The sequence below is a fragment of the uncultured Tateyamaria sp. genome, assembly GCF_947503465.1.
Lineage (GTDB): Bacteria > Pseudomonadota > Alphaproteobacteria > Rhodobacterales > Rhodobacteraceae > Tateyamaria.
In genome coordinates, this window is the sequence record NZ_CANNDN010000001.1 from 1,064,578 (window position 1) to 1,120,867 (window position 56,290).

The window sequence follows — 56,290 nt, forward strand, 5'->3', positions numbered from 1 at the left end:
CGGCGCGGTATTTCGGGTCTTGCGTCAGAAGGCGGCGGAACTGTCGGGACTGGAGGCACAAATCAGTGCCCAGACGCCCCTGGTTGACTCCGCCTTTGCCGAAGGCAACGCCATTCTGTCACGCATGCGTGCCCTGACCGTCGAACCCGGTCCGGTCGAGGCGCGGTCCGTCGAGTTTTCCGAACAGGCCGTGCGCCTTGCCGGGCTGATCACCCAGATGCGGCAGCTGTCGGTTGCGCCGCTGGTCGAACGCGCCGCGCAGGATCTGGCGGCATCGGTCGTGCTGCCCGAATTGGACAGTTCCACCGAACAGGGCCGCACCGATCAGGCCGCGACCATCACGTCAGTGCTTGAAGTGCTGGCCCAGCGCGCCACGACGCTTGAACGCGCCGCACAGGCTGTTCAATCGCTCGAACCGGCCACCGATGTGACCTATACCCCGATCTCGTCGGCGGACGCGGTGATCCTGTATGCCCGCAATTTCGTGCCGTCCTGGGCCGGTGCCATTGCGATTGACCTGTTGCCGGCGGTGCTGGTCTTTATCCTTGCCATCACCCAATCGGCCATTCGCGGGGGACGCGAAGGGGCCGCCATCGAAGACACGCTGACCCTGGCGGAACTGCGGGCTGCAATGGTCGCCCTGCGGGACGTGGAAAGCACGATGACCGCGCCGGACCAGATTGATGCACCCGTGCCACCCAAGCGGGTTGCGGAATGACCGACGCGACGGACAAGCCACGCAATCCCATTGCGCGCACGCTGATGGGCGTGCTGATCTTTCAGCTTGGCATTGGTGCTCTGCTGATCCTTGGCGACATGCAGGGGTTGCGCCTGCCCTCTTTCGGGCCCGACGCGCCACGCCTGACCGAACCGGTGCGCCCCGGCGATCAACGCCGCACCTTCCGCCCGGACCGTGACCGGCCGGTCACCCAACCCGCCCGCGACCCCGGCGAATTGCCCAATCGGCTGGTCCTGACGCAAAGCGACGGCACCACCTACCGGCTTGAGGGCGGGATCAGCGATGGCGATGCAGAGCGCCTGGGCGCGCTGATCACCCAGGCCGATCCCCGGCCCGACACGGTGATCCTGCAAAGCCCCGGCGGCTCTGTTGCCGACGCGCTTGCCCTTGGGCGCGTAATCCGTCGCGAAGGGATCAAAACGCAGATGCTCGCCGGCGAATTCTGCTACTCCGCCTGCCCCTACATGCTGGCTGCCGGTGTCACGCGGGACATTGACCCCGACGCTTCGGTTGGCGTGCACCAGCACTATTTCGGCGAAAACACGTTCCTGCCTGCCGGGTTCGCGGTCGAGGACATCCAGCGCGGTCAAGCCGAGGTGATGACCTATCTGGACGAGATGGGAATCGACCCGCTGGTGATGCAGCACGCGATGTCGACACCGCCGGACGAGATTTACGTGCTGCTGCCGGAAGAGCTGGAAGCATACGGATTTATCCAGTCTTCTGAATGACTTGATCGGAGCCCCTTCAATGGCTCCAACGTAGCCTTGACATGATACCAAAAGGTATCTTATTGATGCGATACCAAATGGCATCATATTGAGAGAGATCATGAAGCGCCCCGCTTTGCCCTTGCTTGCAGCCCGCCCCGCGCTGGCCGACCCGACGATCCCCTTCACCCCCACCGATCGGCTGGATCGGGCCACGGCGCCCCGTGTCACGGCATTGGGCCGGAACGGCGCGGTCGATTACCGGCGGGTGACGCAATGAACGACCGGACGCAAAACGCCTTTCGCGCGCTGGCCGACCCGACGCGGCGCGACATCCTCACGATGCTCAAGTCGCAGGAGATGACCATCGCGCAAGTGTCCGACAGGTTCGACATGACCCGGGCGGCGGTCAAGAAACACCTGACCGTACTCAGCGACGGCGGATTGATCACGGTCGAACCGCGCGGGCGCGAACGCATCAACCGTCTGAACCCTGCCGGTCTGGCACCGGTCCTGTCGTGGCTCGAACTCTTCGACCGCTTCTGGGATGACCGCCTGTCCGACCTCAAAACCGCCATCGAAAAGGACATCCAATGACCGACACGACCCTGCAAAAGACCATCTTCCTCAAGGCCCCGCGTCAGCTGGTCTGGGAGTACCTGACCCAACCCGAACATCTGGCCAAATGGTTCCACGCCCCCAAGACGCCCATGGCGGAGGGTCAGGCGCTGGAAATGTTCGGCACCACAAGCGGCGACCTTCTGATCTGGGGCACCGTGGTCAAGGCGGATGCCCCGGATTATCTGGAATACACATTCACGGTCGGTCCCATGGGCGATGCTGTCAGCACGGTGAAATGGACGCTGTCCGACGTGCCGGGTGGCACGCAACTGTCCCTTGTTCACGAGGGACTGCCGCAGGGCGAGGCGGCCTTCAGCCTGACGCTCGCGCTTGACAAGGGGTGGGATGATCACCTGATGCGCCTGCGCACCGACATGCATGGGGATGACTGATGGACTACAGTGCCACGATTGCGACACCTGTCGCACCCGAACTGGTCGGGCGGCAGATTGTCGATGACCTTGCCCTTTGGTGGTCCACACGGGTGGACCGTGGGGCAGATGGCTTCACGGTGCGGTTCAACAACAGCCACGCAACCTTTGCCTTCGATCCGGGCGCCACACAGGATCGGTTTGCATGGACCTGCACGGATGCGCACATGATCATGGACGGCGTCGATGATGTGGCGGAATGGAAAGGCACCCGCCTGATCTGGCAGATCACCCCGTCGGACGGCGGCAGCATGGTGACGCTGACCCACCAAGGGCTTGGCCCGCACATCGCCTGTTTCGACATTTGCCAACGCGGGTGGCAGAGGTTTTTCGAAATCAGCCTGCGGGATCACCTGAACGGCGCGTCGGCCCAGCCTGAAACCAGCAGACCGGCGGCCTGACGGGACGGTCCGGTCCCTGCGCGGCCTTGCACCCGGCGCAGGACGGCCCTGCGCCGCCTTGCCCTGCGCGGTCCGACACCCTATGTAGCGCGGTGGCGGGCTCTGCCCTTCTCGTGACAGGTTGCATTCCGGTGGCCTTAAGCAATTCCGAGGGAGTTGGCTCTGTCCGGGCCCTGGTCCGGTTACCTGACGCCCACCTGTATATACAGGTCCTCGGGAATGAGAGAACCAAACGGCTGTGGTGGTCCCGTCGCCTTTCCACACAGACCAGTGTTGCAGCAGCGCACAGATGCGGTTCGCCGACGCCGATTGCAGTGGCGCGGGACCGGAATATCTTGGCTGCGAACATGGCATGAAAGGAGACAGACATGTCCCTCAGACCCACATTGGAAACCCGCCGCGCCCAGCCGACCATGGAGGGCGCAGGCGTTCACTTGCACCGCGCCTTCGGCTTTCAGGACCCGACAGAGCTGGACCCGTTCCTGTTGTTTGATGACTTTCGCAACGACGTGCCCGCGCATTTCGAAAAGGGATTTCCGTGGCACCCGCATCGCGGCATCGAAACGATCACCTATGTGCTGGAAGGCACGGTCGAACACAGCGACAGCCTTGGCAATTCCGGCACTTTGGGTGCCGGGTCGGTCCAGTGGATGACGGCCGGGTCGGGCATTTTGCACCAGGAAATGCCGCACGGCAACGCCAAGGGGCAGATGCACGGCTTTCAATTGTGGGGCAACCTGCCATCAAGCCAGAAGATGACCGCGCCGCGCTACCAGGACATCACGGGATCGGACATTCCCGAAATCATCGACGACGACGGCACCAAGGTGCGCGTGATCACGGGCGAATTCTGGGGCAAGACCGGTCCGGTGGACGGCATTGCCGCCGATCCGCAATACCTGGATATCGCGGTGCCTGCCGGGATCAAGAAGACCTTTCGGATCGACACCTATCGCCGCGCCTTTGCCTATGTGTTTGACGGGGCCGGTGCCTTTGCCGATGCCTCTGATCCCGCGGGTGTCCTGCTGGAAAAAGAGGTTGCGGGCCAAGAGGTCAATATCCGCGATCTGTCCGGCGACCGCACCCTGATCCGGTTCGGCACCGGGGATGAGGTCACGGTTCAGGCCGGGCCCGAGGGCATCCGCTTTCTGCTGATCTCGGGGGCGCCCATTGACGAACCGGTGGCGTGGCACGGTCCCATCGTGATGAACACGCAGGAAGAGTTGATGCAGGCCATGCGCGATCTGCGGAACGGCACCTTCATTCAACCGGCCCATTGATACATGGCTGTCGGCGCGCCGTGCGCCGACAGCGTCGCATGTCAGGCCACAACCGCCTTGCGCACCATCGCCCAATACTGGTCCTGCACATCGGTCAGGGTCAGGCGCCCTTCGTCCCGGAACCAGGTGGTGACCCCTGTCAGCATCGCGATGATCGCAAGCGTCACGATCTTGGGATCGGCGACATCGAAAACGCCCGCCGCCGCACCGTCCCTCAATATGCCTTCAAGCACGGCCTCGTAACGGCCACGCAAGGCCTCGATCTCAGCAAAGTTGTCGGGCGCGAGGTTGCGCAATTCCATGTAGGCGATGAACACCGCGTCGGGGCGCGCGTGGTGAAAACCGATGTGAAACCGCACAAAAGCCTCGAGCCGGTCCAGATGCGGGGCATCGGCAGAGCCGGGCGTGGCGCCCAGCAGTTCGACCATGTGATCGCGCATCAATACGAACAGCAGCGTCTGCTTGTCAGGCGTGTAATTATACAGCGCCCCGGCCTGCACACCCACCTCGGACGCGATTTGGCGCATGGAAACAGCGGCATAGCCGTGGCGGGCAAACAATCGCAGTGCCGCATCGCGCACACGCGGGCCGGTGATGTCGGAATGGGAACCTGTGGTGCGGGCCATGGGACGGATTTATCTGAACACATGTTCAAAACCAAGCTATGCTTGCACCACGCCGGACCATGGTGCATCACAAGAGCAACACACGGTTTCCGGAGCATTTCGCCCATGCGCGCAGCTGCTGCCCTTCTTTGTTTCAGCCTTGCTGCCTGCACGCAGTTTCCCGACCTTGATGGCACGGTGCCCCCATCGGTCGAGGCGGCGGACTTTCCCGCCCTGTTGCCGTTGGAACCGTTGATGGCCAGGGCCGCGCCGATTGTCAGCGACCCTGTCGAGACCGCGAACACGCTTGAGCGGCGCATCGCGGCCCTCAGGGCCCGCGCCCGCGCCCTGCAACGGCGCGACATCGTGGACCCGGCCACGCGCGCCCGGATGCAGGCCCGTCTGGGCTAAGGGCAATTGCGCCCCCGTTCCGAACCCGTTACATCGCCCGCGACGCCCAACGCTCAAAGGAACCCGATATGAACGCACCGCTTCGGCTTGGCATTGCAGGATTGGGGACGGTTGGCATCGGCGTGGTCAAGATCATTCGTCAACACGCCGAAATGCTGACCGCACGCACCGGGCGCAAGATCGAAATCAGCGCCGTCAGCGCGCGGTCCCGCGACAAGGATCGTGGCGTACCCCTCGCGGGCTATGGTTGGGAGGATGATCCTGTCGCACTTGCCACCCGCGACGACGTGGACATCTTTGTCGAACTGATGGGCGGCACGGACGGGCCCGCCAAGGCGTCGGTCGAAGCGGCAATTGCAGCAGGCAAGGATGTGGTGACGGCCAACAAGGCCATGCTGGCCGTCCATGGCCAGGCCCTGGCCGAGGCCGCCGAAGCCAAAGGCGTCAACCTGCGGTTCGAAGCTGCCGTGGCCGGTGGCATCCCCGTGATCAAGGCCCTGACCGAAGGGTTGGCCGGAAACGAAATCCGGCGCATCGTCGGCGTGATGAACGGATCATGCAACTACATCCTGACGCGGATGGAGACTGCCGGCCTCAGCTATGACGAGGTCTTTGCCGAAGCTGACGGGCTTGGTTATCTTGAGGCCGATCCGCAATTGGACGTCGGTGGCATCGACGCGGCCCATAAACTGGCGATCCTGTCCTCGATCGCCTTTGGCACGCAGGTCGATTTCGACGGGATCGAGCTGGAAGGGATCGAACGGGTCAGCATCGAGGACATCCGCCACGCTGCCGATATGGGCTACAAGATCAAATTGCTGGGCGTGGCGCAGAAAACCGGCCGTGGGCTGGAACAGCGCATGATGCCCTGCCTTGTGCCAGACACGTCGCCCTTCGGGCAATTGCAAGGCGGCACGAACATGGTCGCCATCGAAGGGCATGCCGTGGAACAGATCGTGCTGCGCGGTCCCGGCGCGGGCGAAGGGCCCACAGCCTCTGCCGTGATGGGCGACGTCTGCGACATGGCCCGTGGCATGTCGCTGCCCGTCTTTGGACAACCGGCCACCGGTTTGGACACCGCCCCCCGCGCGGCGTCGGTCTTGCCTGCGCCCTACTACCTGCGCATGGCGCTGGTCGACAAACCCGGCGCGCTTGCGAAAATCGCCACTGTTCTGGGCGAAGCAGGCGTAAGCATCGACCGGATGCGCCAATACGGCCACAGCGACACGACGGCACCGGTGCTGATCGTCACCCATACTTGCACACGCGGGGCCGTAGACGACGCCATCGCCGCCATGCAAGGCACGGGTGTGCTGGTGTCGGACCCGGTCGTGTTGCGCATCGAATCCATCTGATCACTCCATATTTCAAAGGAATTCCTCTCATGACCGCCACAGCACAATTCCAGGACCGCATGCTGTCACTGGGTCTGGCCCGTGTTTCCGAAGCGGCGGCCCTCGCCTCTGCGCGACTGGTCGGGCATGGGGATGAAAAGGCCGCGGATCAGGCCGCCGTCAATGCGATGCGCGAACAGTTGAACCTGCTGGACATCGCGGGCGTGGTCGTGATCGGCGAAGGGGAGCGGGACGAGGCGCCCATGCTCTATATCGGAGAAGAGGTGGGCACCGGGAACGGCCCCGGCGTGGACATCGCACTGGACCCGCTGGAAGGCACGACGCTCACCGCCAAGGATATGCCCAACGCGCTGACCGTTATCGCCATGGGACCGCGCGGCAGCATGCTGCACGCCCCGGACGTCTACATGGACAAGCTGGCCATTGGTCCGGGATACGCGCCGGACACGGTCACATTGGACATGTCCCCCTCTGAACGGGTCCAAGCACTGGCCAGGGCCAAGGGCTGTGATACGTCCGACATCACGGTGTGCATCCTTGAACGTCCGCGGCACGAAGACGCGATAGCGGCGGTGCGCAGCACGGGCGCGTCGATCCGCCTGATCACGGATGGGGATGTGGCCGGCGTGATGCACTGCGCAGACCCAAGCACTGGTATCGACATGTATATGGGCGAAGGTGGCGCGCCCGAAGGTGTGCTGGCCGCCGCCGCGTTGAAATGCATGGGCGGGCAGATCTATGGCCGCCTCCTGTTCCGCAACGACGACGAAAAGGCACGCGCCGCCAAGGCGGGGATCGATGATCTGAACCGCGTGTATACCCGGGACGAGATGGTGACACGGGACGTGATCTTTGCCGCCACCGGCGTAACGGACGGGTCCCTGCTGCAATCCGTGCATCGCGAACCGGGCTGGCTGACCTGTGAAACCCTGCTGATGCGGTCCAAGACCGGATCGGTTCGCCGCATCAATTACCGCACGCCCACGCACACCGTCTGATCCGACACGGGCGGGCAATGCGTCTGCCCGACATGGCTGGCGCTGGACCCTTGTCTGCGGCTAGAACTGGTCCGATCGGTGCGAGAAGGAAGCCATCGCTGTGTCATTTCTGGGTGTGGAGCAGTCACTGACCGGGCGGGCCTGGATCGGACCGGACAGCGCGACCGACCGCGCGGCCGAAGCGCTGGCCCAAACGACGCAGTTGCCGCGCCCCGTTTGCCAGATCCTTGCCCGCATGGGTGTGCCGGCGGATGGGGCAGAGGCGTATTTGTCCCCCACCCTGCGGGACCTGATGCCCGACCCCCGTTCCCTGCGCGACATGGAACCCGCAGCCGCACGTCTGGTCCATGCGGTCCGAAACAGGGAAAAGATCGCGATCTTTGCCGACTACGATGTGGATGGGGGCAGTTCCGCGGCACTGCTGGTCACATGGTTGCGCAGTCTGGACATCGGCGCGACGGTCTATGTTCCGGACCGCATCGACGAAGGGTACGGCCCGAACGACGCGGCGATGGCACAGTTGGCCGCGGCGCATGACCTGATCCTGTGCGTGGATTGCGGAACCTTGTCACATGGTCCCATTGCCGCTGCCCGTGGGGCAGATGTGGTGGTGTTGGACCACCACCTTGGGGCCGAAACACTGCCTCCGGCCTATGCGGTTGTGAACCCCAACCGGCAGGACGAAGACGGCGCGCTGGCCCATTTATGTGCCGCAGCGGTCGTGTTCCTGGTTCTGGTCGAGGCTGGCCGCCAATTGCGCGCCGCCGACCGCAAGGGGCCTGACCTGATGGCGCTGCTGGATCTGGTCGCGCTGGCCACCGTGGCCGACGTCGCGCCCCTGATCGGTGTGAACCGCGCCTTTGTCCGGCAAGGATTGAAGGTCATGGCGCGTCGGGATCGTGCCGGGTTGGTGGCGCTTGCGGACATCGCGGGTCTGGACACCGCGCCAACCCCGTACCATCTGGGCTATCTCCTGGGGCCACGGATCAATGCGGGGGGTCGCATTGGCCAGGCCGATTTGGGCGCCCGCCTGCTGAGCACCCAAGACCCGCATGAAGCGGCCGCACTGGCCGAGCGGTTGCATGTCCTGAACGCCGAACGGCGGGACATCGAAGCGCAGGTTCGGGCAGAAGCCATTGCGCAATGCGATGCCCGCGACAGTGACGGCGCGCTGGCGTGGGCCGCAGGGCCCGGCTGGCACCCGGGTGTTGTGGGTATCGTGGCCTCGCGCGTGAAGGAGGCGACAAACCGACCCGCTGTCGTGATCGGGGTCGAAAACGGCATTGGCAAGGGATCGGGCCGGTCCGTGTCCGGCATTGACCTGGGCGCACCGATCCAGAGGCTGGCGGCAGAGGGTCTGCTGATCAAGGGTGGTGGCCACAAGATGGCAGCGGGCCTGACAGTGGCCGAAGACATGATTGAACCGGCCATGGCGCGGTTGAGCGAGCTGCTGGCGCGTCAGGGCGCCGAGGCCCTTGGTCCCGCCGACGTGCGGGTGGACGGTGCGTTGATGCCGGGGGCTGCGAATGTTGAGCTTTTGGACCAGATCGATGCCGCCGGGCCATTTGGCGCAGGCGCGCGCGCGCCGCGCTACGCGTTCCCCGGAATGCGCATTCTCAGCGCCCGACAGGTCGGCGAAGCGCATTTGAAACTGACCTTCGGAGAACCGGGTGGCGCACGTCTGGACGCAATATCTTTCGGGGCGTTCGAGACGGCACTTGGGCAGGCCCTGCTGGATCACGGCGGGGCGCCATTTCACCTGGCCGGCCGGGTCGAAATCAACAGCTTTCGCGGGCGGCAGTCCGTCCAATTGCGGCTGGAAGATGCGGCACGCGCCTGAGCAGCAGGCCAAGGATTTTTCCGTCGAATTATCGTCTCTCTGGCGTTTTTTCCGCTTGCGCCGGTCCGCCTTATTGCCTATCTGAGCGCTCACATCAGCGCTGGCCCGTTCGTCTATCGGTTAGGACGCCAGGTTTTCAACCTGGAAAGAGGGGTTCGATTCCCCTACGGGCTGCCAGATCCCTTCCCGAGATACCATTTTGGGCTGTCCACACGCCGCCACCGATACCGGTTTCACATCATAGATGTGTGCGCAGGTGATCAGGCGTTGCTGGCGGCGTCGCGACCAACGGGCGGCGCCAGGTTTTGTGCGTCATGACGCAGCGCGGGCACATACTGCGTTTGCTGGCCACGCCCACCGTGTTTTGATGCATATAGGGCGACATCGGCATCATCCATGACCTCGGCAACGGTCTGGCTGGACGCGGGATCAAAGATTGCCGATCCGATGCTGGCCGATATCCGGCACACGTCTCCCTGGAACGGGATGGGTTTTGAAATGCGTTGGATGATCCGGCGTCCGATCCCGGTCATCGCCTCACCATCCTTGGCATGGGGCAGGATGATGACAAATTCGTCGCCGCCGACCCGGGCGACGGTGTCGCTGTCGCGGGTTTCCTCGACCATGACGCGGGCGACGGTTTGCAGAACGTGATCGCCCGCGGCGTGCCCCAGCGTGTCATTGACCGCCTTGAACCAATCAAGGTCAATTTGCATCAGCCCAAATCGCGTGCCCCAATCCGCGTGACGCGCCAATACGTGATCCATTGCGCGACGGTTCTTGAGCCCGGTCAGCGTGTCGGTAAAGGCCTGTTCTTCCGCCGCGATCATTGCGCCCTGGAGCCGCAGGTTCAGCTTGCGCGACGCTTCCATGGCGGCCGATTTCGCCTCGACCAGATAGAGCATTTCAACGGTCAGGTCCGTGGCCGCAAAATCGGCACTGGTCAGGGCGTAATCCGAAACCGCATCGACCACCGAAATGCCGAAAGACAGGTTCACGATGCTTTGCCCGTCCTCGGCCCCGGCCACAAGAAGGCCCTTCACTTCTGTCTTGGGGGCGTCGCGCAGTTGCAGATGCAGTTTTGTCCCCGCCGTTGCACGCAACCCTTCCATGCTGGTGATCGCGCGCGGCCGTTTCAGATCAAAGATTTCAAGGAAGCGCCGTCCGACCATCGGCAGGTCGGGGCGCAGTTTTTGCAATGTGGGTCCTGCATGGACGACATGCCCTGTCGCGTTCAGAACCACGTGCATGGGGCACAGCACATCCAGGGATCGGGTCAGCATGGTCTGAGTCTTCACGATGCACGGGCCCCCAGATCAAACACCCGCCCCTCGGCGAATTCAGTTTCGACAAGCGTCACGGATATCGTTTCGACGCCATTGCCGCTGCCCGTATACTCCAGCAAGGCAAGCGCACCGTAATCGTCGGCCATCGTCCGCAATATCCCCATCATGACATGGCCGTACCCGTCGATTGGGCTTTCGCATACAAGGCTGAACTGGGTGGGCGAATGATCCCGCAGCTCGATCCGGGGCAGGTTCAGGTCGGACACCGCAAGACGGGCGCGATCCGGCAGATCGTCCAGCGAATGCAGGAATTCGACAAAGGTCACGCCACCGAACCGCAACAGACGGCGCAACGCTTCGACATTCGGATGGGACACAAGATAGGTGCCCATATCCTCCATCACATCGCTGCGCGGGCGGTCCAGGATGTTGCTGATCGCATCCAGAAGGCGCGGCGTGATGTCATCGTCATAGATCAGCATCGCCTCGAACTCGACAAAGTCGAGATCGGCAAAGCGGGTTGCTTCGACCCATTTGTCCGCACCGTAACTGTCGGTGACGAAACACTGTATTGCCCGATTGATCAGCCCATGCATGGCACGACTTTCCCATTTCCACGCACGCACCATGCAAGCCGAAGCCTAAACAATCCAATAACAGATGCAATTTGACGTATTTTTGGGCCCGCACGGCTCAGAAATCGGTCGGCGCACCGCCTTCGGCTTTCCGGCGGGCCACGAAATCCGCCAATTCCTCGCGAATGCCTGCGTCCATGTCCGGGGCCTCGAAACTGCCAATGATGTCCTTGAACATCCCGTGCGCCCGCTCGGGTGTCCACACGGCACCCGCCGCCTCCCAGCCTTCATAGTTCTTCCAGTCGCTCAGGAAGGGTTGGTAGAACGCGGTGGTGTACCTGTCCTGCGTATGCTGAATACCAAAGAAATGGCCATCATTTCCCACCGACTTGATGGCATCCAGTGCAATCTCATCAGGTCCGGTCGCGACAAGGCTGGGGTCCATATAGCGTTGAATTTGCTGCAGGATTTCGCAATCCATGATGAACTTCTCGGGGCTGGCGATCAGACCGCCCTCAAGCCAGCCTGCCGCATGATACACCATGTTCGTGCCGGACTGCACCGCGGCCCACAGGCTGTTGGATGTCTCCCACATGGCCTGACCGTCCGGCACGTTGGCAGCGCACACGCCCGACGACCGCATGGGCAACCCGTAAAGGCGCGCCAACTGGCCCGTCATCTGGGTGGCCCGCATGTACTCGGGCGTGCCAAAGGCAGGCGCGCCCGATTTCATGTCCACGTTCGATGTAAAGGTGCCAATGGCGCAGGGCGCACCGGGCGCTACGTACTGAAACAGCGCGATGGCGCACAGGGCCTCGGCAATGGACTGCGCCACTGCGCCCGCCATCGTAACGGGGGCCATCGCGCCAGCAAGGGTAAAGGGGGTGACGACAACCGCCTGACCGCGCCGCACCAACCGCAGACAGCCATCGATCATCGGATGATCATGCTTGAGCGGCGAGGTCGAATTGATGTTGGTGTACATCCGCGGCGTTGCTTCGAACTCTTCATGGGTTAGACCGCTGGCGATGCGCACCATCTCCATCACGTCCTCGACCCGTTCCTTGCCCAACGAATAGGCGTGCATGACCTTGTCCGTCAGCGTCAACTTGTCATAGAGCACGTCAAGGTGGCGCACACTGGCGTGGAGGTCGACAGGTTCGACCGGATAGCCGCCCGCGAAGTGGATGCAGTTGAAATACTGTGTCAGTTTCAAAAGATTGGCACACATCTCGCGCGTGCCGGGGACCTTCGTGCCGATCGCCAAATCCCAGTAGTTCGGGGGCGACGACACGTTGCCAAACAAAAGATGCCGCCCGCCGACGGTGATCTTGCGGTCCGGGTTCCGCGGCGTCAGGGTGAACTGCGACGGCGCCTTGCCCACCATTTCCATGACGAAATGCCGATCCATACGCACGATATCGCCATCGATGCTGCATCCGGCCTCGCGCAGGATCTCCAGGGCCTCTTCGTTCAGAAACTGAACACCGATCTCTTCAAGGATGCGCATCGCGCCCTCGTGAATGGCGGCAACGCCTTCGGGGCTCAGTGGTTCGACCGGGGCGTCGGTGATCACGGGCGGGTTCCACGGCATCTGCTCGATCACGGCCCCGCCACGCCGGGCGGCTGCCCCGGCCCGGCCACCGCCGCGTGTTCTGCGCCGTGTCGCTGTGTCTGCCATTGTGTGATCCCCATGTATCGCGTGTGACATCAAACACACCTCAGAGCGGGGCGACCCACATTTCCATTTGCGACGGACCGTGTCGTTTTTCCAGCGGCAAGGGCCGTTTACGCGTTCTCAGCGGGCCGCGACCCGATCCAGCCAGGCAGGCAACGCGCCAATGTCGGGCAGAACGGTATCGGCATGCGGGGCCAGCACGTCTTTTGGGGCCAGCCCGGTCAGCACGGCAACGGTGCGCATGCCCGCGGCACGCCCCGCCATCAGGTCATGGGTGCTGTCGCCCACCATCACAACGGCCTCGGCAGGCACGTCCAATTCGGCACAGAACGCCAAGAGCTGACCGGGCGCAGGTTTGCCGCCAAAGCCGCTGTCGCTGCCTGCAATGAAATCAAACAAGGGGGCAATACCCGCCGATTGCAAATGCGCCTGTGCCGGGGCCTCGGCATCATTGGTGGCAACGCCCAGAACCAGGCCGCGCGCGCGCAGGTGCGTCAGCAACGGCAGCAGCGGGACGGCTTCGGCCTGAGGTGCGCGCGCCGCTTCCGCATTCAGAAGCGCGACAAGCGCATCGCGGGACATGTCCGGGAAAAAGGGACGCAAATCGTCCGCAATCTCAGCCGGGGTTCCGGCGATGACAACGCTGTCCGGGGCAAACCGACGCTGAGCAAGGTCAAAGCCGATGGCCGCGCCTGCGCGCATCGCCAAGTGTTGATCCCCGCCGGCAGCCCGGCGCAGGAACGCGGCGGCCCATGCCTCCCACGTGGTGGTAAAATCGAAAAGCGTGCCGTCCTTGTCAAAGATGATGCCTTGCACGGGGGGGCCAGACGGCGTCACGTCCAATGCACATCCCCCCCTCCGGGCAATGCCATGCGCGCACGCATCGGCGCGTCATAAGACAGACCGCTGGCATCGCAGAAGGATTTCACCCATGTATCATCCATCATGATGAAATCCAAAAGCGCACCCAGAAAGGCCGGATCGGACACGCCTGCGCGCATATCTGCCTCGCTGGCGCCGGTGGCGCCCAGGAACACGGGCAGCAATTCCGCGTTGCCGGCCATCCAGGCAACCGCCTGCAATCCGACAACTTCGGCGGATTCTCGCGAATGGGACATCACGTTTGTGCCTTTGCAGTCTCGTGGAAACGCTTTGTTAACCTAAACGATCAAAAACCGAATGCACGGCTTTTGTAACGAATTGGAAACGCCTCATGCACGGCAAGGTCCTTCTTATTGACCCGATCGCGACCAACCGCATCGTGCTGCGCGTCAAATTGGCGGCCAGCCACTACCACATGACGCAGGCAGCCTCGATCGCCGATGCGATGCAGGTGCTGTCCCAGGACCTGCCTGACCTGATCCTGTGCGCAACCGATTTGCCGGACGGCGATCCGCTCCGGCTGTTGCGGCGCATGCGCAAGACGGGGTTGACGGGAAAGGTGCCGGTCATCGCCCTCAGCGGATGCGATGACGACAGCGAACGGCTGCGCCTCTTGGCCGGCGGGGTCGATGACGTCATGCAAAAGCCCATCAACGACGCCCTGTTGCTGGCGCGCACGCGGTCGATCATTCGTGCCTATGCAACGGCCAGCGAATGGACGCTGCGCGAAGGCACGTCGCGTGCGCTTGGCTTTGCCGAGGCGGCGGATGCGTTCGCCCCGTCCCAGACGGTGCGGATCATCGCGCGTGATCCGGCAGCGGCTGAACCATGGTCGTCGGCGCTTGCCAACCGGATTTCTGCCCGGATCACCTATGCCAAGCCCGCCACCGCCGTCGATGATATCGAGCCGGGGTCCCCGCCTGACGCGCTGGTTCTGGTTGTGGGGCCACACGAAGGCACGCAGATGCTGCAATTGCTTGCAACGGTGCGCAGCCAGGCCAGCACGCGCCACTGCGCCATTCTGGGCGTGATCGGGCCCGAGGACATGACGCTTGGCGCGCAGATGCTGGACATGGGCGCAAATGACCTGATCCGCCACACGCGATCAGCCGACGAATTGGCGGTGCGCCTGGATGCGTTGCTGCGCCGCAAGCGCGTGACGGATGCGCTGCGCGATACCGTACGGTCGGGGATCGAAGCCGCGGTGATTGACCCGCTGACGGGCCTGCACAACCGCCGCTATGCCATGCCCCACCTGACGCGGATTGCCGACCGGGCCACGCGCACCGGCAAACCCTATGCCGTGATGGTTGCCGACATGGACCATTTCAAGCGGATCAATGACACCTATGGCCATGCCGCCGGTGACGCCGTGCTGATCGAAACGGCGCGCAGGCTGCGGGAAAACCTGCGCGCCGTCGACCTTGTGGCCCGGATCGGGGGCGAAGAATTCCTGATCGTTCTGCCGGGTGCAGGGCTGAGCGATGCGCGCAAGGCGGCCAAGCGGATGTGCCGGATCATTGAAACCACAGCCTTCGATGTGCCGGGCCAGACGGCGCCCATTACGGTGACCATGTCCATCGGGATGACCGTGGTCGATCCTGGGCGCGGCGCCAAGTCTTCGGACGCGCACACGCCACAGGCCCTGCTGGATCGCGCGGACAAGGCGCTTTACGGCGCCAAGGCCGAAGGGCGCAACCGCGTCACGCTCAGCCGTCCGGCGGCGTAACGGCCGCTTGATCAGTCGCGCTTGCCCGGCCCGGGCCGGCCGCGCCCCCCTCTCGAGATCACCTCCTGCACCCGTTGCGCGTAGGCGCGCCGGTCCTGCACCGACATGGCCGCAACTTTTTCCAGCCATGCAGACTGGGCCACCGATTGCACCTGTCCGACACTCGCGGCCTGCCGCGCCAGAACCGCCCTGACCGCCGCGGTGTCAAGCGTGTCAGCGGACAGCAAATCCAGCATGTCGCGATAGGTGGCCCTGCGGGCGCTGCGCCCCGGCAGATCGGGATCATTGCGCACCGCACCAAAGACCGCGCGCCGGTCCTCCTTGGGCAACGCCAGCACATACGGCATCGCATAACCCATGCCCGGGCCCTTTCCACCCAAGGGCCCACCGCGCACCGCGAGCCCCACAACCAGCCCCGCCACGGCCAGGTTGATGGCCAACGACAGCGTCAGCAGGACCTTGACCCACAAGGGGACGCGCCGTGTGATATCTGTGTCCGCCATTCCTACCCCTCCTCCAGGGCCCAGCCAAAGGCATCAAGACCAAGGTCGGTGTCATAATCCGCGTCGTATCCAAGGGTCCACAGCGCATCGACACCGGTTGTGTCCAAGGCGCCCAGGCCAATGACAAATCCGGTCGCCGTGGCCGCGACAAGACCGCCAACAGCGCCCCATCCCCCCAAGCCACCTATGATCTGTCGCCACATCCGCGCCTGGGGGCGGCCACCTCCTGGCGCGGGCAGATGGGCCTGCGCATCGGCCAACACACGGGCCATCAGATCCGGCGAAGGCTCCGGCACGGGCAGGGCCGACATGTCGTCCAGCATCGCTTCGATCCGGTCGGGGCCAGGTGATTTGGAACCTTGGGTCATATCCATCATCCTTCATATCCAAGGGCGGATTCCCGCCCTTTCAATGCGCTGGCCAGGGCACGTTTGGCGCGCGCTGTCAGGCTTTCCACGGCTTCGACGCTGACACCCAACGCCTCGGCAATCTCCGGGTTCGATGCGCCCTCGAAATGGCGCAGGGTCAGGGCCAGCCGCTGTCGTTCGGGCAAGACGGCCATGGCGTCGCGCACCGCAGCATGGCGTGCCGTGTCTTGCAGACGGGCTTCGGCACCCGGTGCCGGATCTTCGGGTTCGGCCACGTCCTCCAGCGGAATGCCCGCGCGCGGCCGCTTGCGCAAGCGGTCCGTGCACAGGTTGGACACAACGCGGAACACCCATGTCGACACCTGCGCCTCGCCGCTGCGCCAATCCGGTGCCATGCGCCACAGACGCAACATGGCCTCTTGCGTCACGTCCTCGGCCTCGGCCCGGTCGCCCAGCATGCGAAAGGCCTGCGCCTGCGCCCGCGGCACCAGCCGCACCGTCAATGCACGTGCCGCCGCCGCATCGCCCCGCGCATAGCGCAGCAGCAATGCGGCGTCATCCTCGTGGGATTGGGCGTCAAATGGCATCGTCATCGTCCCGGAACACTGCCCGGCCCCACCCCAGCAAACAAGGGATGGGGCCAAACGGCTTCAGTTGTCGCGCAACCTGGGACCGCGCTTGCGGAATTCCGCGCGCGCCTGCTCGAACTCTTCTTGCGAAATGCCGCCGCTGTTGTCTGCATCCAGACGGTCAAAGAACCGGGCCGGATCACGGCGGGTGTTCTGCATTTCCTCGACAGACAGCTTGCCATCTTCGTTGGCATCAAGGCGCGACAGGACACGTTCGGCACGCGCCTTGGCACGGTCCGCGCTGCGTGCTTCCAGTTCAGCCAACGACAAAAACCCGTCGCCGTCCGTGTCGGCACCGTCAAAGCGCGCCTGGGCGCTGGCCTGCATTTCCTGCAGGGTCACTTCCCCGCTGCCATCGGCATCCAGGGCCGAAAAGTCGGGACCGCGGTCGCGTGCCATGGCGGACATTGTGGTCAGCCCGATGGCTGCGGCGGCGATGGCGGCGATAAAGGTACTGCGTTGCATGGATCATTCTCCGTTCTTGCCTCTGCGGCAGCAGGATCATCCTGCCACCCTATGCCCCTTCAAACGCCCCCCGGGCCCGGTTCCGTCGAAAAAAGTTTTGGCGGCCGCCCTGACCTGCCCCGGCGAACGCGACATCGGGACGCAAGGACAGATTGCGCCATTCCGTTTCGCCATCCACCCCGGCACAGTTCCACCATTCAGAAAGGCGTATGCCATGCGACCCGAGCAGACCAGCTTTACCAATGCCCCGCAACGGCGCCTGCGGCCCGCGCTTTTGCGTGGGTGGCGGCGCAGATGCCCCCGGTGTGGCAACGGGCACCTGCTCAAAGGGTACCTGAAGCTTGGTGCCACCTGTCCGGTCTGCAAGCTGGACTACACCCACGCGCGGGCAGATGATGGACCTGCCTATCTGACAATCCTGCTGGTTGGGCACCTCATGGCGCCCCTGCTGCACCTGGTCTTTGTCACGTGGCGGCCGGAACCCCTGGTGCTGTTCACGATTTTTGCGGTTGGCTGCGTGGGCCTGTCGCTTTACCTTCTGCCACGGCTCAAGGGGGCCATCGTGGGGTTCCAATGGGCCAGGCAGATGGGCGGCTTCGGCCCCGCCGGGTAGGCAACGCCCCGGCGCGGAAACCGGCCAAGAAGGGGCGACATGACACCTCAGGACAAAACCCAGATCCGCAATGCCGCGACCGTGATCGTGCTGCGCGACCGCTTGACGACACCGCGCATCCTGATGGGCCAGCGCGGGGCCAAGGCGGTGTTCATGCCGAACAAGTTCGTCTTTCCCGGTGGCGCGGTTGACGCGGACGACCACCATATCCCGCTGGCCACGCCGCTGACGGCTCCAAACGACGCGCGTCTTGCCGAAGACGGGGATGCCGCCCTTGTGCCGGCCCTGGCCGCCGCCGCCATTCGCGAGCTGTTCGAGGAAACGGGCCAGGTCCTGGGCGCACCGGGCGCATGGCCGGATGCGCCCGCCGACTGGACGCAGTTTGCGGCCACCGGTCACCGCCCCCACGCCGCCCCCCTTCAGTTCGTCTTTCGGGCGTTGACCCCGCCGGGTCGGCCCCGCCGCTTCGATGCACGGTTTTTCCTGATTGATGCCGATGACCTTGCCTCGGATCCCGACGATTTCTCGCAGGCCTCGGACGAGCTGTCGCATCTGCAATGGGTTGGGCTGGACGATGTGCGCGGCTTCGACATGCCCTTTATCACCGAGGTTGTGCTGGCCGAAATTGCCGCCCGCGTTGCGGACCGGGCACCGCCAGCCAGCGTGCCCTATTTCAGGAACGATGACGAAGAAAGCCTGTTCCTGCGCCTGCGCGGACACAAGATGCCAGACTAGATCACCGTGATCAAAAGCAGGATCGAGGCCAGCAACACAGCCATGCCCAACCCTTCGCGCACCGTGATCTTTTCCTTGAAAATCAAGACACTCACCAGCGCGCTCATCACCAGCTCGACCTGACCGACGGCATTCACGTAGGCCGCGTTTTGCAAGGTGAAGGCGGTGAACCAGCAAAATGATCCGGCCATGGACATCAGCCCCACCCACACCGCGATGCGCCGCGCCGCCCACACCGCAGCCACTTGCCCCGGGTCGCGCCACCGCAACCACACCAGCATGGCAACGGTCTGCATGGCGGTGACAGCCGCCAGTGTCACGCCCGCCCGCGCCAGCGGATCGGACAGTTCAAGGCTGAGCGACGCCCCGCGATAGCACACGCCCGACACGGCAAAGAACAACCCCGCCATCAGCCCCAGCGCGGTTGACCGATTGGCCAGGTCCCGCCATCCCCACCGCACCATGTCCGGCGGCGCCGACAAAAGCAGCACTCCGACAAGGCCCAGGCCAATGGCGGCAAAGCCCATCGGGCTGACCACATCCCCCAACAGGACCCAACCAACCAGCACGGCCTGCATGACCTCGGTTTTCTTGAACGTGATCCCCACCGCGAAATTGCGCGCCTGGAACAGGCGCACGGTCGCGACGGTCGCAAGGATCTGGGCCAGCCCGCCCATGGCGCCATATCCCCAGAACGCCACGCCGAACCGGGGCCAGGCCTGCGCCGTGGCACCCATGTAGATAAGGATCAGAACCGCAACCAGGGGCGACGAATAGAGGAACCGCGCCAACGTGGCGCCTGTCGCGCTCAACGTGCCCAGCGACAACTGGCGCTGCAGCATGAAGCGCAACGTCTGAAACAGGGCCGCAGCCACCGTAATCGGGATCCAGAGGGTCATGGCCCTTAATGGCTGCTCAGTGATCCGGGGACCAGAGCGGATGCGGCACGGGGTCCTTGCCCTTCAGGAAGTGTCGCACGAACACCTCGCGATAGGAGGCATAGCGATAGCCCTCGTTGCAGGTCAGATACCGATCCCGGTTCGCGCGGTAGAGGCCGGGCAAGCGGTACCAGGGCACCCGTGGATGCATGTGATGCACAACGTGGAAGTTGTTGTTCAGAAAGAGAAACGCCAAAACGCCGCGGTCTTCGACAATAACGGTCCGGCCGCGCGCGCGCGCATGGGCCTGATGTTCCAGGAACGTCCGTATCTTCAGGATCGACACAGCCGCATAGCACGCCACAAGGTACAGCCACACAGGCATCGGGCTGGCCCAGACCACCGCCAGCACAAGAACGACACCGGGCACATGCAACAGCCAACCACGCAGCACCTGTCGGTCACCGCGCAGGATCGCGCCTACGTCCTGTCGTACAAAGCTGACCTGCGCCACAATCGGCCCCAGCACCATCCGGCCCGCCAGCGTGTTGTTCACCTGCAAGACAAGGCGCAGGATACCGGGCATCCGCGCCCAGACGGCCGGGTCCACATAGTTGGTTTCGGGATCGTCATAAGGGTCCGTCAGGTTCGCATCCTGATGATGCGCCAGATGCGTGTCCCGAAACCGCAGATAGGGGATGAACAGACCGGGGTTCACGACCACCAGCATCTCGCTTGCGATCCGGGACGGGAACGGGTGGCCGTGCAGCACCTCGTGCGTGATCGACGCGTGCAACGCCAGGACAAGGGCCAACAGGATCACCGCCCAGCCACCGGGCAGCACAAACACCGCAACACCCCACAACACGACACATCCAGACCAAAGCCCCAGCGTGATCCATTCGATCTGCAACGGTCGATCAAAGGGCAAGCGTCGGGAGGACCGGCGGGCGGGCATTGTCAAATCTCCGAGAAATGCAGTGCGGTCACGCTAGCGTGATCAAGGACCGCCGCGAATTCCGAATTGAGTTAACATTCTTGGCAGACGCAGATAAATATCATCATATGTTGGAAATAGTAGACAAACGGCTCCGCGCCGCGCAATTCCGCACCCGACTGGCGCGCGCCATGCGGGACCAGAACATGTCCCAAAGCGCGCTGGCGCGCCTGATCGGGACAGACCGCTCTACCATCAGCCAGGCGCTGAACGACGATGGCGCGCGCCTGCCGGGCGCGCAGGTGGTCGGGGCCTGTGCGCAGGCGCTTGGCATTTCCGCGGACTGGCTGCTAGGCCTGTCGGACCGACCCGAAAGTGCCGCGGCCCTGACCGCCGCCGCCCTCACGCTGACCGAAGCCCCCCGCGCCCTGATCGACGAACGGATCTTCTCGTGGCATCAAGAGGCCGCAGGGTACAAGATCCGCCACGTCCCCGCCGGACTGCCCGACATGCTGAAAACGCAGGACATGCTCGAGTGGGAGTATCGCCCGCATCTGGGCCGCACGACAACACAGGCCATCAACGCCTCGCGGGATCGATTGAACTGGATGCGATCCGCCCAATCCGACTATGAAATCGCCCTGCCGATCTACGAATTGCACAGCTTTGCCACGGGCACAGGCTATTACGCCGATCTGCCGGCGGACATTCGGCACCAGCAACTGGATCAACTGCTTGATCTGTCCAACCAGCTCTACCCAAGGCTGCGGCTCTATCTCTTTGATCAACGCAAACTGTATTCGGCCCCCATCACCCTCTTCGGCCCGTTGCTGGCGGTGATCTATACCGGCGGGCACTACATGGCTTTCCGCGACCGCGAGCGGATCGAAACCCTGTCACTGCATTTCGACACGCTGATCCGTCAGGCCTCGTTCACGGCACGCGATTTCCCGCATCACCTCGACAGCCTGCGCACCCTGGTTGCCTGAGGCGACACGGGCCGTGGCGAAGCGGACGGACGGTCAAGACGGGAACGCGCCGTCAGGCGCTCAATCGGATCACATCCGCCTAGGGGCGCTGCCCCACGGCGCGACCAGCGCCCTCCGGCACCGGCAATCCCGCATGGGCCTGCGCAATGCGCGCCAACGCGTGGACAATCGCGGGTGCAGGCTCGGACGGGCGGCGCGTCTCCAGGCTGACATGAAGCAGGAAATGCTCCCCAGTCGCGAGCAGCCGCGTGCCATCAAACATCTCGTGGAACAGGTGCAGCTTTTTGTCGGCCCCGGCCAGAACGCGCGTGCGCACCTCGATCAGGGTGCCCGCATGCACCTCGTCCACATGCCGGATATGGGTTTCGGCGGTAAAGTAGCTGCCGCCGGTGGCGATGTAATCGGCATCGCAGCCGATCAGCGCCATGAACCGGTCCGACGCATCGCCGAAGGCCTGCAAGTACCGTGCCTCGTTCATGTGGCCGTTGTAATCGGTCCAATCCAGCGGCACCGCGCGCCGCACTGTCAGAATGGGCTGGGTCACGTCATCCAGGGCATCTGCATGCGCGCCCAGAACGGTGCCCTCCCGCAACTGCGCCTCATGTGCGTTCATAACCGCGCCAGCGCCCCAATCGTTGGCCTTCAGGGCCCGCATCATGGCAACAAGATTGTCGTCGCGGGCCTTCAACATCTCGGGGATGGTCATGTGGCCGGATTGCGCGTCAGACTGACCTGCGATCAACTCCACCAGATCATCGGTGAACTCGGGCACATCCATCAACCTGGTCCACGGCCACTTCAGCGCGGGCCCGAACTGCGCCATGAAATGGCGCATCCCCGCCTCGCCGCCCGCGGTGCGATAAGTGTCAAACAACCCCATCTGGGCCCAGCGGATGCCAAAGCCCATGCGAATGGCCTCGTCGATCTCTTCGGTCGTGGCGACCCCGTCCTTGACCAGCCACAGCGCCTCGCGCCAGACCGCCTCAAGGAACCGATCCGCGATATGCGCGTCGATTTCCTTGCGCACGCGCAACGGAAAATGACCCAGCGACCGCAAGATGGCTTCGGCCTTTTCCACCAACGCCGGATCGGTATGCGGCGATGGAACCACTTCGATCAACGGCATCAGATAGACCGGGTTGAATGGGTGACACACCATGATCTGTCCGGGCCGCGCGGCCCCGTCCTGCAACTCGCTGGGTTTGAAACCCGACGTGGACGATCCGATGACCGCATCGTCCGGGCACGCGGCCTGCACCTCCGCCAGCACCTTGTGCTTGATCTCCAGCCGTTCCGGCACGCTTTCCTGTATCCAGGTCACGCCGCTGACCGCCTCCGCCAGATCGGTGTGAAAACTCAGGCATCCTTCGGGGGGCAAGGCCACGTCGGTAAGGCTCGGCAACGCCCGGCGCGCCTGCGCCAGTACCGGCGCCAGCTTGGCCTCTGCGTCGGGGTCAAGGTCAAACACCCGCACATCCCAGCCGTTCAACAGGAACCGCGCGGCCCAACCGCCGCCAATCACGCCACCGCCGATGATGGCCGCCGTTTGTGTCATCTCGTTTGTCCTTCTCTACAGTCCGCCGGTATGGCTCGCGCCCCAAATCGCCGCCACCAGGGCAAAACTCAGCAGGAACACGGCACTTGCGATCATGTGGGGTCGGGTGCTGACCAGCCGCCCGATCAGGCTGCACAGCATCCCGAACAGAAGCGCGGCGATCACCGGGACCGAGACGCCCGCAAACGGCCCCAGGATCGGGGTCAGCACGAACAGACACGTCGCGACAATCAGTGTCCCCGCGATGCCCATCCACCACACGGCGCGGGCCGCAAGATAGGCCGTGCCCCCGGCGACAAGCGGCAATCCCCCAAGGACAAGCATGCCTGCCATCATCCGCCTTGCCCTCGGCAAGATGCACCCAAACGGTGTACGGGCTGTGCACACTCTGTGCACAGGGTGTGCACAGCGGATTTCACTGTTTCGGGGCCCGCTTGGTAAGGCCCAGTTTCTCCCGCACCTCTGCCGGTCCCATGACCCGCGCACCCATGTTGTCGATGATGGTGCACGCCCGTTCGACCAGGTGCCAGTTCTCGGCCAGCACCCCTTTTTCAAGCCACAGATTGTCCTCAAGCCCGACGCGCACATTGCCACCCGCCAGCACCGCCGCCGCGACATAGGCCATCTGGTTGCGCCCAAGGCCAAAGGCCGAAAAGGTCCAGTCCTCCGGCACGTTGTTGACCATCGCCATGAAGGTGTTCAGGTCATCCGGCGCGCCCCACGGCACGCCCATGCACAGCTGCACCAGGGCGGGCGCGTCCAGAACACCATCCTTAACCAGTTGTTTTGCATGCCAAAGATGCCCGGTATCAAAGGCTTCGATCTCTGGCTTCACGCCCAGTTCGGTCATCATCCGGCCCATGGCCGTCAACATGCCGGGCGTATTGGTCATGACGTAATCGGCCTCGGCAAAGTTCATCGTGCCGCAGTCGAGCGTGCAGATTTCCGGCAGGCATGCAGCCACGTGCGCCACCCGTTCGGTCGCGCCGATCATGTCGGTGCCCGCGTCTTTCAAAGGCAATGGCACCTCGGTGTCCCCGAACACCATGTCGCCCCCCATACCCGCGGTCAGGTTCAGGACAACATCGACGTCCGCATCCCGGATACGGTCCGTAACCTCCCGGTAATACTCAAGTTTCCGGCTGGGTGCGCCCGTGTCGGGATCACGGACATGACAATGCACCACCGCCGCTCCCGCCTTGGCTGCGGCAATGGCACTGTCGGCAATCTGCGCGGGCGAGCGGGGCACATGCGGGCTGCGGTCCTGCGTTCCGCCCGATCCGGTCACGGCACAGGTAATGAAAACCTCGCGGTTCATGGTCAACGGCATCGGTGTCCTCCCCGGTTTTGATGGCACTGTGTCATCGCGCCGTGCGCAGTCTTGTCCGAAAACGAAATACGGGGACCAATCCCGTCATTTTTCGCACCATGTGCGGCTGTATTCAGTACGGCATCGGGTGCGCGCGGTGCGCCATGTCCAGATCCGCCATCACCTCATCGCTGAGGGTCAGGTCAGCGGCACCAATGGCCACCTCAAGCTGATCCATGGTCGTTGCACCAAAGATGACCGAGCACATGAAGGGCCGCGTCACGCACCAGGCAAGCGCCATCTGGCTGGGGTCCAATCCGTGCTTGCGCGCCACGGCCAGATAGCCGTCCACCGCCTCGAACGCCCGCTCCGTCTTGCGCCCGCCCAGATCGGGGCTCAGCGACAGGCGTGACCCGGATGGCACGGCACCGCCCTGATACTTTCCGGTCAACAGCCCGGTCGCCAGCGGCGAAAAAGACAGCAGTCCGACATCCTCGTTCAGGCTCAGCTCGGCCATATCCGTGTCGTAGAGACGGCACATGAGCGAATATTCATTCTGAACCGAAGCGACACGTGGCCCGCCCGTCCGGTCGGCGGCAGCCAGCCATTGCGCTGTGCCCCATGCGCTTTCGTTGGACAGGCCGAAGGCACGGATGGTGCCGCGATCCACTTCGCGTTGCAGCGCGCCCAGGCAATCGTCCATGTTCTGGCGCACGGCGGCCGGATCCTGACCCGAGGGATCATAGGTCCAGTTTTGCCGGAACATGTAGCTGCCGCGATTGGGCCAGTGAAACTGATACAGGTCGATGTAATCGGTCTGAAGACGCCTCAGCGACCCTTCGACCGCGCCTGGTATGGTGTCGGCAGAGATATCGGCACCGTCGCGCACATGGCGCATACCGGCCCCGGAGTGTTTGGAGGCAAGGATCATCCTGTCCCGTGCGCCACCGCGTTCGAACCATTTGCCAATGATCTCTTCGGTGCGGCCAATCGTGTCCTTGGCGATCGGGTTGACGGGGTACATTTCGGCCGTGTCGACAAAGTCGATGCCGACCTCAAGCGCGCGGTCAATCTGGGCGTGACCTTCCTCTGTTGTGTTCTGTGTGCCCCAGGTCATCGACCCCAGGCACAGCGTTGACACCTCGATCCCGGTGCGGCCCAATGCGCGTCTTTCCATCCCGTGCCCTCCTGTCTTGGCGGCGCCGACCCTAACGGCGCTTTGCCGGGGGACAAGCCCAAAAAGCGGGGCGGCCCTTTCCAGTTCAGGATTGAGAACAAAATAAGAACATGTATACTCTGTCCCATGCCGCTCCCTGTTTCTCTTGCCCATCGGACCCGGACCCGCGAAACGCCTTGCCTGCCCCTTCTGCCCGACGGCGCACATCAGGGGTTGGGGCACGGACTGGCATTGGGCCGGGTGCACGAAGCCTGCGGGCCTGCCCGGCACCGCTTTGCCCTGTGGCTTGTGGCGCAGACCCGGGGGCCGGTCATCTGGATTACCCCGGATTGGGGCATCGAAACGCTGAACCCGTGCGGGCTCATGCCATTTGTCGACCCTGCCCGCCTGATCCTGGTGCATGCCAAGCGTCCCGATGATGTGTTGTGGAGTATGGAGGAAGTGTTGCGGTTCGGCACGGCCCCTTTAGCCATCGGTGATTTGCCGGGGCTGCCGGGGCTGACCCCGGTGCGGCGTATGCATCTGGCAGCGGAAAACGGGGGGGCGGGCAAGGGCAACGCACCTCTTGGCCTCTTGCTGACCCCTGGCATGGGCGGCGCGCAAGGGGTCGAAAGCCGCTGGCATCTGGCCCCCGATCACAGGGGCAGTCCCGGGCGCTGGCGGATGACACGGCTGCGGGCCCGCACGGCGCCCGAACAGGCCTGGGAAGTCACGCGGCACCCCGATCAGCCCCTGCCCCGCATCTCCGCTTCGATCAAGGCTGCGTGACATCCGACTAAATGCCGGGCGCGCGTGTTACCTATTCAACATGCTCGCGAAGAGGAGACCGACATGAACCGTCGTCACATGATGCTGGGTGCCCTCGCGGCCCTTGCCCCCATCAGCCCCGGCATCAGCTGGGCCGCGCCGACCCCCTACCGCCTGGCAACGGGCGGGGCGACCATCACGTATACCTTCATGCTGAACGGTGCGCCGGTCAAAGGCACGGTGCCGGTCAACCAGGCGGATCTCAGCATTGATCCCGGCAACCTGTCAGCATCGACCGCACTGGTCAGCGCGGATGTGCGCCGCGCCCGCACCGGGTTGATCTTTGCCACCGAAGCGCTGAAATCCGCTTCGGTGCTGGATGCCAAAACGCACCCCACCGCGCGGTTCAGATCAACACGCGTGACGCTTGGGCCCGGGGGCCGTATCTCGGACGGGGCCACGCTGGAAGGCGATCTGACGCTGCGTGGCGTGACCCGCCGCGTCAGGTTCGACGCCGGCCTGTTTCGCACCCGCGGCAGCAGCACGGATGACTTCAGCGCATTGACGGTCATGCTCAAGGGGCGGGTAAATCGCCGCGATTTCGGCGCCACGGGCTATGCCGATCTTGTCGAAGATACGGTCGGGATCGACATCGTCGCAGAAATCAGGGCAGCAGGCTGAAAACGACGCGCGCGCGTCGAATCCCCACTAGGCACTGACCGCAGACTGCGCCACAACGGGCGGGCCATGCGTATGCTCATTTCCTTCGCGGCCCTGTTTCTCTCGGTCATCCTGTTGCAACTCAGTTCGGGCGCGCTTGGTCCTCTGGATGCGTTGTCCGGCCTTGCCCTCGACTTTACGCGGCAAGAGATTGGCCTGCTTGGGTCCGCGCATTTTCTGGGGTTTTTCATCGGATGCTGGTGTGCACCGCGCCTGATGGGCAGCGTCGGCCACAGCCGCGCCTTTGCCGCGTTCACCGCAACCGGCGCCATCGGACTGATCGCACATATGATGATTGTCGATCCCGTCGCATGGGCCGTGATGCGGATCGCATCCGGCATGTGCGTTGCCGGGTGCTACACGGTGATCGAGGCGTGGTTGCAGGCCAAGGTCACCAATGAAACCCGCGGACGGACGATGGCGGTCTACCGTGTGATGGACATGGGCGCATCACTGGCCGCGCAGTTGGTCATCGGCGTGCTCGAACCGGCCAGCTATGTCAGCTACAACCTGCTGGCGATCGTGTGTTGCGCGGCGTTGCTGCCGCTGACCCTGACCAAGGTCAAGCAACCCGAGACGCCCACGGCCCCACGCCTGCGCCCGCGCCTTGCAGCCCAACGCTCGCCCCTGGCGGCCGCGGGGGTCATCGTGGCCGCGCTGTCCAGCGCATCTTTCCGCATGGTGGGGCCCATTTATGGGCAGGAAGTCGGGCTTTCGGCCCAGCAGATCGCCTGGTTCCTTGCGGCGTTCGTGCTGGGCGGGGCCCTGGCGCAATATCCCGTGGGTTGGCTTGCCGACAAATTTGACCGGCGCTGGGTCCTGATCTGGCTGTCAGCGGCTGCAATGGGCAGCTGCGCCGTCACCGCCCTTGCCACCGACCTGCAGCCCGCCGGGATCATGCTGACGGCTGGCGTCTTTGGCCTGACGACCTTTCCCATCTACTCGGTTGCCGCAGCGCACGCGCATGACTTTGCGGATACCTCGGAACGGGTCGAACTGTCCGCGGCCCTCATGTTCTATTTTGCATTGGGGGCAATTGCCGCGCCTCTTACCGCATCAGCCCTGATCGAAGCCTTTGGCCCGCCCGCGCTTTTTGCCATGATCGCCGTGGGGCACGGGGTTCTGATCGTCTTTGGGTTGGCACGAATGCGCGCACGCGCGACACCGGCTGAACGCACCCGCTATGTGTATGCGCCCCGCACATCGTTCCTGATCGGGCGGCTGACCGGGCGCAGCCGGGACAAGCGGTAAGAGGCCTTTTCCACGAGGCACCGCACTGTTACATGGGCCGCAACCATGCAAGGGCCGGATATGCAGCGTCATCTCATCACCTCAGCGATCCCCTATATCAACGGGATCAAACACCTTGGAAACCTTGTGGGCAGCCAGTTGCCCGCCGACCTGTACGCACGGTACCAACGCGCACGCGGGCACGAGGTGTTGTTTCTGTGTGCCACCGACGAACACGGCACACCGGCCGAGCTGGCGGCGGCAAAAGCAGGCAAACCTGTCGCCGAATATTGTGCCGAAATGCACGCCATTCAGGCGGAGATCGCCAAAGGGTTCCGACTTTCCTTTGACCATTTCGGACGCTCCTCGTCGCACCAGAACCATGCGCTGACCCAGCATTTCGCCGGGCGCCTGGCCGAGGCCGGGTTGATCCGGGAAGTCACTGAAAAGCAGGTCTATTCGCACACCGACGGCAGGTTCCTGCCTGATCGCTATATCGAGGGGACCTGCCCGAATTGCGGCTATGACAAAGCCCGCGGCGATCAATGCGAAAACTGCACCAAGCAGTTGGACCCGACGGACCTGATCGAACCGCGCAGCGCCATTTCCGGTTCAACCGATTTGGAAGTGCGCGAAACCAAGCACTTGTACCTGCGCCAATCGGCGTTGAAGGATGACCTGGATGCGTGGATCGACAGCAAGACCGATTGGCCCGTCCTGACCACCTCAATTGCCAAGAAATGGCTGCATGATGGCGACGGACTGCAAGACCGCGGGATCACGCGGGATCTGGATTGGGGCATCCCGGTCAAGCGTGGCGATGCGGATTGGCCGGGCATGGAGGGCAAGGTGTTTTACGTCTGGTTCGACGCGCCGATCGAATACATCGCCTGCGCGGGCGAATGGGCCGATGCGCAGGGCGGCGCCGATTGGGAACGGTGGTGGCGTACCGACAAGGGCGCGGATGATGTGCGCTATACCCAGTTCATGGGCAAGGACAACGTGCCGTTCCACACGCTCAGCTTCCCCGCAACTCTGCTGGGGTCGGGCGAACCGTGGAAGATGGTCGACCACCTCAAGTCGTTCAATTACCTCAACTATGATGGCGGCCAGTTCTCAACCAGCCAGGGGCGCGGCGTGTTCATGGATCAGGCGCTTGAATTGCTGCCTGCCGATTACTGGCGCTGGTGGCTGTTGTCGAATTGTCCCGAAACGTCGGATTCCGAATTTACATGGGACCTTTTCCAGCAAGGGGTGAACAAGGACCTGGCGGATGTTCTGGGCAATTTTGTCAGCCGGGTGACCAAGTTCTGCCGATCCAAATTCGGCGAAGAGGTTCCCGCGGGAGGGCAATACGGACCCGAGGAACATGCTTTGATCGCGGATCTGGACGCACGCATCGCCCGGTACGCTGGCTTCATGGACGCGATGGAGGTGCGAAAATCGGCACAGGAGTTGCGCGCAATCTGGGTGTCCGGCAATGAATATCTGCAGGCGGCAGCACCCTGGGCAACGATCAAGGAAGACAGTGACAAGGCCGCGATGCAAATACGCCTTGGCCTCAACCTGATCGCCCTTTATGCGACATTGTCTGCGCCCTTCATCCCGGATGCCGCCGCCCAGATGCACATTGCCTTGGGTGTCTCGGAGACGGATTGGCCGACTGCGTGCGCTGACGCACTGGACCTTTTGGCCGCTGGCGACAGCTTTGCAGTGCCCGACAACCTGTTCGCGAAAATCAGCGACGAGGATCGCGCCGCCTGGCAGGAAAAATTTGCAGGCATCCGCACCTGATCAAGTCATGGTGGTGCGTTTTGACACGACCACCCGCGCCGGGTGACCCGAAACCAGTTCAAGCCGCCTTGGCGCGCCATGCACGCATCGCCAGATGCGCACGGTGCAAACAGCGCATCAGAATTCTTCCCACCCGGTTGGCACCGGGCCATCCGCCGGGGTCGTGTCGATGGCAAGCGCGCCCACCGTCAGCGTGGGTTGATCAGCGGCCACGGTGGGCGCAGGCGGGCTGGATGCCCGCACTTGTGCAATGCGCCGGACACCGATGTTGAACTTTCCGACCGCTTCCGCCAACGCGTCGGCCTCACCGGTCAGCGCGTGGCTGGCGGCCGTTGTTTCCTCGAACATGGCGGCGTTTTGCTGGGTGACATGATCCAGTTCATTCACGGCGGCGTTGATTTCGTTCAAGCCGGCCGACTGCTGGCGCGCGGACGTCGCAATTTCTGCGACCCGGTTCGAGATATCGGCAACCGAAGACACGATCGCTGACAGGGCGGTGCCTGTGCGATCCACCAATTCCACTCCCTGCCGCACCTGCTCTCCGCTGGTCGAAATCAGCGTATTGATTTCCCGTGCGGCATCCGAAGACCGTTGCGCAAGCGCACGAACCTCTGTGGCGACCACCGCAAATCCACGCCCCGCCTCGCCCGCGCGGGCCGCTTCGACACCTGCGTTCAGGGCCAGGAGATTGGTTTGAAATGCAATGTCATCAATCACCGAGGTGATCTTGGATATCTCGTGCGACGAAGTTTTGATGCCGTCCATTGCCACAACCGCTTGCCGGGCAATGTCACCGCCCTGTTCGGCATTCTGCTGTGCATCTTCCGACATCTTGCTGGCCGCATCCGCGCCTTCGGCGGCCGAGCGTACCGACGATGTCAGTTCGTCAAGTGCGGCTGCCGTTTCCTCAAGGGTCGCGGCCTGGCGCTCCGTGCGACGGGACAGGTCGTCCGCGGCGCTGGTGATTTCGGATGTTTCGCTCCGGATGGACTCGACATTTTGACTGACCGTCGTCATGGCACCGCGCAGACCAATCAGCGCGGCGTTGAAGTCCTGCCGCAGCTTTTCGTACTCGTCCGGAAATGCGTCCGCCAGTTCCAGCGTCAAATCCCCTTCGGACAGGCATTGCAGCGCCTGGCCAAGCGCCTCGACGACGCGGGCCTGTTCTTCGGCCAGGCGTGTTTGCTGGTCGCGGACGGTGCGCACTTCAAGCTCGGCCTTGGTGACGTCCGTTCCAATCAGGATCATGCGCTCGATCACGTCGGTTTCCCCATGCACAACGATAAAGCCGCCATCGACAACAATCCGCTGTCCATCTGCCCGCGTGAGGTCAATCTTGCCATGTACGCTGTCACCCCGCGCCAAGGCGTGTTCAATATCCGCGGGCATGTCCCCACCCGACTGCTCCCGCGCGATCAGAGACGACAGGGTCAAACCGCCCGGATCACTGGCGTCCAGATCCAACCGACCGGCGGCAACGCCGTTCATGTTGGAACACTTGCCTGCCGCGTCGAATTCGATGCGCATCTGCGTGCTGTCGATACCGCCAAGGAGCGCCGCATTTCGATGCGCTTCGGTTCGGTCGGCCCACTCGACAACGGCGCCGATCGATGCGCCGTCCTGATCGGTGGCGGGACTGACATTGACCTGGATGTGACGCTCACCCACGCGCATTACCGTGCTGCGAAACGGCGGCTGGTTGCCGGTTTCCTCATGCGCCAAAAGATCCGCAATTTCAGTCAATTCCGCCAGATCGGCACCAATCCAGTTGTCCCGCTCGGCACCATTCCAGAGGGGCGACAGGTCTGCGAACAACCCGTTCAAGAGCGATACGCATGCCGGATTGACAAAGGTGATCCTGCGACGCTGATCCACCATCATCATGGGCGCGGTTGACCCCTCGAACGCTGCGCCCTTGAACGCACTTTCCAGTTGACCCTTCTGGGCCCTGGCCAGCGCCAATCGAAAGCCATCCAGACGCCGGGCAATGTTGCCCACTTCGTCACCGCGCGCCGCCCCGGGCACGCTGACGTCGTAATTCTTGCCGGCAATCGCCGACATCGCAATTGCGATACGGTTCAGGGGCCGGGACACGTCGTACCACGCGTACACGATGACCAGGCACATTGTGACGGCGAACACCCCCGCTGCGACCGCAATCGCCATCATCTGGTTGCGCGCAAGCAAGGCGAGCATCTGCGCATCATCCCAATATGTGACAACCGCACCGGCCACGGCGCCGTCGGCCCCAAACCTGGAGGGATACGCAACAAGCATGCCCGTGTCCGACATGGCGACACCACCGTTCTCCATCGCCACGGCGGCCAACTCCATGGCGGTGGGCGTCACCGCGTCCATGTCGGGGCTGGCGAACAGCGGAACCCCCGCGGCATTGACCACAAACGCCCCGCGCGCTTCGGGTGCCGCCGCGTCGATCACGCTGGTCGTGATTTCGGCCACCGCAACCTCATTGCCGAACTTGATCGATCCGCCCATCTGCATCGCCAAAAGCCCAGTGACATCCTGCGCCCGCGAGGACAATTCGTCGTGCAACAGGTTGCGCTGTGCCGAGTAATCGAAAGTGACCATCGCCGCGAGCACCGAAATCGTCAGCAATGCCGTCATAAACACGGCTTTGACCATCAACGTGTTGCAGCGCGACAAATAGGTTCGGCCGTAGCCCTTGGTTGACATGATCTGATCCCTGGCTTGCGCGTGGCCAAATTGCGACCACGATCTGAACTGGATCATGTCCATACCGACGTGCCATTACCGCCTGCTTAACAGCGCCGCGCAACAGCCTGATCATTCTATGGCAAAGTTTAGGAACCTGGTACGGGCGGTGGGACTCGAACCCACACGGGCGTCAGCCCTTCGGATTTTAAGTCCGATATGTCTACCATTCCATCACGCCCGCGTCGCAGGTGTGATAGGCAATCAGGCGCACTATCTCAAGGCCGAGATCACAGCTCTTGCCCCTTTGGTCCAAGCGGCGCACCATCAGCCAGCAGGTGCCGTTCCGACAACCACGGATTGTTCTCGAGCGCGGCTTCAAGCTGCGCGCGCGCATCATCAGTGCGACCAAGGTTCATCAAGGTCAGGGCGCGCCCGGACTGCGCACCGACATGATCCGGCGACAGGGCAAGCGCACGCTCAAGATCAACAAGGGCAGCTTCGAAATCCTCGCGCAGAAAGCTGATGAACGCCCGCTGGTTGTAGCCTTCGGCATAGTCCGGGCAATACGCCACAAGCGCGTCGAAGCTGTCGTAAGCGCCGGTGAAATCAAAGTTGCCACGCTGCCGCATGCCCCGGTCCAGAACCTCTTGGGCCGATGCGTCGGGTGCGCGCAACCACACCTCCCACATCTGGTCGGACACAACCCGCCCCGCCCGTTCATCCGGCGCCGCGTTCGCGGCTTCGATCAAGACGTTCAGTTCTGATGAAATCTCCGGCGCTGGCGGGCATGTGTCGGCCCAGGCAGGCGTCGAGAGGAGAGCGGCAATGATCAGGTGTCTCATGGCCCTGAGGATGGCACCCCAGCCCGGCAGGTCAAGCCCCGCCTAGTCGAGACCAGGTAACATCACTTCCTTGACCGCTTCCATCGCCACATAGGTCGATGTCGACGACACATGCGGCAGACCCGAAATGATGTCCCCCAAAAACTGCCGGTAATGCGCCATGTTGCGCGTCCGCACCTTCAGCAGATAATCGAAATGGCTTGCAATCATATGCGCCTGTTCGATCTCGGGCACCTGTTGCACCGCCGTGTTGAACGCACGCAGCGCGGCCTCGCGGGTGTCACTCAGGCGCACTTCGACAAAGGCAACATGGTCCAGCCCTAAGGAAATCGGGTCCAGCAATGCCCGGTACCCCATGATCGTTCCAGACTTTTCCAGACGTCGCAGGCGCGCTTGGGTCGGTGATTTCGACAAGCCGATCCGCGCCGCCAGATCGGTAATGCTGATGCGTCCGTCTTCGGCCAGGGCAGCCAGAATCGATTGATCCAGACGATCCAGCGTTACGGGGCCTTTTTTCGTGTCTTGCATGGGTTGATCGATCACTTGTTCTGTCGATTTGGTTATCTTCAATCATTTTGACCGCAAACATGATGATATACTTTCCGAAATGGAAAAGGAATGCACAATGGCGCGTGACCTGAACTGTGACCTTGCGGCGCGGCTGGATGCGGAGATGTATGCGGCCCCGGATGCGGTACTGGCCCGCTTGATTGACATGGCCGGGCTGTCGGCATCGGACCGCGCCGCGATCTGCACGGCGGCAACCGAACTCGTCACGGCGATCCGAAATGACGCCACCCCCGGTCTGATGGAGACGTTTCTGGCCGAATACGGCCTGTCCACCGACGAGGGCGTCGCCCTGATGTGCCTGGCAGAGGCCCTGTTGCGGGTGCCCGATGCCGACACCATCGACGCATTGATCGAGGACAAGATCGCCCCGTCGGATTGGGGCAGACATCTCGGGCACTCGACCTCTTCGCTGGTCAATGCCTCGACCTGGGCCCTGATGCTGACCGGACGCGTGCTGGATGATGGCCGACCCGGCCCAATCGGGCACCTGCGCGGCGCGATCAAACGCCTGGGCGAACCAGTGATCCGCGCCGCCGTGTCACGTGCCATGAAAGAGATGGGCCGTCAGTTCGTGCTGGGCGAGGATATCGACAGTGCGATGGACCGCGCCGCCGGAATGGAAGCCAAAGGGTTCACCTATTCCTATGACATGCTGGGCGAAGCGGCGCTGACCGACGCCGACGCACGGCGCTATCACCTCAGCTATTCACGGGCCATTTCTGCAATTGCGCGGGCGTGCACACATGCAGACATCCGCGAAAACCCCGGAATCTCGGTCAAGTTATCGGCACTTCACCCACGCTATGAACGGGCCCAGGAAACGGCCGTGATGCGTGACCTCGTCCCGCGTCTGCGTTCCCTTGCGATGTTGGCGGCTTCGGCAGGGATGGGGTTGAACATAGACGCGGAAGAAGCGGACCGCCTGTCCCTCTCCCTGCAGGTGATTGATGCTGTCCTGGGCGAAGCGGCCCTGTCCGGATGGGACGGGTTCGGCATTGTCGTGCAGGCCTATGGCCCCCGGGCCAGCACCGTCATCGACGTGGTGCACGAGATGGCCGAGCGGCATGACCGCAAGGTCATGGTGCGGCTTGTCAAAGGCGCCTACTGGGACACTGAAATCAAGCGGGCGCAGGTCGAAGGGGTCGCCGGGTTTCCGGTGTTCACGCGCAAGGCAGCGACGGACGTGTCTTACATCGCCAATGCGCGCAAGCTTCTGGGATTGACCGACCGCATCTACCCGCAGTTTGCCACGCATAACGCGCACACCGTTGCATCCATCCTGCACATGGCCACGGACCAGCCGTTCGAATTTCAACGGCTGCATGGCATGGGCGAAGCCCTGCACACGATGGTCTTGCACGACCGGAACACCCGTTGTCGCATATATGCGCCTGTCGGGGCACATCGCGACCTGCTGGCCTATCTTGTGCGGCGCCTGCTTGAAAACGGTGCAAATTCAAGCTTTGTGAACCAGATCGTGGACACGGATGTGCCGCCCGAGATCGTGGCCACGGACCCGTTTGACATGCTGCAGGCGACGGCCTTGTCCATCCCAGACGGTCCATGCCTGTTTGCGCCGGAACGGCGGAATTCGCAGGGGTTCGATCTGACGCACAGCCCGACCCTGGCCCGGATAGAACAGGCGCGGACGCCCTTTGCCGGGCACCGTTGGCGCGCGCAGCCGCTGGTGGTCGGTAATCTCAAAGGCGCGGAACACCCGGTCGCGAACCCTGCCGACCCGCATGACATCGTGGGACATGTGGCTTGGGCAACGCCCGATGCCGCAGCACGTGCTGTCGCGGATGCCCGGACATGGGGCGCCGATCATGCCGTCCGCAGCGCGGTCCTGACGGCGGCCGCAGACCTGTACGAGGCGCATTTCGGAGAGATGTTCGCGCTGCTTGCACGCGAGGCGGGAAAAACCCTGCCGGACGCCGTGGCAGAACTGCGCGAAGCGGTGGATTTCCTGCGCTACTATGCAACCCAAGGCGACAACAGTGCACCCGCAGGCACGTTCGTGTGTATTTCGCCCTGGAATTTCCCGCTTGCGATCTTCACCGGGCAGATAGCTGCGGCGCTTGCGGCGGGCAACGCGGTGGTTGCGAAACCGGCCGAACAGACACCGCTGATTGCGCACCGCGCGGTCACGTTGCTGCACGAGGCGGGCGTGCCGCGTGCGGCGCTGCAACTGGTTCTGGGCGCGGGTGACATCGGCGGCGCATTGACCGCATGCCCGGATGTTTCCGGCGTCGCATTCACGGGATCAACGGAAACGGCACTTCGGATCCGGTCCTCTTTGGCGGCACACGCCGCACCCGGCACGCCGTTGATTGCGGAAACAGGCGGATTGAACGCAATGATCGTCGACAGCACCGCCCTGCCCGAGCAAGCCGTGCGCAGCATCGTTGAAAGCGCGTTCCAGTCCGCGGGGCAACGGTGCTCCGCGTTGCGGTGCCTTTATGTACAGGAGGATATCGCGCCGCATCTGACCGATATGCTGGTTGGTGCCATGGAGGCGCTCGAACTCGGTTTGCCATGGTCCCTGTCCACAGATGTGGGTCCCGTGATCGATGACGCCGCGCGGGCAGGCATCGCGGCACATATCGACCAGGCACGGTCAGAAGGCCGCGTTGTGCACGAACTGAAAACGCCTGCCACCGGGTGCTTTGTGGCCCCTACCCTGATCCGCGTGGACGGGATCGCCGACCTCGAGCGCGAGGTGTTTGGGCCGGTTCTGCACATTGCGACGTTCCGGGCGGCGGATCTGGACAAGGTGATCGATGCGATCAATGGCACCGGGTACGGGCTGACCTTTGGGCTGCACACGCGGATCGATGACCGGGTGCAGCACGTGACAGACCGGATCGGCGCAGGCAACATCTACGTCAACCGCAACCAGATCGGGGCCATTGTGGGCAGCCAACCCTTTGGCGGTCACGGGCTGTCCGGGACGGGCCCGAAAGCGGGCGGGCCGGACTATTTGCTGCGGTTTCGGGCGCCACAGCCGGTCGCGGAACAGGACGCCTGGACAAAGCAGGCGGCAGTGCCGCCTTTGCCGTCCCGACAGCACACGACCCGGGCGGCGACGGCGTTGCCCGGTCCCACCGGCGAATCCAATCTGCACAGCCGCCATCCCCGCCCTGCAATCTTGTGCGCGGGTCCGGGCGATGACGCCGTGGCGGCCCAAATCCAGGCGGTCGAACGCCTTGGCGGCCAGGGCGTACCGGCAAGTGGTGCCATCGCACCCGAGGCCCTTACCGATGGGCCCGGCTTCGGCGGGGTCCTGTGGTGGGGCGATGCGGCAACAGGGCGTGCCCTGAACCTGGGGCTGGCGGCGCGCAGCGGACCGATCATTCCATTGATCACCGCGCAGCCGGACCGCGCCCATGTGCTGGTCGAACGGCATGTATGCGTCGACACGACCGCATCTGGCGGGAACGCTGCCCTGCTTGGGGCTGCAAGCTGATACATCACCTTTTGCATGCAGGGAAAACAGACAGGAATCCCTGCCGGTTTCCGGCACAGCCCTTGACCCCGGCCCCTGCCCGGCCAACTGTCAGGACATGTTTCCGATCCGAGACCACAACCCGTCCGGCCGCACGCCTTATGTCACCTATGCACTCATGGCGATCAACGTCGTGGTATTTCTGAGCTATGTAGGCCTGTTCGCCGACGACCGCGCGCTCAACCGGTTTTTCTTCGACTACGCGGCCATCCCGGCCCGCATCCTGTCGGGGGATGGCTTTTCCACGCTGGTGACGTCGATGTTCCTGCATGGCGGGTGGCTGCATCTGGGCGGCAACATGCTGTTTCTCTACATCTTTGGCGACAATGTCGAAGACGAGATGGGGCACGCGCCCTTTCTGGGCTTCTACCTCGCCACAGGCGTGGCTGCCAGCGCGATCCACATCCTGTCCGCGCCGGGGTCCGTCGTGCCGGTTGTGGGTGCGTCCGGCGCGATTGCCGGGGTGATGGGGGCCTATCTGTTGCTGTTTCCAAAGGCCCGGATCGACATCCTGCTGATCCTGATCATCATCTTCCGCATTTTCCCGATCCCTGCGTGGATCATGCTGGCACTGTGGTTCGGGATGCAATTCATCGGTGGTGTGGGCAGTGATCCAAACGCCGGCGGCGTGGCCTATTGGGCCCATGCCGGGGGATTTGTGGCTGGCGTTATCCTGACCGTTCCGCTGTGGCTCCGCCTGGGCGGGCCGGCGTTCTGGCGGCGCACGGACGGGCACCCGCCGCACCCTCAGGCACGCTATGCGTCGTCGCGCATCCCCAAGGTGCGGCGATGAAAGCGTCCTGCCACTGCGGGGCCGTGGTGCTTGAGGTAACGCTGACAAACGGGCTCGACACTGCGGGCCGGTGTGCGACTGTTCCTTTTGCAAACGTCGTGCGGCGCCCGCCGTGACGGCCCCCAGGAACGGGGTCAGGGTCGTGCAGGGCGCTGACAGTCTGACCTGCTACCAATGGGGGACAAAAACCGCCAAGCACTATTTTTGCAGCATTTGCGGCATCTACATGTATCACAACCGGCGGTCTGACCCGAACGAGATCGGCGTGAATATGGGCACGCTCGACGGGGTGAACCCCGCCGAGCATGAACCGATCCGCTGGGAGGATGGGGTCAACCACCCGTCGGATCGCTAAAGGAACATCCCACCGGAGGCTTCCACACGTTGGCCAGTGACCCACTGCGCCGCGGGGCTGGCCAAAAAGGCGATCACACCTTCGACATCCTCGGCCTGCCCCACGCGACCCTGCGCCGTGTTTGAGGAAATCGCCGCCACCACCTCCGGGTGGGCTTCGAAATGTGCCCGGTTAAAGTCGGTGTCCAGCGCACCGGGCGCCACGACGTTGACCGTAATGCGTCGCGGACCCAGCGTTTTGGCAAGGTACAGCATGACACCGCTCAGCGCGGCCTTGGATGCGGCATAGGCGACATAGGGCGGCAGGGCAAAGCGGGTCAGACCCGTGCCAAGAAACAGAATGCGGCCCCCATCAGTGATGCGGTCCACAAGGGCCTGGGTCAGAAAGAAGGCCGATTTCAGATTGGTGTCCATCATCGCGTCCCAATCCGCCTCGGTAACGGCCCCGAACACCGCGCTGCGTTCGATCCCTGCATTGTTGACAAGGACGTCGATGCGGTCGTGCCCCATCACGTCTTTGCCCGTCTGGGCAAGGCGGGTCACGAAATCGGCGATCCCGGCCGTGCCTTCCAGATCCACGGGCAGGGCCGCGGCCTTGCGGCCCATGGCCTCGATCTCGGCCACAACGGCATCTGCCTCAGCCGCCTTGGTGCGATATGTCAGGATCACGTCTGCGCCTTCGCGGGCCAACCGCAGGGCCGTTGCCTTGCCCAGGCTACGGCTACCGCCGGTGATCAGAACGGTTTTTCCAGTCAAGTCATAAGTCATCGTCACGCTCCTTCTGCTGCGTCTGACGGTGATCTAGGCGTTGCTTGAACGGTTGAATATTGACCCAAGATGCAGCACGCTGTTGCGTGTATGACAACACCAGGCAGCTATAACACCGAGCGCACGTTTCTGCGGATCGTCGAACTTGGCTCGATCCGGGCAGCCGCGCGCGAGGCGGGCATGGAACCGTCCTCTTTGTCGCGCAAGTTGGCCCGGCTTGAGGTCCGGTTGGGCACCCAGTTGATCGACCGGGCGGCGCAGGGCACAACCGAGGCTGGCGCGCTCTATTACAACAAGATGCGCGCACTTCTCAGTCAGATCGACGCGCTCGAGGCGGCGGTTGCGGGCGATGCGGGCACGCCGCGCGGGACCTTGCGGCTTGGGGCCTCCATCGACTTTGGACAGGCCTTTGTCGCGCCGTGGCTCACGCAGTTTTGCCAATTACATGATCAGGTTCAAGGCCAACTGACCCTCGACGCCCGGCAGGTGGACATGGTCGAGGCGGGGCTGGACCTGACAATTCGCATTGGAACAATGCCCGACAGCGCGCTTATGGCGCGCAAGCTGGGCACGGCGCACCGGGTGCTGGTGGCGGCCCCGGCTTACCTGGCGCGGCGCGGCACTCCTGTCATGGCTTCAGACCTTGAGACCCATGATCACATCCTGTTCCTGCCGGAACACGCGAACCGACCGCTGCGCCTGACGGATGCGGACGGCAAGGAACACAGCATCCCGCGACGCGCCCGGATGACCATTGGCGCGGTGCGGTCCATTGCGGATGCCGTGGCCGCAGGCATGGGCGTGCATGCGGGCCCGCGATGGGCCTTTGCAGAGATGTTGCGCACGGGCCAGGTTGTCGAGGTCTTGCCGGATCACACGCAACCGGCCTTGCCGATCTGTGCCGTGTGGCCGCCCGTCGCGATCCAGCCTGCCCGGGTGCGCGCCTTTGTCGATTTCGCCGCCAACGAGATCAAGAAGGTCCCCGCGTTGAGCGACTAGGCTCACGGTTCACCAATCCTCTGGTGCCGCTGCCACAATCGCGAAGTTTCAGTTGTTTGGGCCGCACGGCAAAGCGTCGGTCCGATCCAAGGGCCCAGCAAACCGTCCGGTCAGGGTGTCCGTCAAACCAGGGCCACGCGATCAATGGGTCCTTGCGCCTACGCGCGGATGATCTTGGCCAGTTGCGGGAACATATGGTCATTGGCGCATATGATCTCGCCATCTTCGAGGATGTCATTGCCTGCGGTCAGCGGCTCGACCAGCCCACCGGCTTCGCGGACGATCAGCAGACCGGCGGCCAGGTCCCAGGCGTTCAGACGCCGCTCCCAATAGCCATCGTAACGGCCCGCCGCGACATAGGCGAGGTCAAGCGCCGCCGACCCCCACCGCCGGACACCGGCGCATGTGGGCATCAGCCGGGCCAGTTCCTTCAACGTGTCCGGCAGATCGGTACGCCCGCCAAAGGGCAAGCCCGTGGCAAACACGCTTTCGATCAACTTGCGGCGCCCGGACACCCGCAAACGGCTGTCATTCATAAAGGCGCCTGTTCCTTTCTCGGCAAAGAACATTTCGTCCTTCGCAGCATCATAGACGACACCGGCAACAACCTGCCCCTTATGCTCAAGCGCGATGGACACGGCCCAATGCGGCAGCCCGTGCAAAAAATTCGTCGTGCCATCCAGCGGATCGACGATCCAGCGGCGCGTGGGGTCCTCGCCGTGCTCTTCGCCGCCCTCTTCAGCCAACCAGCCATAATTCGGACGGGCGGTGCGCAATTCCTCTTTCAGGATCTCTTCAGCAGCCAGGTCGGCCTTGGACACAAAGTCGCCCGCACCCTTCATCGACACCTGCAAATTCTCGACCTCGCGAAAGTCCTTGACCAGGGACCGGCCTGCCTTGCGCGCGGCTTTCATCATGATGTTGAGATTTGCGCTACCTTGCATCGAGACGCTCCGGGTGAGTGAGATCAAAGGCGCGCTATACGCCCGGTCGCACCCGATGCCAAGGGCTTATGCGCAGCACAAATTCTTGCATTGAAACGCCATGCGCTTCTACCATGGCGATATTTTATGCACCTATTTTGAGAACCCACATGAAACAGGACCACCACACCCCGCCCGGCGAAGGGGCATTGGCGGATCAAGGGCACCCCGCCAAACCGCACAGCGCACCCCCGAACATCCGCAAATCCATCGTCACGGTGCTTGAACATACGTATGGCCCCTGGTTGATGGTTTTGATCTTTTCAATCGTTCTGAACCTTGATCCGTCGGTTGAGGTGCTGATCAGCTTCCTGCTCGACTGGCAGAACCAGGGATCGATCGAGCGCAGCAAGACACTGTCGGTCTGGGCGGCTTGGATTGCGCTCGTATTGCTGCCCCTGACCGCTGCCGCGGCATCGCAAATCACCTTGCGCCTGTGCAAGATCGAACAACCGACGGCCCGGTACCTGCGGGCAGGTCTGCCGATCATCTGCCTTTTGGGCTATGCCTTTGCATTTGCAAACGTGGTCTTCAGCCCCGAGGTTGAGGCATTGCGCAAACTGAGCAACACGCAACTTCATCTCAGCATTGGTTGGGTCGCTCTTTTGTGGGGGCTGATCGCGTTTGTCGTGGGCGCAATTTATGCCGCCTTCTTCTTCGGCTCGAAACTGGTGTGGACGATGGTCGACACGATCAACACCACAACAGAACAAGAGCTTCTGGCCCCGTTGGAGCAGGTTCCGTTCCTGCACAAGATCGCCAAGGTCGTGCTTTTGATCAATCCATTGGCCAAGATCCGCTCGGACCTGATCCGCGGCTTGTCCATCATCGTCGTGATCCTGATCGGCGTTGTGGGCCTGGCGGCCTATGTGGGGTTCTGGGACCCCGCGCTCGCAACCAGCGTCGGCCCGGTCGGGCTGTCCGCCAACTTTTTCACCATCGCGATCATCGTGCTCAGCGCAATGACGGTGCTGTCCAGCCGGATGCCCGGCAACACGCCGATCATCCTGTTGGCCGTCTTGTTGTCTGTCGCCGTGGGGTCAATCTTGGCCGCGGTGGTTGTCACTTTTGCGTTTTTCATCGCGCTTTTTGTCGCCGCAAGTCCAGCATCGAAAACACCGCACAGCCGGATGATCCTGGGCACGGTCGTCTTTGGCGGTCTGGGCGTGTTGTCCTTCATCTACATGTATGGATTTTTCCAGGTGCCACACTGCAAGACGCTGGCAGGCTGCAACATGGTCGCGGGGGTCCAGCCGCAGCACCCCGTGCTGGCAGGCCTTCCGCCCGCGCGCGATACCGGCCCGATCCGCGTGATCGCAGCCCAGGGCGGCGGGCTCTACGCTGCGTATCACACGGCCTATTACCTTGCACACAGGGCGGATGAAGAACCGGGATTTGCCGACAGCGTCTACGCCATTTCCGGCGTGTCGGGCGGGTCCGTCGGTGCGGGTGTCTACTGGGCCGTGCGGGCAAGCGGGCTGTGCAAGGCACCCATGGAAGGCGACGCCACAAACACCTGCCACCGAGACGCGGTAAGCGAGATACTGGAGAATGACTACCTTACCCCATCGCTGGCCACACTGTTGTTTCGCGACCTCTTTGATACGTTCGTGCCCATATCCGCATTGTGGAACAGGCTTGGGTTCGGCCCGATTGACCGCGGGCATGTGCTGGAACAGGAACTCAAGTCGCAGATGCAGGCCTGGTTCCAGGGCAGAACCGAAGGGCAAGAGCCACCCAAGACTGCGCAGGCCCCGTCGGATCTGCTTGAAATCAGCATGCCGGACAGCGCCTATGTCGGCCCCGACCCCAGCGTTCCGGCCACGCATCCACTGCTTTTTTTCAACAGCACGCAGGTCGACAACGGGGCCAAGATTGTCCTGTCCCCCATCCGGGCCGTGAACAAGGCGCCCATGGCGCTGGAAACGGCGGCGGACACGCATCTGACCGTCCTGAACAGCATGGTGATCTCTGCCCGCTTCCCGCTCGTCACGCCACCGGCCCGGGTCGCCATCGACCCGGTTGATGCAGAAAATCACCCCCACAACACCGTGCAACTGGTGGACGGCGGCTATTTCGACAATTCAGGGATCGAAACGGCCATGGACATCATCCTGGACCTGCACAAAAGCGGCACCTATGCCGGGCGCGCCATCGAACTGATCAGCTTTCGCGCGGATGGACCCACGCAGCATGCCGAAATCAAGGGCACGCTTGGCGCGCCCCTTGGCGCGTTCCTGGCCGCGTGGCGCGCCCGCAGCGCGCATTCCGAGACGCGGGTAAACGAGGTGTTGGGCGGCAAGGCCACGCATTGTGTCGCAGCCCTGAACACCAGCGTGATCAATTTCACCCTCAGCTGGTCCCTGTCGCAGGCCACGTTCAACGATGTCAAAACACAGATCACGGACAACGCGGTCTGCGCGCCGCGCGCACAGGGCGGTTAGACCGCCTGCAACTTGCGCGCCTCGACACGGGCCAGCTCGATCAGCTTGTCCATATAGGGTTTGCCCAGATCGTCATCGCGGACCGCCGCATACAGCCTGCGGGTCAACCCGTCCCGCGTCAGGGGGCGCGTGACATAATCGCTCGAATACTTGACCTCGCGCACCACCCAATCGGGCAGCACCGACACCCCCCGGTTGGACGCCACAAGCAACAGGATCACGGCCGTCAATTCGGCTTGGCGTACCGCTGCGGGTTCGACTTTGGCCGGGATCAGCAATTGGCTGAACACATCCAGCCGCGTGCGCTCCACCGGATAGGTGATCAACGTCTGATCTCGGAAGTCCACCGCATCCACATAAGGCTTCTGCGCCAGCGGGTGGGTCGAGGCCGCCACAAAAACCGGGGCGTAATCAAAGAGTTCGACAAAAGTGACGCCGGCAAGGTCCTCGGGATCGGACGACACGACCAGGTCAACCTCTTCCTTCATCAGCGCGGGCAGCGCGTCAAAGGCCAGCCCGGGGCGGATATCAACATCGACATCCGGCCAGGACCTGCGAAACACTTCCAGCACCGGAAACAGCCATTCGAAACAGGCGTGGCATTCAATTGCGATATGCAGGCGCCCGGACGACCCGTCCCGCAGCGAAGAAAACTCGGCCACGGCCGCCTCGACCTGGGGCAGCACCTGATCCGCCAGCCGCAACAGACGCAAACCCGCAGCAGACAGCTTCAGCGGTTTGGACCGGCGCACGAACAACTCGACCCCCGCCTGGTCCTCCAACCCCTTGATCTGATGGCTCAGTGCGGACTGCGTGATGTGCAACTGATCGGCAGCCCGCGCCAACCCACCCGCTTCGTGTATGGCCTTGATGGTGCGCAGATGGCGAAACTCGATATGCATACGGAACTCATCTTTATCTTGAGAGTTATGAATTTGCCTCAAGATACGCGCCGGGGCATTCTACAACAAGCCCAAAGGAGCCCTGCCCATGCCCACGCCCGCCGTTGCCCTGTCTTTCGAGACCTTCCCCCCCAAGTCACTGGATGCCTCGTTTCACCTGTGGGACACCGTTCAGGCGCTTGCGCCGCTGAACCCCCGCTTCGTGTCGGTGACCTATGGCGCGGGCGGGTCCACCCAGTCCCTGACGCAAGAAGCGGCGCAGACGCTGCGCAAGACGTCGGGCATGCCCGTGGCCGCGCACCTGACCTGTACCGGGCAAAGCAAGGACGAAGTGCTGGCCACCGCCCAGCGCTATGCCGACAGCGGGGTCAGGGACATCGTGGCCCTGCGTGGCGATGCCCCTGAGGGCGGCGCGTTTGAACCGCATGCACGCGGATTTGCCAACAGCATCGAACTGATCCAGGCGCTGGCCGACACCGGCACATTCAACATCCGTGTCGGGGCCTATCCCGACAGCCACCCCGACGCCGCGTCATCTCAACAGAACATCGACTGGTTGAAGGCCAAGCTGGATGCAGGCGCGTCCGAGGCCATCACCCAATTCTTCTTCGAAGCGGACAGTTTCCTGCGGTTCCGCGACGCCTGCGTTGCAGCAGGGATCACGGCCCCCATCACACCCGGCGTCTTCCCCATCGCCAACTGGACCCGCGCCCGCAGCTTTGCCGAAAAATGCGGCGCACGTGTTCCGGTGGCAACGGCCACGGCATTTGACAGGGCCGACCGCGAAGACCGCGCGCAACTCTTTGCGCTCACGCATTGTGCCGACCTGTGCGATACGCTGATCAGCGAAGGGGTCGATGCGCTCCACTTCTACACGCTCAACCGGCCCGAGCTGACGCTGAAAGTGTGTCGCGCCCTTGGCCTTGTCCGTCCGACACAAATGCGCAACGTCGCTTAGACCCGCGCGCCGTCTCTGATTGAAAAATCGCGGGGGGCCGCAGGGCAAACGTCGGCCCAGGCCTCCAATTGCCACTAGACCAATCGGTCTGATCGCACTACCGTCCCGGCAACATCCCCGGAGACAGACATGCCCCGCATCGCCAAAGACCTGACAGACCTGCCCGGCCAGGACACCCTGCTGTCCATGTCCGGTCTCGCCTTCATGCAGGGCATCCTCGACGGAACGGTTCCGGGCCCACCCATCGGACACACGCTGGGCTATGCGCTTCATGCGGTGCAAGACGGCAGCGTGACCTTTCGCGGCACCCCGGAATTCGACGTGACAAACCCGATGGGCACGGTGCATGGCGGTTGGTACGGCACGCTCCTGGACAGCGCGATGGCCTGCGCCGTAATGACCAAAGTGCCCGCCGGCTCGGTCTACACAACGCTGGAATACAAGATCAACATAACCCGTGGCATCCCGCTGGGGATGGAAATCGAATGCATCGGCCGCATCGATCATGCCGGGCGCAGCACGGGCGTCGCCAGCGGCGAGATCAGAGGCGTCGAGGATGGCAAGCTCTATGCCACGGGCTCGACAACCTGCATCATCATGAAAATACGCTGATTTCGGGACGGCGGGCGGGGCGACTTTGACCCGCAGGGTCAAAGAGCGTCGGCACCGGACCGGCGCAAGTTCGCAACGCGGTCCAGCAGGCCCGGCGTGGGCGGGGCCTGCGCCACGGACGGGTGAACACGCTCGGATGGATCACACCCCACGGTCCGCGGCTTGCGGGTGACCAACCATTTGCCAAGGCCCACAAACGTGCCCATCGAGGGGGCGGACACATCCTGCGGGTACCGGTCTGCCCAACCCTCGGGCAGCGGCAATCCGCATCGCTCGGCCTGTTCAAGCATCCAGACCAGCGGAATATTGGCCAGAGGGCGCGAGGCACGGCGCCCCGACAGATGCCCACCGATATCGCCATGCACACCGCGAAACCACATCTGCACCAGGTGACCGTCCCAGTCATCGGTCGTGTCCCACATCACGGGGGCATAGGCGACGCGGGTCTCGTTGCGGGCAATCGCGTGAAAGCCGTGCTTTACCGATTTGCCCAATTGATGGTTGTGAAAGGCGTGGCGCGGGGCGCTCAGGCGCCACAGAAACGGCATGTTCAGACCCAGGGACTTCACGGTGTCCCAGACGCCGATCATCTCGATCTCGACCTTCTGATGGCAATTGTTGCGCGCAAATATGCGGGCCGATGCGCCGTCAGGCGTGCACTCGTAATGGCGGTACACATCGCGAATGTTGCGTTCAGTGGCCGCGTCAGACTTCAACAGGCCCACCCGGTCGATGATGCCGGCAAGTGACCGCACCGCATAGGCCCCCCGCGAAAAGCCGAACAGATACACCTTGTCACCAGGACGGTAGCGGGACGCCAGATAGCCGTAGGCGCGGCGGATCTGCCGGTTGATGCCCCGGCCAAAGATCACATCCCCCGCCTTGCGCCAATGGGACCATTGCAGGCCCGGCTCGTAATACAGCGACACCTCGCCGCCCATCTCGCCCAGCAGCTTGGCGGTCAGGCCCGCATTGGTCTCCTCGCCGGGCTCCAGCGTGGACATGGTGCCGTCAATGATGATGACATGGATGGTCTGGCCCCGCGCAGGCGGGTCAACCTGAGGCAAACCGTCCCCGAACCGGCCCTTCAGCCAGCCCGAGATGGTTTTATTCAGCCGCGACCTTAACATCCTTCATCAATTCCCAAACCTTGATCGGTGTGAATGGCATATCCGCCTGCCGCACGCCGTGCTCCCACAGCGCGTCCTGCACCGCATTGGACACCGCGGCCAATGCTCCGACCGTGCCAGCCTCGCCGCACCCTTTCATGCCCATGACATTCGCGGTTGACGGAACCGGCTCTGACGTAAACCCGATGTAGGGAACGTCATCCGCCCGGGGCAAGGCATAATCCATGAACGATGCCGTGAGAAGTTGGCCGTCCTCGTCGAACTGAACATGCTCTGTCAGGGCCTGACCGATGCCTTGGACGACCCCGCCATGCACCTGCCCCTCGGCCAGCATCGGATTGATAAGATTGCCGAAATCATCCACCACCGCATAGCGGTCAACGGTCACGACGCCCGTGTCGGGATCGACCACAACCTCTGTAACATGACATCCGTTGGGAAAGCTGCGCGCCTCCAGTGTTGTACGCTGTTCATGCACCAGAAGGTCCTCGCGCCCCTTCTCGCGGGCGAGGTCCGCAACCTCCAGCATGGTGGGGGTCATGTTGGACCCTTCGATACGGAAGCGTTCGTCATCAAAGGAAATCTCGGACGCAGGCACGCCTTCTTCCTCGGACAGGAAGGCGACAAACGCCGCGCGCATTGCATCCACCGTCGCAAGGGTTGCCGTGTTCTGCACCGTGACAGACCGCGACCCGCCGGTGCCGCCCCCCTGCTTGATCCGGTCACTGTCGCCCTGCACCACATCGATCATCGCAACCGGAATCCCGGTCTGGTCCGACAGGAACTGGGCATAGACTGTCTCGTGCCCCTGCCCGTTCGATTGGGTGCCGACATAGATGTTCACACGGCCCTCATCCGTAAACTCGACCTTCGCGCTTTCCGAAGGATCGCCCAGAATGCTTTCGATATAGTAACACAGGCCCATCCCCCGCAGGCGCCCCTCCGCCGCATCAGCGGCCTTGCGCGCAGCATAGCCGGGGATATCCGCTTCAACCTCGGCGCGGCGCAGCACCTTGTCAAAATCGCCCACGTCATAGGTCTCGTCTACCAAAGTCTTGTAGGGAAACTGATCAGGCTTGATGAAGTTGATGCGGCGCAGCTCCAGCGGGTCCACGCCCAACTCGCGCGCGGCGCGGTCCATGGCACGTTCAAGGATATAAATCGCCTCGGGCCGCCCCGCCCCGCGATAGGCGTCCACCTGTGTCGTGTTGGTAAAATACCCCACTGACCGCAGATGCGCGGCAGGCATGTCATAGACGCCGGTCAGCACGCGGCTGAACAATTGCGTCTGGATGAACTGCGCATATTGCGAATTGTAAGCGCCCATGTTCGCTTCGGTAAATACACGGTAGCCGATGATCCGGTGGGTCTCGTCAAAGGCCAGTTCGGTCAGCGATGTCAGGTCACGGCCTGCGTTGTCCGACAGCATGGCTTCGGTCCGCTCGGACATCCAGCGCACCGGGCGCTTGAGGTCACGCGCGGCATGGGCCACCACGAAATACTCGGGATACATGAACGCCTTCATGCCGAACCCGCCGCCCGTGTCGGGATTTGTCACCCGCACATCGTCCTCGGACATGTTCAGCGCCGTGGCAAGCGCGCCTTTCGGCCCCCAGACACCTTGCCCGTTGATGGCCACGTGAATCCGGTCGCCTTCGGGCTCGGCATAACAGCCGCGCGGCTCCATCGAACTCACGATGACGCGATTGTCACCGACATCCAGCGATACGACGCGCGCCGCCTTGTCAAAGGCGGCGTTCGTGGCCGCCTCGTCACCCAGGGCCCAGTCATAGGCGACATTGTCCGGTGCCTCCGCATGCACCGGCGCACCGCCCGCGGCCATGTCCATCTTGGCGGGCAGGTCGTCATAGTCCAGCAGGATCATCTCGGCCGCATCGCGCGCCTGCGCCAGCGTGTCGGCCACGACAACGGCCACCGGCTCACCGACAAAGCGCAGGCGGTCACGGGCCAGTATGGGCCGTTCCGGGCTGGCCCCATCGCTGCCATCGCTGTTTTTGATGATGGCCGCAGGCATCCCCACCTTCATCCCCGCCGCTTCCAGATCGGCCAGCGTATAGATCGCGTGCACGCCGTCGGCCTCACGCGCGTCGCTGACGTCCAGCTGTGTGATCGTGCCATGTGCGACCGGCGATCGGAAAACAAACGACTGCAAGGCGTTGGCGGGGGCCAGGTCGTCCACATACCGGCCCTCACCCGTCAAAAAGCGCAAATCTTCGCGACGTTTCACGGGTTGGGATTTGCCGAACTTGTCCATGGGGAAACTCCTCTGTGCCGCCCGTTTTCGTGCAGGGCAGTGTCATGTGCGAACCTATCGCGTGCAGGGCCCATGTCCAGAGACGAAAGCGACCCCATTGCCCCCACCGCGGCCCTTCGCTATCTCACGCCGCATCAGACGAAGGACAAAGCGCCATGGCACTGGGAAAATTCAACGCAAAAGAGGCCGAGGCCCGCATCTATGCCGACTGGGACGCGGCGGGCTGTTTCGCGGCAGGCGCAAACGCGTCACGCGATGACACCTATTGCGTGATGATCCCACCCCCCAATGTCACGGGCGTCCTGCACATGGGCCACGCCTTCAACAACACGTTGCAGGACATCCTGACGCGCTGGCACCGCATGCGCGGCTTCGACACGCTTTGGCAGCCGGGCACCGACCACGCGGGCATCGCCACGCAAATGGTGGTCGAACGGCGTCTGGCCGAAACCCAGCAACCCACCCGCACCAAACTGGGGCGCGAGGCGTTCACCCGGAAAATCTGGGACTGGAAGGCCGAGAGCGGCGGCACCATCCGCGACCAGCTCAAGCGCCTCGGCGCCTCCTGCGATTGGTCGCGCGAGGCGTTCACCATGTCCGGCGCCCCCGGCGCACCTGCGGGCGAAGAGGGCAACTTCCACGACGCCGTGATCAAGGTGTTTGTCGAGATGTACAATCAGGGCCTGATCTATCGCGGCAAGCGACTGGTCAACTGGGACCCGCATTTCGAGACGGCGATTTCCGACCTCGAAGTCGAAAACATCGAAGTGCCCGGCCACATGTGGCACTTCAAATACCCGCTCGCAGGGGGCGAAACCTACACCTATGTCGAAAAGGACGAAGACGGAAACGTCATCCTGACCGAGGAACGCGACTACATCTCCATCGCCACCACCCGGCCTGAGACCATGCTGGGCGACGGCGCCGTCGCCGTTCACCCATCGGACGAACGCTATGCGCCAATTGTCGGAAAACTCTGCGAAATCCCCGTCGGACCAAAGGAACACCGCCGCCTGATCCCGATCATCACGGACGAGTACCCCGACCCAGACTTCGGCTCGGGCGCGGTCAAGATCACCGGGGCACACGACTTCAACGACTATCAGGTCGCCAAACGCGGCGGCATCCCGATGTACAACCTGATGGACACAAAGGCGAACATGCGGTCCGACGGGCGACCTTATGCCGAGGAAGCCGCCACTGCCCAGGCCATCGCGAACGGCGAACAGAGCTTCGACGAGGCCATGATCGCCGCCATGAACCTTGTTCCCGACGCCTACCGCGGCCTCACCCGCGAAGAGGCCCGCGCGCAAGTGGTCGCCGACATCACCGCCGAAGGCAACGCGGTCATGGTGGCACCTCCCCCCCCCGCATCTGACGCGCAAACACCCGACGACAGCGCCACCCCCCCCTCCCAAAGGAGGGGGGCCGGGGGGGAGGCCGACCTCATCCCATACGTCGAAAACAAACCCATCATGCAGCCCTTCGGCGACCGCTCCAAGGTCGTGATCGAGCCCCTGCTCACCGACCAATGGTTCGTGGACACCGACAAAATCGTCGGCCCCGCGCTGGAGGCTGTGAAGAATGGCGACGTCAAAATCCTGCCCGAAAGCGGCGAAAAGGTCTATTTCCACTGGCTCGAAAACATCGAGCCCTGGTGCATTTCGCGCCAACTCTGGTGGGGGCACCAGATCCCGGTTTGGTACGCTATGGACCCAGAAGCTGGGCAAGACCTAAAGTTTACCACATTCTGTGCATCAGACTTTGAAATCGCAAAAAAGGATGCCTTCTTACATTACAGCAGTAAGTTCCCAGACGCTAACGTCTCCATTGAAGAGATGTTTGACGACGTTACCGATGCATGGCCTGAGTCCGAAGAAGACTACGCTGAATACAATGAGTTTGCCGAACAACACGGTTTAACCAAACGATACAAAACGCAAAAGTTGACGGGGAGCAGAGCCAGCAGGTGGCGGGTTACAAATGACAAGATAACCGGCCAACAAACGCTGACTTTTTGGCTTAGACGCGACCCCGACGTCCTCGACACCTGGTTCTCCTCCGGCCTCTGGCCCATCGGCACCCTCGGCTGGCCCGAGAACACCGAGGAACTGCAAAAATACTTCCCCACCTCCGACCTCATCACTGGCCAGGACATCCTGTTCTTCTGGGTCGCCCGCATGATGATGATGCAACTGGCGGTGACAGACAAAATCCCCTTCGACACCGTCTACCTCCACGGGCTCGTGCGCGACGCCAAGGGCAAGAAGATGTCGAAATCCACCGGCAACGTCATCGACCCGCTCGACCTGATCGACGAATACGGCGCCGACGCGCTCCGCTTCGCCTCCGCCGCGATGGCCTCGCTTGGCGGCACGCTCAAACTCGACACCCAGCGCATCGCAGGCTACCGCAACTTCGGCACCAAGCTCTGGAATGCTGCCAGCTACGGCGAGATGCGCGGCACCTTTGACGTGCCGCACACCGCCGACATCCCCGACACCAACCACCCGCTCAACGCCTGGATCAAAGGTGAAGTCGCCAAGACCCGCGAAACCGTCGACCAAGCGCTGAACGACTACCGCTTCAACGACGCGGCATCGGCCCTCTACGCCTTCACCTGGAATACGTTCTGCGACTGGTATCTCGAATTCACCAAACCCATCTTCGACGAAGGCACGCCCGAAGAGATCGCAGAAACCAAAGCCACCTACGCCTGGGCACTCGACCAATGCCTGATCCTGCTGCACCCGATCATGCCCTTCATCACCGAAGAACTGTGGGGCCAAAAACAGCGCCCCAAACGCCTGATCCACGCCGACTGGCCCACCTACACAACCGATCTGGTGGACGCAGAGGCCGACGCGGAACTCAATTGGGTGATCAAGCTGATCGAAGCCATCCGCTCCGCCCGCGCCCAGATGCACGTCCCCGCAGGCGCCTACGTCCCCTGCGTCGTCAAAGGGTTCGAACCTGCGGCACGCGCGGCCTACGACCGCAACAAGGCGCTCATCCACCGCTTCGCCCGACTGGAATCGCTCACGGAGGTCAACGACTTCCCCAAAGGCACCGTCGCACTTGCCATCTCCGGCGGCACGTTCGGCCTGCCGCTTGCAGACGTGATCGACGTCACCGAAGAAATCGCCCGTCTCGAAAAAACCTTGGGCAAACTCGCCAAGGAACTCGGCGGCCTGCGCGGACGGCTCAAGAACCCCAAATTCGCACAAAGCGCCCCGCCAGAAGTTGTCGAAGAAACCAAAGCCAACCTGGCTTTGCGCGAAGACGAAGAAAGCAAACTCCAGGAAGCGCTCACCCGGCTCAAAGAACTCTGATCCTCGTCATCTTGCCAGATAAACTCCGGGGAGTTTGAGGGGCTGAGCCCCTCATTCAGAAAGAGATCGCGCCGCGCGTCAGCGCGTCCTGTTGATCAACATATCGTAAATGCACCGTCCGCTCCGTTAACGCGGGCAACGAGGTGCATCCCCGGTGTACGGACTGTGCACAGGTTGTGCACACATGGTGCACAGCCCTTTTCATGCGGCAAAAACGGTTAACCTATTTGAATATATGGTAAATCACACGCCGCGACTCAGTCCGTGAACACAGGGGCCCGCTTCTGGATTTGCGCCGCCACAACCTCCATCTGCTCCGGTGTGCCCATCAACTCCGCCTGCACCCGGCTCTCTTCCAGCAACACCTCATCCGGCCCATGCGTCTCGGCATATCCAATCAACGCCTTCGCGGCCCGCAACGCCGCCGGTGACTTCAGGCTCAATGCCTCGGCCAACGTCATTGCAGCCGCCAGCGGGTCCTCGGCCAACTCCGTGACCACCCCCCAGGCCTCTGCTTTCCCGGCAGAAATCGGCTCGGCCGTATAGGTCAGCTTGCGCAACACGTCCCCGCGCACCAGCCGCGGCAAAAGCACCATGCCGCCCATGTCCGGCACGATCCCCCACTTCATTTCCATCACCGCCAGGCGCGCATCAGGCGCCGCGATGCGTATATCCGCGCCCAATGCCAGCTGCAGACCCGCGCCGTAACAGACCCCATGCACCGCTGCGATCACCGGCATCGGCACCCGGGTCCAGACCATGGCCACCTCCTGCCACTGGTTCGTGGTGCCGTCCCCATGGGTGCGGGGCATCAGCAAGTCATTGGGATCCTTGCCAATCATGGCCCCCAAGCCCCCCACATCGATGCCCGCACAAAACCCCTTGCCCTCGCCCGAGATCACGCAAACCCGCGCTTTCGAGGACGCCACCTCGCGCCCCGCCGCAATGATCGCGTCGATCATCGCCTGATCCACGGCATTCATCTTGTCCGCACGGGTCAGGCGCACATGGGCAATGTGGTTTTCGTAGGTGATGGACACGCGATCAGACATGGGGGGCCTCCTCTTTGCGCCCACCCAACCCCAAAGCGGCCCGGCGCACCAGCAAAACGTAAGGGCATTGCCCATGGGCAACGCCCGCGCTACGCCTGCCTGCATGACCGATCTTCGCCTGACCCCGCTTGCCGCCAGCCTGCCCTCCACCGTGCCCTTTGTCGGCCCCGAAGCGCAGGAACGCGCGCGCCAAGCCACCTTCGATGCCCGGCTGGGCGCAAACGAAAGCGTCTTCGGCCCCTCGCCCCGCGTGGCCGAGGCCATGGCAAGATCCAGCATCTGGAAATACGGAGACCCGGAAAATCACGACCTGCGTCACGCACTTGCCGCCCATCATGACATCGACGCCGCGCATATCATGGTGGGCGAAGGCATCGATGGCCTGTTGGGCTATCTCGTGCGTTTGTTTGTCGGACCAGGCGACCATGTGGTGACATCGCTGGGTGCCTACCCGACCTTCAACTACCACGTGGCCGGGTATGGCGGCACGGTACACACCGTGCCCTACGCCGACGATCACGAAGATCCCGAGACCCTGTTTGCCAGGGCGGCAGAAACGAATGCCAAGCTGGTTTACCTCGCCAATCCGGACAACCCGATGGGCACCTGGCATGACGGCTCCGCCCTCACACAGGCCCTCAGGACCCTACCGTCAGGCAGCGTACTCGTGCTGGACGAAGCCTATATCGATTGTGCGCCGGCAGGCACGGCCCCGGCACTTGATCCACATGACCCGCGCGTCATTCGCATGCGCACATTTTCCAAGGCCTACGGCCTCGCCGGTGCCCGTGTCGGCTATGCGATCGGCCATCCGGCGCTGATCGATGCGTTCAACAAGGTGCGCAACCACTTTGGGATGAACCGGGCCGCGCAGGCGGGGGCGCTTGCCGCGTTGCAGGACCAAGACCACCTTGCGCACGTGCTGGCGCAGATTGATGACGCACGTGCGCGGATCACGCGGATTGCAGCGGACAATGGGCTGACGGCGATCCCGTCGGCCACGAATTTCGTCGCCATCGACTGCGGCAGGGACGGCGCATTTGCCAAATCCGTGTTGGATGGACTGATCGCGCGCGGCATTTTTGTGCGCATGCCCTTTGCCGCACCCCAAAATCGCTGCATCCGCATCAGCTGTGGCACACCCCGGAACCTCGATGCCCTTGCACGCGCCCTTCCGCGTGCACTGAAGGCGGCCAGAGGGGGCTGACAGGTCAGATTGTCGCACTATAGTTGGTGTCACCTGGCACAAACCCGAGGCAACAATGAACGATCACAGCATTGGACCCGCGCCCAACTACACCCGCGCCTGCATCGTGATGTTTGGCGTGAACATCACATGGGTTCTGGTGGCCATCTGGGCCATCTGGGGCCTCATAGCCGCGATGCTGCTGGGCTTGGGCGTGAACCACCTGATTGAACGCGGCAAAGTATGGGCCGCGCAACGACAGGCCGCGTCCATCCGGCGTGGCAAACAGGTTTGATGCGCCAATCCTCCAAACACGTGCGTTAACACTCGCGAAACTCTTGGGGGCTAAGCGGATAGAATGGTTTGGCATCGTTCGGACATCATACGATACGTGACAGCAAGCGACGCGGCGTGTTCCCCGGGAAGGTCGAAAAGTTGAAACTGCACCATGTCCTGATGATGTTGATCACGGCGGTGGTGCTGGCACCGGTCCACGCCCTGGCAGACACGCGCCCTGTCGACAAGGTTGTCGCGGCGCACTATCCGCCGCTGATGGTGGACGGCGATCCTGACAAACCCGGATACGCGGTCGAGGTGCTGCGCGAGGCGGCCAATCGCGCCGGTCGCGACATCGACCTGCAATTCCTGCCATTTGAACGTGCCATTCATGCCATTCTGTCAGAGGCTGATACGCTGATGCCCGCCCTGTTCAAGGGCAA

Annotated in this window: 54 protein-coding genes, 2 tRNA genes and 1 pseudogene (2 of these 57 running past the window's edge); 31 read left to right on the forward strand and 26 right to left on the reverse strand. The window is 63.1% G+C overall.

The features are described from left to right. The 7 genes from Q0844_RS05465 to Q0844_RS05495 all read left to right on the forward strand — a co-directional run. Positions 1 to 718 carry the 3' portion of a hypothetical protein gene (locus tag Q0844_RS05465; RefSeq protein ID WP_299042883.1) on the forward strand. 557 nt of this gene lie to the left of the window's left edge, so the window shows 718 of its 1,275 coding nt (coding positions 558–1,275); the start codon falls outside the window, past its left edge; the stop codon is at positions 716 to 718. Continuing rightward, complete coding sequence (locus Q0844_RS05470; protein ID WP_299042884.1) at positions 715 to 1,470, forward strand: hypothetical protein; 756 nt, start codon at positions 715 to 717, stop codon at positions 1,468 to 1,470. Before Q0844_RS05465 ends, Q0844_RS05470 begins: the two co-directional genes overlap by 4 nt. A 100-nt stretch (positions 1,471 to 1,570) precedes the next feature. Continuing rightward, the gene (locus Q0844_RS05475; protein ID WP_299042885.1) at positions 1,571 to 1,729 is read left to right on the forward strand and encodes a hypothetical protein; all 159 of its coding nucleotides are present in this window, start codon (positions 1,571 to 1,573) and stop codon (positions 1,727 to 1,729) included. Next, positions 1,726 to 2,046: a metalloregulator ArsR/SmtB family transcription factor gene (locus Q0844_RS05480; protein WP_299042886.1), complete on the forward strand. Its 321-nt coding sequence runs from the start codon at positions 1,726 to 1,728 to the stop codon at positions 2,044 to 2,046. Before Q0844_RS05475 ends, Q0844_RS05480 begins: the two co-directional genes overlap by 4 nt. Continuing rightward, a complete protein-coding gene (locus tag Q0844_RS05485; RefSeq protein WP_299042887.1) occupies positions 2,043 to 2,462 on the forward strand; it encodes an SRPBCC domain-containing protein in 420 nt (139 codons plus the stop codon). The genes Q0844_RS05480 and Q0844_RS05485 overlap by 4 nt, the downstream gene beginning before the upstream one ends. After that, a complete protein-coding gene (locus Q0844_RS05490; protein ID WP_299042888.1) occupies positions 2,462 to 2,902 on the forward strand; it encodes a hypothetical protein in 441 nt (146 codons plus the stop codon). Before Q0844_RS05485 ends, Q0844_RS05490 begins: the two co-directional genes overlap by 1 nt. 368 nt (positions 2,903 to 3,270) lie before the next feature. Beyond that, positions 3,271 to 4,182, forward strand: coding sequence for a pirin family protein (locus tag Q0844_RS05495; protein ID WP_299042890.1), 912 nt, complete (start codon positions 3,271 to 3,273; stop codon positions 4,180 to 4,182). 41 nt (positions 4,183 to 4,223) lie between these two features. Here Q0844_RS05495 and Q0844_RS05500 read toward each other — a convergent pair whose 3' ends face one another. Beyond that, positions 4,224 to 4,808: a TetR/AcrR family transcriptional regulator gene (locus Q0844_RS05500; RefSeq protein ID WP_299042892.1), complete on the reverse strand. Its 585-nt coding sequence runs from the start codon at positions 4,806 to 4,808 to the stop codon at positions 4,224 to 4,226. Positions 4,809 to 4,913: 105 nt separating this feature from the next. On the opposite strand from Q0844_RS05500, the gene Q0844_RS05505 reads away from it, so the two are divergent. The 5 genes from Q0844_RS05505 to Q0844_RS05525 all read left to right on the forward strand — a co-directional run bounded on the left by Q0844_RS05505 (position 4,914) and on the right by Q0844_RS05525 (position 9,568). Next, positions 4,914 to 5,198: a hypothetical protein gene (locus tag Q0844_RS05505; RefSeq protein WP_299042894.1), complete on the forward strand. Its 285-nt coding sequence runs from the start codon at positions 4,914 to 4,916 to the stop codon at positions 5,196 to 5,198. A gap of 68 nt (positions 5,199 to 5,266) precedes the next feature. Continuing rightward, positions 5,267 to 6,553 (forward strand): homoserine dehydrogenase, encoded by a 1,287-nt coding sequence (locus Q0844_RS05510; protein ID WP_299042895.1) that lies wholly within the window; start codon positions 5,267 to 5,269, stop codon positions 6,551 to 6,553. A gap of 29 nt (positions 6,554 to 6,582) precedes the next feature. Continuing rightward, complete coding sequence (gene glpX, locus Q0844_RS05515) at positions 6,583 to 7,551, forward strand: class II fructose-bisphosphatase (RefSeq protein ID WP_299042897.1); 969 nt, start codon at positions 6,583 to 6,585, stop codon at positions 7,549 to 7,551. Positions 7,552 to 7,651: 100 nt separating this feature from the next. Next, a complete protein-coding gene (gene recJ / locus Q0844_RS05520; RefSeq protein ID WP_299042899.1) occupies positions 7,652 to 9,391 on the forward strand; it encodes a single-stranded-DNA-specific exonuclease RecJ in 1,740 nt (579 codons plus the stop codon). Between the two features lie 102 nt (positions 9,392 to 9,493). Then, positions 9,494 to 9,568: transfer RNA gene (locus Q0844_RS05525), tRNA-Glu, on the forward strand. A gap of 83 nt (positions 9,569 to 9,651) precedes the next feature. Here Q0844_RS05525 and Q0844_RS05530 read toward each other — a convergent pair. From Q0844_RS05530 to Q0844_RS05550, 5 genes are all read right to left on the reverse strand, one after another. Next, complete coding sequence (locus tag Q0844_RS05530; protein ID WP_299042901.1) at positions 9,652 to 10,674, reverse strand: diguanylate cyclase; 1,023 nt, start codon at positions 10,672 to 10,674, stop codon at positions 9,652 to 9,654. A gap of 11 nt (positions 10,675 to 10,685) precedes the next feature. After that, positions 10,686 to 11,273, reverse strand: coding sequence for a heme NO-binding domain-containing protein (locus tag Q0844_RS05535; protein ID WP_299042903.1), 588 nt, complete (start codon positions 11,271 to 11,273; stop codon positions 10,686 to 10,688). 97 nt (positions 11,274 to 11,370) lie between these two features. Then, the gene (locus Q0844_RS05540; protein ID WP_299042905.1) at positions 11,371 to 12,933 is read right to left on the reverse strand and encodes a trimethylamine methyltransferase family protein; all 1,563 of its coding nucleotides are present in this window, start codon (positions 12,931 to 12,933) and stop codon (positions 11,371 to 11,373) included. Positions 12,934 to 13,050: 117 nt separating this feature from the next. Next, a complete protein-coding gene (locus tag Q0844_RS05545; RefSeq protein ID WP_299042906.1) occupies positions 13,051 to 13,746 on the reverse strand; it encodes an HAD family hydrolase in 696 nt (231 codons plus the stop codon). A gap of 17 nt (positions 13,747 to 13,763) precedes the next feature. Next, positions 13,764 to 14,048, reverse strand: a complete 285-nt coding sequence (locus tag Q0844_RS05550; protein WP_299042908.1) for a DUF3572 domain-containing protein — start codon at positions 14,046 to 14,048, stop codon at positions 13,764 to 13,766. Positions 14,049 to 14,143: 95 nt separating this feature from the next. Between Q0844_RS05550 and Q0844_RS05555 the strand changes: the two genes are divergently transcribed. Next, a complete protein-coding gene (locus Q0844_RS05555) occupies positions 14,144 to 15,541 on the forward strand; it encodes a diguanylate cyclase (protein ID WP_299042910.1) in 1,398 nt (465 codons plus the stop codon). An 11-nt stretch (positions 15,542 to 15,552) separates the two neighbouring features. Here Q0844_RS05555 and Q0844_RS05560 read toward each other — a convergent pair whose 3' ends face one another. Genes Q0844_RS05560 through Q0844_RS05575 form a run of 4 tightly spaced genes read right to left on the reverse strand, consistent with a single transcriptional unit; the run spans position 15,553 to position 17,506 of the window. Next, positions 15,553 to 16,044, reverse strand: a complete 492-nt coding sequence (locus Q0844_RS05560; protein WP_299042911.1) for a periplasmic heavy metal sensor — start codon at positions 16,042 to 16,044, stop codon at positions 15,553 to 15,555. 2 nt (positions 16,045 to 16,046) lie between these two features. Then, positions 16,047 to 16,412, reverse strand: coding sequence for a hypothetical protein (locus Q0844_RS05565; RefSeq protein WP_299042913.1), 366 nt, complete (start codon positions 16,410 to 16,412; stop codon positions 16,047 to 16,049). 5 nt (positions 16,413 to 16,417) lie between these two features. Further along, on the reverse strand, positions 16,418 to 17,005 hold the full coding sequence (locus tag Q0844_RS05570; protein ID WP_299042915.1) for an RNA polymerase sigma factor: 588 nt from the start codon (positions 17,003 to 17,005) through the stop codon (positions 16,418 to 16,420). A 57-nt stretch (positions 17,006 to 17,062) separates the two neighbouring features. Next, positions 17,063 to 17,506 carry an EF-hand domain-containing protein gene (locus Q0844_RS05575; RefSeq protein WP_299042917.1) on the reverse strand — a complete coding sequence of 148 codons (444 nt, stop codon included), beginning with the start codon at positions 17,504 to 17,506 and terminating at the stop codon, positions 17,063 to 17,065. A 214-nt stretch (positions 17,507 to 17,720) separates the two neighbouring features. On the opposite strand from Q0844_RS05575, the gene Q0844_RS05580 reads away from it, so the two are divergent. Further along, on the forward strand, positions 17,721 to 18,119 hold the full coding sequence (locus Q0844_RS05580; protein WP_299042919.1) for a DUF983 domain-containing protein: 399 nt from the start codon (positions 17,721 to 17,723) through the stop codon (positions 18,117 to 18,119). A gap of 39 nt (positions 18,120 to 18,158) precedes the next feature. Continuing rightward, the gene (locus Q0844_RS05585) at positions 18,159 to 18,854 is read left to right on the forward strand and encodes an NUDIX hydrolase (RefSeq protein ID WP_299042921.1); all 696 of its coding nucleotides are present in this window, start codon (positions 18,159 to 18,161) and stop codon (positions 18,852 to 18,854) included. On the opposite strand, the gene Q0844_RS05590 is transcribed toward Q0844_RS05585, so the two are convergent. Together Q0844_RS05590 and Q0844_RS05595 are read right to left on the reverse strand one after the other, a co-directional pair. Further along, on the reverse strand, positions 18,851 to 19,753 hold the full coding sequence (locus tag Q0844_RS05590; protein WP_299042924.1) for a DMT family transporter: 903 nt from the start codon (positions 19,751 to 19,753) through the stop codon (positions 18,851 to 18,853). The genes Q0844_RS05585 and Q0844_RS05590 overlap by 4 nt on opposite strands. Before the next feature lie 16 nt (positions 19,754 to 19,769). Continuing rightward, positions 19,770 to 20,663 (reverse strand): fatty acid desaturase, encoded by an 894-nt coding sequence (locus Q0844_RS05595; protein ID WP_299042926.1) that lies wholly within the window; start codon positions 20,661 to 20,663, stop codon positions 19,770 to 19,772. 134 nt (positions 20,664 to 20,797) lie between these two features. Between Q0844_RS05595 and Q0844_RS05600 the strand changes: the two genes are divergently transcribed. After that, entirely contained in the window at positions 20,798 to 21,658 is an 861-nt protein-coding gene (locus tag Q0844_RS05600; protein WP_299042929.1) for a helix-turn-helix transcriptional regulator, read from the forward strand. 79 nt (positions 21,659 to 21,737) lie between these two features. On the opposite strand, the gene Q0844_RS05605 is transcribed toward Q0844_RS05600, so the two are convergent. The 4 genes from Q0844_RS05605 to Q0844_RS05620 all read right to left on the reverse strand — a co-directional run bounded on the left by Q0844_RS05605 (position 21,738) and on the right by Q0844_RS05620 (position 25,699). Beyond that, complete coding sequence (locus Q0844_RS05605; RefSeq protein ID WP_299042931.1) at positions 21,738 to 23,213, reverse strand: carnitine 3-dehydrogenase; 1,476 nt, start codon at positions 23,211 to 23,213, stop codon at positions 21,738 to 21,740. A 15-nt stretch (positions 23,214 to 23,228) separates the two neighbouring features. Further along, positions 23,229 to 23,549, reverse strand: a complete 321-nt coding sequence (locus tag Q0844_RS05610) for a hypothetical protein (RefSeq protein WP_299042932.1) — start codon at positions 23,547 to 23,549, stop codon at positions 23,229 to 23,231. Positions 23,550 to 23,628: 79 nt separating this feature from the next. Beyond that, positions 23,629 to 24,543 (reverse strand): 3-keto-5-aminohexanoate cleavage protein, encoded by a 915-nt coding sequence (locus tag Q0844_RS05615; RefSeq protein ID WP_299042933.1) that lies wholly within the window; start codon positions 24,541 to 24,543, stop codon positions 23,629 to 23,631. Between the two features lie 112 nt (positions 24,544 to 24,655). After that, the gene (locus tag Q0844_RS05620; protein ID WP_299042934.1) at positions 24,656 to 25,699 is read right to left on the reverse strand and encodes an aldo/keto reductase; all 1,044 of its coding nucleotides are present in this window, start codon (positions 25,697 to 25,699) and stop codon (positions 24,656 to 24,658) included. Positions 25,700 to 25,825: 126 nt separating this feature from the next. Here Q0844_RS05620 and Q0844_RS05625 point away from each other — a divergent pair, with 126 nt between their 5' ends. From Q0844_RS05625 to metG, 4 genes are all read left to right on the forward strand, one after another. Then, positions 25,826 to 26,467 (forward strand): hypothetical protein, encoded by a 642-nt coding sequence (locus Q0844_RS05625; protein WP_299042935.1) that lies wholly within the window; start codon positions 25,826 to 25,828, stop codon positions 26,465 to 26,467. A gap of 63 nt (positions 26,468 to 26,530) precedes the next feature. Beyond that, positions 26,531 to 27,127 carry a YceI family protein gene (locus Q0844_RS05630; RefSeq protein ID WP_299042937.1) on the forward strand — a complete coding sequence of 199 codons (597 nt, stop codon included), beginning with the start codon at positions 26,531 to 26,533 and terminating at the stop codon, positions 27,125 to 27,127. 66 nt (positions 27,128 to 27,193) lie between these two features. Further along, positions 27,194 to 28,417 (forward strand): MFS transporter, encoded by a 1,224-nt coding sequence (locus Q0844_RS05635; protein WP_299042939.1) that lies wholly within the window; start codon positions 27,194 to 27,196, stop codon positions 28,415 to 28,417. Between the two features lie 60 nt (positions 28,418 to 28,477). Beyond that, the gene (gene metG, locus Q0844_RS05640) at positions 28,478 to 30,190 is read left to right on the forward strand and encodes a methionine--tRNA ligase (protein WP_299042941.1); all 1,713 of its coding nucleotides are present in this window, start codon (positions 28,478 to 28,480) and stop codon (positions 30,188 to 30,190) included. Positions 30,191 to 30,307: 117 nt separating this feature from the next. Here metG and Q0844_RS05645 read toward each other — a convergent pair whose 3' ends face one another. From Q0844_RS05645 to Q0844_RS05660, 4 genes are all read right to left on the reverse strand, one after another. Further along, positions 30,308 to 32,941, reverse strand: a complete 2,634-nt coding sequence (locus Q0844_RS05645) for a methyl-accepting chemotaxis protein (RefSeq protein WP_299042943.1) — start codon at positions 32,939 to 32,941, stop codon at positions 30,308 to 30,310. An 80-nt stretch (positions 32,942 to 33,021) separates the two neighbouring features. Continuing rightward, positions 33,022 to 33,107, reverse strand: a tRNA-Leu gene (locus Q0844_RS05650). Positions 33,108 to 33,153: 46 nt separating this feature from the next. Further along, a complete protein-coding gene (locus Q0844_RS05655) occupies positions 33,154 to 33,708 on the reverse strand; it encodes a tetratricopeptide repeat protein (protein WP_299042945.1) in 555 nt (184 codons plus the stop codon). A 42-nt stretch (positions 33,709 to 33,750) separates the two neighbouring features. Next, on the reverse strand, positions 33,751 to 34,236 hold the full coding sequence (locus Q0844_RS05660; RefSeq protein WP_299042946.1) for an Lrp/AsnC ligand binding domain-containing protein: 486 nt from the start codon (positions 34,234 to 34,236) through the stop codon (positions 33,751 to 33,753). A gap of 97 nt (positions 34,237 to 34,333) precedes the next feature. Between Q0844_RS05660 and putA the strand changes: the two genes are divergently transcribed. From putA to Q0844_RS05675, 3 genes and pseudogenes are all read left to right on the forward strand, one after another. Next, on the forward strand, positions 34,334 to 37,744 hold the full coding sequence (putA, locus tag Q0844_RS05665) for a bifunctional proline dehydrogenase/L-glutamate gamma-semialdehyde dehydrogenase PutA (protein ID WP_299042948.1): 3,411 nt from the start codon (positions 34,334 to 34,336) through the stop codon (positions 37,742 to 37,744). Between the two features lie 97 nt (positions 37,745 to 37,841). After that, complete coding sequence (locus Q0844_RS05670; protein WP_299042950.1) at positions 37,842 to 38,576, forward strand: rhomboid family intramembrane serine protease; 735 nt, start codon at positions 37,842 to 37,844, stop codon at positions 38,574 to 38,576. Beyond that, positions 38,573 to 38,931: pseudogene (locus Q0844_RS05675) on the forward strand (GFA family protein). The gene Q0844_RS05670 and the pseudogene Q0844_RS05675 overlap by 4 nt, the downstream one beginning before the upstream one ends. Here the strand turns inward: Q0844_RS05675 and Q0844_RS05680 are convergent. Beyond that, the gene (locus tag Q0844_RS05680) at positions 38,928 to 39,698 is read right to left on the reverse strand and encodes an SDR family oxidoreductase (RefSeq protein ID WP_299042951.1); all 771 of its coding nucleotides are present in this window, start codon (positions 39,696 to 39,698) and stop codon (positions 38,928 to 38,930) included. The pseudogene Q0844_RS05675 and the gene Q0844_RS05680 sit on opposite strands and share 4 nt — an antisense overlap. Positions 39,699 to 39,788: 90 nt before the next feature. Between Q0844_RS05680 and Q0844_RS05685 the strand changes: the two genes are divergently transcribed. Further along, on the forward strand, positions 39,789 to 40,697 hold the full coding sequence (locus tag Q0844_RS05685; RefSeq protein ID WP_299042952.1) for a LysR family transcriptional regulator: 909 nt from the start codon (positions 39,789 to 39,791) through the stop codon (positions 40,695 to 40,697). Positions 40,698 to 40,855: 158 nt separating this feature from the next. Here Q0844_RS05685 and Q0844_RS05690 read toward each other — a convergent pair whose 3' ends face one another. After that, positions 40,856 to 41,641, reverse strand: a complete 786-nt coding sequence (locus tag Q0844_RS05690) for an inositol monophosphatase family protein (RefSeq protein WP_299042954.1) — start codon at positions 41,639 to 41,641, stop codon at positions 40,856 to 40,858. A gap of 149 nt (positions 41,642 to 41,790) precedes the next feature. Here Q0844_RS05690 and Q0844_RS05695 point away from each other — a divergent pair, with 149 nt between their 5' ends. Further along, a complete protein-coding gene (locus Q0844_RS05695; protein ID WP_299042956.1) occupies positions 41,791 to 44,124 on the forward strand; it encodes a patatin-like phospholipase family protein in 2,334 nt (777 codons plus the stop codon). Here Q0844_RS05695 and Q0844_RS05700 read toward each other — a convergent pair. Continuing rightward, the gene (locus tag Q0844_RS05700; RefSeq protein ID WP_299042957.1) at positions 44,121 to 45,026 is read right to left on the reverse strand and encodes a LysR family transcriptional regulator; all 906 of its coding nucleotides are present in this window, start codon (positions 45,024 to 45,026) and stop codon (positions 44,121 to 44,123) included. The two genes, Q0844_RS05695 and Q0844_RS05700, sit on opposite strands and share 4 nt — an antisense overlap. An 88-nt stretch (positions 45,027 to 45,114) precedes the next feature. Here Q0844_RS05700 and Q0844_RS05705 point away from each other — a divergent pair, with 88 nt between their 5' ends. Next, complete coding sequence (locus Q0844_RS05705) at positions 45,115 to 45,984, forward strand: methylenetetrahydrofolate reductase (protein ID WP_299042959.1); 870 nt, start codon at positions 45,115 to 45,117, stop codon at positions 45,982 to 45,984. Positions 45,985 to 46,113: 129 nt separating this feature from the next. Further along, on the forward strand, positions 46,114 to 46,596 hold the full coding sequence (locus Q0844_RS05710) for a PaaI family thioesterase (protein ID WP_299042961.1): 483 nt from the start codon (positions 46,114 to 46,116) through the stop codon (positions 46,594 to 46,596). A 38-nt stretch (positions 46,597 to 46,634) separates the two neighbouring features. Here the strand turns inward: Q0844_RS05710 and Q0844_RS05715 are convergent, their stop codons facing one another. Together Q0844_RS05715 and Q0844_RS05720 are read right to left on the reverse strand one after the other, a co-directional pair. After that, positions 46,635 to 47,726, reverse strand: coding sequence for a DUF2235 domain-containing protein (locus Q0844_RS05715; RefSeq protein ID WP_299042962.1), 1,092 nt, complete (start codon positions 47,724 to 47,726; stop codon positions 46,635 to 46,637). Beyond that, positions 47,704 to 50,001, reverse strand: a complete 2,298-nt coding sequence (locus Q0844_RS05720; RefSeq protein WP_299042964.1) for a xanthine dehydrogenase family protein molybdopterin-binding subunit — start codon at positions 49,999 to 50,001, stop codon at positions 47,704 to 47,706. Before Q0844_RS05720 ends, Q0844_RS05715 begins: the two co-directional genes overlap by 23 nt. Positions 50,002 to 50,156: 155 nt before the next feature. On the opposite strand from Q0844_RS05720, the gene Q0844_RS05725 reads away from it, so the two are divergent. Next, positions 50,157 to 53,333, forward strand: a complete 3,177-nt coding sequence (locus Q0844_RS05725; RefSeq protein ID WP_299042966.1) for a valine--tRNA ligase — start codon at positions 50,157 to 50,159, stop codon at positions 53,331 to 53,333. A gap of 257 nt (positions 53,334 to 53,590) precedes the next feature. Here the strand turns inward: Q0844_RS05725 and Q0844_RS05730 are convergent, their stop codons facing one another. Next, complete coding sequence (locus Q0844_RS05730) at positions 53,591 to 54,385, reverse strand: crotonase/enoyl-CoA hydratase family protein (protein ID WP_299042968.1); 795 nt, start codon at positions 54,383 to 54,385, stop codon at positions 53,591 to 53,593. Positions 54,386 to 54,488: 103 nt separating this feature from the next. Between Q0844_RS05730 and Q0844_RS05735 the strand changes: the two genes are divergently transcribed. From Q0844_RS05735 to Q0844_RS05745, 3 genes are all read left to right on the forward strand, one after another. Continuing rightward, entirely contained in the window at positions 54,489 to 55,592 is a 1,104-nt protein-coding gene (locus Q0844_RS05735; RefSeq protein WP_299042970.1) for a pyridoxal phosphate-dependent aminotransferase, read from the forward strand. Positions 55,593 to 55,647: 55 nt separating this feature from the next. Then, positions 55,648 to 55,866: a hypothetical protein gene (locus tag Q0844_RS05740; RefSeq protein ID WP_299042971.1), complete on the forward strand. Its 219-nt coding sequence runs from the start codon at positions 55,648 to 55,650 to the stop codon at positions 55,864 to 55,866. Positions 55,867 to 56,006: 140 nt separating this feature from the next. After that, positions 56,007 to 56,290, forward strand: the 5' portion of a protein-coding gene (locus Q0844_RS05745) for a transporter substrate-binding domain-containing protein (RefSeq protein ID WP_299042973.1). The gene runs 457 nt beyond the window's last position; 284 of the gene's 741 nt are visible here — the first part of the coding sequence; it begins with the start codon at positions 56,007 to 56,009; the stop codon falls past the right edge of the window.

Excerpts from the sequence above, each read along its gene's own strand:
- Q0844_RS05625 (WP_299042935.1), top strand. The coding sequence starts at position 25,826 with ATGCCGCTCCCTGTTTCTCTTGCCCATCGGACCCGGACCCGCGAAACG.
- metG (WP_299042941.1), top strand. The coding sequence starts at position 28,478 with ATGCAGCGTCATCTCATCACCTCAGCGATCCCCTATATCAACGGGATC.
- Q0844_RS05570 (WP_299042915.1), bottom strand. The coding sequence starts at position 17,005 with ATGACGATGCCATTTGACGCCCAATCCCACGAGGATGACGCCGCATTG.
- Q0844_RS05730 (WP_299042968.1), bottom strand. The coding sequence starts at position 54,385 with ATGTCTGATCGCGTGTCCATCACCTACGAAAACCACATTGCCCATGTG.
- Q0844_RS05685 (WP_299042952.1), top strand. The coding sequence starts at position 39,789 with ATGACAACACCAGGCAGCTATAACACCGAGCGCACGTTTCTGCGGATC.
- Q0844_RS05535 (WP_299042903.1), bottom strand. The coding sequence starts at position 11,273 with ATGCATGGGCTGATCAATCGGGCAATACAGTGTTTCGTCACCGACAGT.
- Q0844_RS05630 (WP_299042937.1), top strand. The coding sequence starts at position 26,531 with ATGAACCGTCGTCACATGATGCTGGGTGCCCTCGCGGCCCTTGCCCCC.
- Q0844_RS05660 (WP_299042946.1), bottom strand. The coding sequence starts at position 34,236 with ATGCAAGACACGAAAAAAGGCCCCGTAACGCTGGATCGTCTGGATCAA.
- Q0844_RS05540 (WP_299042905.1), bottom strand. The coding sequence starts at position 12,933 with ATGGCAGACACAGCGACACGGCGCAGAACACGCGGCGGTGGCCGGGCC.
- Q0844_RS05530 (WP_299042901.1), bottom strand. The coding sequence starts at position 10,674 with ATGCTGACCCGATCCCTGGATGTGCTGTGCCCCATGCACGTGGTTCTG.
- Q0844_RS05735 (WP_299042970.1), top strand. The coding sequence starts at position 54,489 with ATGACCGATCTTCGCCTGACCCCGCTTGCCGCCAGCCTGCCCTCCACC.
- Q0844_RS05615 (WP_299042933.1), bottom strand. The coding sequence starts at position 24,543 with ATGCCGTTGACCATGAACCGCGAGGTTTTCATTACCTGTGCCGTGACC.
- Q0844_RS05715 (WP_299042962.1), bottom strand. The coding sequence starts at position 47,726 with ATGTTAAGGTCGCGGCTGAATAAAACCATCTCGGGCTGGCTGAAGGGC.
- Q0844_RS05680 (WP_299042951.1), bottom strand. The coding sequence starts at position 39,698 with ATGACTTATGACTTGACTGGAAAAACCGTTCTGATCACCGGCGGTAGC.
- Q0844_RS05590 (WP_299042924.1), bottom strand. The coding sequence starts at position 19,753 with ATGACCCTCTGGATCCCGATTACGGTGGCTGCGGCCCTGTTTCAGACG.
- Q0844_RS05485 (WP_299042887.1), top strand. The coding sequence starts at position 2,043 with ATGACCGACACGACCCTGCAAAAGACCATCTTCCTCAAGGCCCCGCGT.
- Q0844_RS05645 (WP_299042943.1), bottom strand. The coding sequence starts at position 32,941 with ATGATCCAGTTCAGATCGTGGTCGCAATTTGGCCACGCGCAAGCCAGG.
- putA (WP_299042948.1), top strand. The coding sequence starts at position 34,334 with ATGGCGCGTGACCTGAACTGTGACCTTGCGGCGCGGCTGGATGCGGAG.
- Q0844_RS05605 (WP_299042931.1), bottom strand. The coding sequence starts at position 23,213 with ATGACACAAACGGCGGCCATCATCGGCGGTGGCGTGATTGGCGGCGGT.
- Q0844_RS05475 (WP_299042885.1), top strand. The coding sequence starts at position 1,571 with ATGAAGCGCCCCGCTTTGCCCTTGCTTGCAGCCCGCCCCGCGCTGGCC.
- Q0844_RS05585 (WP_299042921.1), top strand. The coding sequence starts at position 18,159 with ATGACACCTCAGGACAAAACCCAGATCCGCAATGCCGCGACCGTGATC.
- Q0844_RS05505 (WP_299042894.1), top strand. The coding sequence starts at position 4,914 with ATGCGCGCAGCTGCTGCCCTTCTTTGTTTCAGCCTTGCTGCCTGCACG.
- Q0844_RS05560 (WP_299042911.1), bottom strand. The coding sequence starts at position 16,044 with ATGGCGGACACAGATATCACACGGCGCGTCCCCTTGTGGGTCAAGGTC.
- Q0844_RS05655 (WP_299042945.1), bottom strand. The coding sequence starts at position 33,708 with ATGAGACACCTGATCATTGCCGCTCTCCTCTCGACGCCTGCCTGGGCC.
- Q0844_RS05695 (WP_299042956.1), top strand. The coding sequence starts at position 41,791 with ATGAAACAGGACCACCACACCCCGCCCGGCGAAGGGGCATTGGCGGAT.
- Q0844_RS05510 (WP_299042895.1), top strand. The coding sequence starts at position 5,267 with ATGAACGCACCGCTTCGGCTTGGCATTGCAGGATTGGGGACGGTTGGC.
- Q0844_RS05480 (WP_299042886.1), top strand. The coding sequence starts at position 1,726 with ATGAACGACCGGACGCAAAACGCCTTTCGCGCGCTGGCCGACCCGACG.
- Q0844_RS05700 (WP_299042957.1), bottom strand. The coding sequence starts at position 45,026 with ATGCATATCGAGTTTCGCCATCTGCGCACCATCAAGGCCATACACGAA.
- Q0844_RS05580 (WP_299042919.1), top strand. The coding sequence starts at position 17,721 with ATGCGACCCGAGCAGACCAGCTTTACCAATGCCCCGCAACGGCGCCTG.
- Q0844_RS05575 (WP_299042917.1), bottom strand. The coding sequence starts at position 17,506 with ATGCAACGCAGTACCTTTATCGCCGCCATCGCCGCCGCAGCCATCGGG.
- Q0844_RS05670 (WP_299042950.1), top strand. The coding sequence starts at position 37,842 with ATGTTTCCGATCCGAGACCACAACCCGTCCGGCCGCACGCCTTATGTC.
- Q0844_RS05555 (WP_299042910.1), top strand. The coding sequence starts at position 14,144 with ATGCACGGCAAGGTCCTTCTTATTGACCCGATCGCGACCAACCGCATC.
- Q0844_RS05550 (WP_299042908.1), bottom strand. The coding sequence starts at position 14,048 with ATGTCCCATTCGCGAGAATCCGCCGAAGTTGTCGGATTGCAGGCGGTT.
- Q0844_RS05690 (WP_299042954.1), bottom strand. The coding sequence starts at position 41,641 with ATGCAAGGTAGCGCAAATCTCAACATCATGATGAAAGCCGCGCGCAAG.
- Q0844_RS05490 (WP_299042888.1), top strand. The coding sequence starts at position 2,462 with ATGGACTACAGTGCCACGATTGCGACACCTGTCGCACCCGAACTGGTC.
- Q0844_RS05635 (WP_299042939.1), top strand. The coding sequence starts at position 27,194 with ATGCGTATGCTCATTTCCTTCGCGGCCCTGTTTCTCTCGGTCATCCTG.
- Q0844_RS05705 (WP_299042959.1), top strand. The coding sequence starts at position 45,115 with ATGCCCACGCCCGCCGTTGCCCTGTCTTTCGAGACCTTCCCCCCCAAG.
- Q0844_RS05610 (WP_299042932.1), bottom strand. The coding sequence starts at position 23,549 with ATGATGGCAGGCATGCTTGTCCTTGGGGGATTGCCGCTTGTCGCCGGG.
- Q0844_RS05740 (WP_299042971.1), top strand. The coding sequence starts at position 55,648 with ATGAACGATCACAGCATTGGACCCGCGCCCAACTACACCCGCGCCTGC.
- Q0844_RS05565 (WP_299042913.1), bottom strand. The coding sequence starts at position 16,412 with ATGACCCAAGGTTCCAAATCACCTGGCCCCGACCGGATCGAAGCGATG.
- Q0844_RS05620 (WP_299042934.1), bottom strand. The coding sequence starts at position 25,699 with ATGGAAAGACGCGCATTGGGCCGCACCGGGATCGAGGTGTCAACGCTG.
- Q0844_RS05470 (WP_299042884.1), top strand. The coding sequence starts at position 715 with ATGACCGACGCGACGGACAAGCCACGCAATCCCATTGCGCGCACGCTG.
- Q0844_RS05710 (WP_299042961.1), top strand. The coding sequence starts at position 46,114 with ATGCCCCGCATCGCCAAAGACCTGACAGACCTGCCCGGCCAGGACACC.
- Q0844_RS05600 (WP_299042929.1), top strand. The coding sequence starts at position 20,798 with ATGTTGGAAATAGTAGACAAACGGCTCCGCGCCGCGCAATTCCGCACC.
- Q0844_RS05500 (WP_299042892.1), bottom strand. The coding sequence starts at position 4,808 with ATGGCCCGCACCACAGGTTCCCATTCCGACATCACCGGCCCGCGTGTG.
- glpX (WP_299042897.1), top strand. The coding sequence starts at position 6,583 with ATGACCGCCACAGCACAATTCCAGGACCGCATGCTGTCACTGGGTCTG.
- Q0844_RS05725 (WP_299042966.1), top strand. The coding sequence starts at position 50,157 with ATGGCACTGGGAAAATTCAACGCAAAAGAGGCCGAGGCCCGCATCTAT.
- Q0844_RS05495 (WP_299042890.1), top strand. The coding sequence starts at position 3,271 with ATGTCCCTCAGACCCACATTGGAAACCCGCCGCGCCCAGCCGACCATG.
- Q0844_RS05720 (WP_299042964.1), bottom strand. The coding sequence starts at position 50,001 with ATGGACAAGTTCGGCAAATCCCAACCCGTGAAACGTCGCGAAGATTTG.